At 63.3% G+C, this 55,628-nt stretch carries 57 protein-coding genes and 1 tRNA gene (1 of these 58 running past the window's edge); 31 read left to right on the top strand and 27 right to left on the bottom strand.

Features of this window, described 5'->3' with window-relative positions:
- Nucleotides 1–288: the 5' portion of a GNAT family N-acetyltransferase gene (locus AC0L2X_RS10955; protein WP_473599768.1), read on the bottom strand. 285 nt of this gene lie to the left of the window's left edge; the window shows 288 of its 573 coding nt (coding positions 1–288); the start codon lies at nt 286–288; the stop codon falls past the left edge of the window.
- Nucleotides 285–1,172, bottom strand: a complete 888-nt coding sequence (gene serB, locus AC0L2X_RS10950) for a phosphoserine phosphatase SerB (protein ID WP_473599767.1) — start codon at nt 1,170–1,172, stop codon at nt 285–287. Before serB ends, AC0L2X_RS10955 begins: the two co-directional genes overlap by 4 nt.
- Here serB and miaA point away from each other — a divergent pair.
- The 3 genes from miaA (at nt 1,162) to AC0L2X_RS10935 (ending at nt 3,548) form a co-directional block, all read left to right on the top strand.
- Entirely contained in the window at nt 1,162–2,130 is a 969-nt protein-coding gene (miaA, locus tag AC0L2X_RS10945; RefSeq protein WP_473599821.1) for a tRNA (adenosine(37)-N6)-dimethylallyltransferase MiaA, read from the top strand. The genes serB and miaA overlap by 11 nt on opposite strands.
- 104 nt (nt 2,131–2,234) lie before the next feature.
- Entirely contained in the window at nt 2,235–3,029 is a 795-nt protein-coding gene (locus AC0L2X_RS10940; RefSeq protein ID WP_254818928.1) for a GGDEF domain-containing protein, read from the top strand.
- A 132-nt stretch (nt 3,030–3,161) separates the two neighbouring features.
- Nucleotides 3,162–3,548 carry an ester cyclase gene (locus AC0L2X_RS10935; protein ID WP_352490301.1) on the top strand — a complete coding sequence of 129 codons (387 nt, stop codon included), beginning with the start codon at nt 3,162–3,164 and terminating at the stop codon, nt 3,546–3,548.
- A gap of 36 nt (nt 3,549–3,584) precedes the next feature.
- Here the strand turns inward: AC0L2X_RS10935 and AC0L2X_RS10930 are convergent, their stop codons facing one another.
- Nucleotides 3,585–5,411: an ATP-binding protein gene (locus tag AC0L2X_RS10930; RefSeq protein WP_473599766.1), complete on the bottom strand. Its 1,827-nt coding sequence runs from the start codon at nt 5,409–5,411 to the stop codon at nt 3,585–3,587.
- Nucleotides 5,412–5,563: 152 nt separating this feature from the next.
- Between AC0L2X_RS10930 and AC0L2X_RS10925 the strand changes: the two genes are divergently transcribed.
- From AC0L2X_RS10925 to AC0L2X_RS10865, 13 genes are all read left to right on the top strand, one after another.
- Nucleotides 5,564–6,130, top strand: a complete 567-nt coding sequence (locus tag AC0L2X_RS10925; RefSeq protein ID WP_473557378.1) for a helix-turn-helix domain-containing protein — start codon at nt 5,564–5,566, stop codon at nt 6,128–6,130.
- Between the two features lies 1 nt (nt 6,131).
- The gene (locus tag AC0L2X_RS10920; RefSeq protein ID WP_473557379.1) at nt 6,132–6,443 is read left to right on the top strand and encodes a hypothetical protein; all 312 of its coding nucleotides are present in this window, start codon (nt 6,132–6,134) and stop codon (nt 6,441–6,443) included.
- Between the two features lie 21 nt (nt 6,444–6,464).
- Entirely contained in the window at nt 6,465–6,992 is a 528-nt protein-coding gene (locus AC0L2X_RS10915) for a GNAT family N-acetyltransferase (RefSeq protein WP_473557382.1), read from the top strand.
- A gap of 219 nt (nt 6,993–7,211) precedes the next feature.
- Complete coding sequence (locus tag AC0L2X_RS10910) at nt 7,212–8,372, top strand: PcfJ domain-containing protein (protein WP_473557384.1); 1,161 nt, start codon at nt 7,212–7,214, stop codon at nt 8,370–8,372.
- A 351-nt stretch (nt 8,373–8,723) separates the two neighbouring features.
- Nucleotides 8,724–10,475 carry an acetolactate synthase 3 large subunit gene (locus tag AC0L2X_RS10905; protein ID WP_473557385.1) on the top strand — a complete coding sequence of 584 codons (1,752 nt, stop codon included), beginning with the start codon at nt 8,724–8,726 and terminating at the stop codon, nt 10,473–10,475.
- A 66-nt stretch (nt 10,476–10,541) separates the two neighbouring features.
- The gene (gene ilvN, locus AC0L2X_RS10900; protein WP_023676680.1) at nt 10,542–11,114 is read left to right on the top strand and encodes an acetolactate synthase small subunit; all 573 of its coding nucleotides are present in this window, start codon (nt 10,542–10,544) and stop codon (nt 11,112–11,114) included.
- Between the two features lie 120 nt (nt 11,115–11,234).
- Nucleotides 11,235–11,831 (top strand): LysE family translocator, encoded by a 597-nt coding sequence (locus AC0L2X_RS10895; RefSeq protein WP_473599765.1) that lies wholly within the window; start codon nt 11,235–11,237, stop codon nt 11,829–11,831.
- Nucleotides 11,832–11,998: 167 nt separating this feature from the next.
- Complete coding sequence (locus AC0L2X_RS10890) at nt 11,999–13,243, top strand: efflux RND transporter periplasmic adaptor subunit (RefSeq protein WP_473599764.1); 1,245 nt, start codon at nt 11,999–12,001, stop codon at nt 13,241–13,243.
- Nucleotides 13,240–16,398: an efflux RND transporter permease subunit gene (locus AC0L2X_RS10885; RefSeq protein WP_473557392.1), complete on the top strand. Its 3,159-nt coding sequence runs from the start codon at nt 13,240–13,242 to the stop codon at nt 16,396–16,398. Before AC0L2X_RS10890 ends, AC0L2X_RS10885 begins: the two co-directional genes overlap by 4 nt.
- Nucleotides 16,399–16,454: 56 nt before the next feature.
- The gene (nthA, locus tag AC0L2X_RS10880; protein WP_352490291.1) at nt 16,455–17,060 is read left to right on the top strand and encodes a nitrile hydratase subunit alpha; all 606 of its coding nucleotides are present in this window, start codon (nt 16,455–16,457) and stop codon (nt 17,058–17,060) included.
- Nucleotides 17,057–17,716: a nitrile hydratase subunit beta gene (nthB, locus tag AC0L2X_RS10875; protein ID WP_473557395.1), complete on the top strand. Its 660-nt coding sequence runs from the start codon at nt 17,057–17,059 to the stop codon at nt 17,714–17,716. The genes nthA and nthB overlap by 4 nt, the downstream gene beginning before the upstream one ends.
- A 19-nt stretch (nt 17,717–17,735) precedes the next feature.
- Entirely contained in the window at nt 17,736–18,068 is a 333-nt protein-coding gene (locus AC0L2X_RS10870; RefSeq protein WP_352490362.1) for a nitrile hydratase accessory protein, read from the top strand.
- 147 nt (nt 18,069–18,215) lie between these two features.
- The gene (locus AC0L2X_RS10865; RefSeq protein WP_023720791.1) at nt 18,216–19,343 is read left to right on the top strand and encodes an ATP-dependent DNA helicase; all 1,128 of its coding nucleotides are present in this window, start codon (nt 18,216–18,218) and stop codon (nt 19,341–19,343) included.
- A 10-nt stretch (nt 19,344–19,353) separates the two neighbouring features.
- Here the strand turns inward: AC0L2X_RS10865 and AC0L2X_RS10860 are convergent, their stop codons facing one another.
- Nucleotides 19,354–19,758, bottom strand: coding sequence for a SpoIIAA family protein (locus AC0L2X_RS10860; protein WP_473557397.1), 405 nt, complete (start codon nt 19,756–19,758; stop codon nt 19,354–19,356).
- A 115-nt stretch (nt 19,759–19,873) separates the two neighbouring features.
- Between AC0L2X_RS10860 and AC0L2X_RS10855 the strand changes: the two genes are divergently transcribed.
- The 3 genes from AC0L2X_RS10855 (at nt 19,874) to AC0L2X_RS10845 (ending at nt 24,703) form a co-directional block, all read left to right on the top strand.
- Nucleotides 19,874–20,614 carry a pyridoxine 5'-phosphate synthase gene (locus tag AC0L2X_RS10855; RefSeq protein ID WP_473557399.1) on the top strand — a complete coding sequence of 247 codons (741 nt, stop codon included), beginning with the start codon at nt 19,874–19,876 and terminating at the stop codon, nt 20,612–20,614.
- A gap of 98 nt (nt 20,615–20,712) precedes the next feature.
- Nucleotides 20,713–22,626 (top strand): potassium transporter Kup, encoded by a 1,914-nt coding sequence (locus AC0L2X_RS10850; protein WP_473557402.1) that lies wholly within the window; start codon nt 20,713–20,715, stop codon nt 22,624–22,626.
- A gap of 157 nt (nt 22,627–22,783) precedes the next feature.
- Entirely contained in the window at nt 22,784–24,703 is a 1,920-nt protein-coding gene (locus AC0L2X_RS10845) for a potassium transporter Kup (RefSeq protein ID WP_473557404.1), read from the top strand.
- 42 nt (nt 24,704–24,745) lie between these two features.
- On the opposite strand, the gene AC0L2X_RS10840 is transcribed toward AC0L2X_RS10845, so the two are convergent.
- On the bottom strand, nt 24,746–25,636 hold the full coding sequence (locus AC0L2X_RS10840; protein ID WP_473557407.1) for an SDR family oxidoreductase: 891 nt from the start codon (nt 25,634–25,636) through the stop codon (nt 24,746–24,748).
- A 136-nt stretch (nt 25,637–25,772) separates the two neighbouring features.
- Here AC0L2X_RS10840 and AC0L2X_RS10835 point away from each other — a divergent pair, with 136 nt between their 5' ends.
- A complete protein-coding gene (locus AC0L2X_RS10835) occupies nt 25,773–26,183 on the top strand; it encodes a winged helix-turn-helix transcriptional regulator (RefSeq protein ID WP_352466906.1) in 411 nt (136 codons plus the stop codon).
- A 110-nt stretch (nt 26,184–26,293) separates the two neighbouring features.
- Here the strand turns inward: AC0L2X_RS10835 and AC0L2X_RS10830 are convergent, their stop codons facing one another.
- On the bottom strand, nt 26,294–27,019 hold the full coding sequence (locus AC0L2X_RS10830; protein WP_473557409.1) for a glutathione S-transferase family protein: 726 nt from the start codon (nt 27,017–27,019) through the stop codon (nt 26,294–26,296).
- 1 nt (nt 27,020) lies between these two features.
- The gene (locus AC0L2X_RS10825) at nt 27,021–27,326 is read right to left on the bottom strand and encodes a Rieske (2Fe-2S) protein (protein ID WP_473557411.1); all 306 of its coding nucleotides are present in this window, start codon (nt 27,324–27,326) and stop codon (nt 27,021–27,023) included.
- Nucleotides 27,327–27,426: 100 nt separating this feature from the next.
- Here AC0L2X_RS10825 and AC0L2X_RS10820 point away from each other — a divergent pair, with 100 nt between their 5' ends.
- Nucleotides 27,427–27,879, top strand: coding sequence for a MarR family winged helix-turn-helix transcriptional regulator (locus AC0L2X_RS10820; RefSeq protein WP_473557414.1), 453 nt, complete (start codon nt 27,427–27,429; stop codon nt 27,877–27,879).
- 30 nt (nt 27,880–27,909) lie between these two features.
- On the opposite strand, the gene AC0L2X_RS10815 is transcribed toward AC0L2X_RS10820, so the two are convergent.
- Nucleotides 27,910–28,338, bottom strand: coding sequence for an anthrone oxygenase family protein (locus AC0L2X_RS10815; RefSeq protein WP_473557416.1), 429 nt, complete (start codon nt 28,336–28,338; stop codon nt 27,910–27,912).
- 155 nt (nt 28,339–28,493) lie between these two features.
- Here AC0L2X_RS10815 and AC0L2X_RS10810 point away from each other — a divergent pair, with 155 nt between their 5' ends.
- From AC0L2X_RS10810 to AC0L2X_RS10790, 5 genes are all read left to right on the top strand, one after another.
- Nucleotides 28,494–29,147 (top strand): TetR/AcrR family transcriptional regulator, encoded by a 654-nt coding sequence (locus tag AC0L2X_RS10810; protein WP_473557417.1) that lies wholly within the window; start codon nt 28,494–28,496, stop codon nt 29,145–29,147.
- A 135-nt stretch (nt 29,148–29,282) separates the two neighbouring features.
- Nucleotides 29,283–30,302: a ketol-acid reductoisomerase gene (ilvC, locus tag AC0L2X_RS10805; RefSeq protein WP_473557420.1), complete on the top strand. Its 1,020-nt coding sequence runs from the start codon at nt 29,283–29,285 to the stop codon at nt 30,300–30,302.
- A 257-nt stretch (nt 30,303–30,559) separates the two neighbouring features.
- Complete coding sequence (locus AC0L2X_RS10800) at nt 30,560–31,537, top strand: DUF3592 domain-containing protein (RefSeq protein WP_473557422.1); 978 nt, start codon at nt 30,560–30,562, stop codon at nt 31,535–31,537.
- A 487-nt stretch (nt 31,538–32,024) separates the two neighbouring features.
- Nucleotides 32,025–32,546 (top strand): hypothetical protein, encoded by a 522-nt coding sequence (locus AC0L2X_RS10795; RefSeq protein WP_473557424.1) that lies wholly within the window; start codon nt 32,025–32,027, stop codon nt 32,544–32,546.
- A complete protein-coding gene (locus tag AC0L2X_RS10790) occupies nt 32,539–33,162 on the top strand; it encodes a hypothetical protein (protein WP_473557427.1) in 624 nt (207 codons plus the stop codon). Before AC0L2X_RS10795 ends, AC0L2X_RS10790 begins: the two co-directional genes overlap by 8 nt.
- Before the next feature lie 13 nt (nt 33,163–33,175).
- On the opposite strand, the gene AC0L2X_RS10785 is transcribed toward AC0L2X_RS10790, so the two are convergent.
- Together AC0L2X_RS10785 and AC0L2X_RS10780 are read right to left on the bottom strand one after the other, a co-directional pair.
- Nucleotides 33,176–33,460, bottom strand: coding sequence for a PilZ domain-containing protein (locus AC0L2X_RS10785; RefSeq protein WP_352450131.1), 285 nt, complete (start codon nt 33,458–33,460; stop codon nt 33,176–33,178).
- A 175-nt stretch (nt 33,461–33,635) separates the two neighbouring features.
- Nucleotides 33,636–34,229, bottom strand: a complete 594-nt coding sequence (locus AC0L2X_RS10780) for a BA14K family protein (RefSeq protein WP_352490274.1) — start codon at nt 34,227–34,229, stop codon at nt 33,636–33,638.
- 188 nt (nt 34,230–34,417) lie between these two features.
- On the opposite strand from AC0L2X_RS10780, the gene AC0L2X_RS10775 reads away from it, so the two are divergent.
- Nucleotides 34,418–35,530, top strand: a complete 1,113-nt coding sequence (locus AC0L2X_RS10775) for an endonuclease/exonuclease/phosphatase family protein (protein WP_473557429.1) — start codon at nt 34,418–34,420, stop codon at nt 35,528–35,530.
- 7 nt (nt 35,531–35,537) lie between these two features.
- Nucleotides 35,538–36,284: a hypothetical protein gene (locus tag AC0L2X_RS10770; protein WP_473557431.1), complete on the top strand. Its 747-nt coding sequence runs from the start codon at nt 35,538–35,540 to the stop codon at nt 36,282–36,284.
- Here the strand turns inward: AC0L2X_RS10770 and AC0L2X_RS10765 are convergent.
- From AC0L2X_RS10765 to AC0L2X_RS10750, 4 genes are all read right to left on the bottom strand, one after another.
- Nucleotides 36,259–36,501, bottom strand: a complete 243-nt coding sequence (locus tag AC0L2X_RS10765; protein WP_352490270.1) for a hypothetical protein — start codon at nt 36,499–36,501, stop codon at nt 36,259–36,261. The two genes, AC0L2X_RS10770 and AC0L2X_RS10765, sit on opposite strands and share 26 nt — an antisense overlap.
- 114 nt (nt 36,502–36,615) lie before the next feature.
- Complete coding sequence (locus AC0L2X_RS10760; protein ID WP_473557434.1) at nt 36,616–37,833, bottom strand: ABC transporter permease; 1,218 nt, start codon at nt 37,831–37,833, stop codon at nt 36,616–36,618.
- A 2-nt stretch (nt 37,834–37,835) separates the two neighbouring features.
- Complete coding sequence (locus AC0L2X_RS10755; RefSeq protein ID WP_473557436.1) at nt 37,836–38,546, bottom strand: ABC transporter ATP-binding protein; 711 nt, start codon at nt 38,544–38,546, stop codon at nt 37,836–37,838.
- Nucleotides 38,547–38,548: 2 nt separating this feature from the next.
- On the bottom strand, nt 38,549–39,841 hold the full coding sequence (locus AC0L2X_RS10750; RefSeq protein WP_473557439.1) for an efflux RND transporter periplasmic adaptor subunit: 1,293 nt from the start codon (nt 39,839–39,841) through the stop codon (nt 38,549–38,551).
- 111 nt (nt 39,842–39,952) lie between these two features.
- On the opposite strand from AC0L2X_RS10750, the gene AC0L2X_RS10745 reads away from it, so the two are divergent.
- Nucleotides 39,953–40,858 (top strand): PhzF family phenazine biosynthesis protein, encoded by a 906-nt coding sequence (locus AC0L2X_RS10745; RefSeq protein WP_473557441.1) that lies wholly within the window; start codon nt 39,953–39,955, stop codon nt 40,856–40,858.
- Nucleotides 40,859–40,963: 105 nt separating this feature from the next.
- Nucleotides 40,964–41,039: transfer RNA gene (locus tag AC0L2X_RS10740), tRNA-Lys, on the top strand.
- Nucleotides 41,040–41,134: 95 nt separating this feature from the next.
- Here AC0L2X_RS10740 and AC0L2X_RS10735 read toward each other — a convergent pair.
- From AC0L2X_RS10735 to cbiE, 8 genes are read right to left on the bottom strand one after another with little or no spacing between them, the layout of a single operon-like run.
- Nucleotides 41,135–41,875: a hypothetical protein gene (locus tag AC0L2X_RS10735; protein WP_352564514.1), complete on the bottom strand. Its 741-nt coding sequence runs from the start codon at nt 41,873–41,875 to the stop codon at nt 41,135–41,137.
- Between the two features lie 26 nt (nt 41,876–41,901).
- Nucleotides 41,902–42,912, bottom strand: a complete 1,011-nt coding sequence (gene cobT, locus AC0L2X_RS10730) for a nicotinate-nucleotide--dimethylbenzimidazole phosphoribosyltransferase (protein ID WP_473557444.1) — start codon at nt 42,910–42,912, stop codon at nt 41,902–41,904.
- Nucleotides 42,913–42,936: 24 nt separating this feature from the next.
- Complete coding sequence (gene cobS, locus AC0L2X_RS10725) at nt 42,937–43,710, bottom strand: adenosylcobinamide-GDP ribazoletransferase (protein ID WP_473557446.1); 774 nt, start codon at nt 43,708–43,710, stop codon at nt 42,937–42,939.
- A 3-nt stretch (nt 43,711–43,713) separates the two neighbouring features.
- Nucleotides 43,714–45,063, bottom strand: a complete 1,350-nt coding sequence (locus tag AC0L2X_RS10720) for a cobyrinate a,c-diamide synthase (protein ID WP_473557449.1) — start codon at nt 45,061–45,063, stop codon at nt 43,714–43,716.
- A complete protein-coding gene (cobA, locus tag AC0L2X_RS10715) occupies nt 45,060–45,866 on the bottom strand; it encodes a uroporphyrinogen-III C-methyltransferase (protein WP_473557451.1) in 807 nt (268 codons plus the stop codon). The genes AC0L2X_RS10720 and cobA overlap by 4 nt, the downstream gene beginning before the upstream one ends.
- Nucleotides 45,863–46,627 carry a precorrin-4 C(11)-methyltransferase gene (gene cobM, locus AC0L2X_RS10710; RefSeq protein ID WP_473557452.1) on the bottom strand — a complete coding sequence of 255 codons (765 nt, stop codon included), beginning with the start codon at nt 46,625–46,627 and terminating at the stop codon, nt 45,863–45,865. Before cobM ends, cobA begins: the two co-directional genes overlap by 4 nt.
- Nucleotides 46,624–47,004, bottom strand: coding sequence for a cobalamin biosynthesis protein (locus AC0L2X_RS10705; protein WP_023676642.1), 381 nt, complete (start codon nt 47,002–47,004; stop codon nt 46,624–46,626). Before AC0L2X_RS10705 ends, cobM begins: the two co-directional genes overlap by 4 nt.
- Nucleotides 47,001–48,242: a precorrin-6y C5,15-methyltransferase (decarboxylating) subunit CbiE gene (cbiE, locus tag AC0L2X_RS10700; RefSeq protein WP_473557454.1), complete on the bottom strand. Its 1,242-nt coding sequence runs from the start codon at nt 48,240–48,242 to the stop codon at nt 47,001–47,003. Before cbiE ends, AC0L2X_RS10705 begins: the two co-directional genes overlap by 4 nt.
- A 1-nt stretch (nt 48,243) precedes the next feature.
- Between cbiE and AC0L2X_RS10695 the strand changes: the two genes are divergently transcribed.
- Entirely contained in the window at nt 48,244–49,017 is a 774-nt protein-coding gene (locus tag AC0L2X_RS10695; protein WP_473557456.1) for a cobalt-precorrin-6A reductase, read from the top strand.
- On the opposite strand, the gene AC0L2X_RS10690 is transcribed toward AC0L2X_RS10695, so the two are convergent.
- Genes AC0L2X_RS10690 through AC0L2X_RS10670 form a run of 5 tightly spaced genes read right to left on the bottom strand, consistent with a single transcriptional unit; the run spans nt 48,981 to nt 55,555 of the window.
- Nucleotides 48,981–49,745 (bottom strand): precorrin-3B C(17)-methyltransferase, encoded by a 765-nt coding sequence (locus tag AC0L2X_RS10690; protein ID WP_473557459.1) that lies wholly within the window; start codon nt 49,743–49,745, stop codon nt 48,981–48,983. The genes AC0L2X_RS10695 and AC0L2X_RS10690 overlap by 37 nt on opposite strands.
- Entirely contained in the window at nt 49,742–50,500 is a 759-nt protein-coding gene (locus AC0L2X_RS10685; protein WP_473557461.1) for a precorrin-2 C(20)-methyltransferase, read from the bottom strand. The genes AC0L2X_RS10690 and AC0L2X_RS10685 overlap by 4 nt, the downstream gene beginning before the upstream one ends.
- Entirely contained in the window at nt 50,497–51,144 is a 648-nt protein-coding gene (locus AC0L2X_RS10680; protein WP_473557462.1) for a precorrin-8X methylmutase, read from the bottom strand. Before AC0L2X_RS10680 ends, AC0L2X_RS10685 begins: the two co-directional genes overlap by 4 nt.
- Entirely contained in the window at nt 51,141–52,610 is a 1,470-nt protein-coding gene (cobG, locus tag AC0L2X_RS10675; RefSeq protein ID WP_473557465.1) for a precorrin-3B synthase, read from the bottom strand. The genes AC0L2X_RS10680 and cobG overlap by 4 nt, the downstream gene beginning before the upstream one ends.
- On the bottom strand, nt 52,607–55,555 hold the full coding sequence (locus AC0L2X_RS10670) for a cobaltochelatase subunit CobN (protein ID WP_473557467.1): 2,949 nt from the start codon (nt 55,553–55,555) through the stop codon (nt 52,607–52,609). Before AC0L2X_RS10670 ends, cobG begins: the two co-directional genes overlap by 4 nt.
- Nucleotides 55,556–55,628: the final 73 nt, after the last annotated feature.

Raw genomic sequence — 55,628 nt, 5'->3', positions numbered from 1 at the left:
GCCGATCTCGATTGTGCCGGGCGGCAGGAATGGCAAATGATCGGTGCGGGTTATGCCGACGAAGCCGATGCATTCACCTGTGGCTGCGATCTCAGCGGCCGCGAAGCCGAAGCCGTCGCGATCGATAGCCGCGCGCAACTCCTCCATCTTGGCGTCCGACTGGGCACGATCGCGCCGAAACGGAAAGAATTCCATGACGCGCTCGTCGGAATTGATGCGATGCAAGAGCTCGCGGTCACGATCTTCCCAGTTGCGCAGGATCAGGCGCTCGGTGCGGATCGGCGTCATTCGACAAATTCCTCCCGGCGATAACCCTGCAGATAAAGCAAGGCGGTGAGGTCGCCGTGGTCGATGCGGATCTTTGCCTCGGCTGCCACGGCCGGCTTGGCATGCAAGGCGACGCCGATGCCGGCAAGACGGATCATGTCGAGATCGTTGGCTCCATCGCCGACGGCAATGGCATCGGCAGGCGTCAGGCCGAGGCGGGCGGAAATCTCGATAAGGGCTTCGGCCTTGGCGGCGCGGCCGAGGATCGGTTCGGCGACCAAGCCGGTGAATCGGCGATCTTGCTCGATCAGGCGGTTGGCGCGATTTTCGTGAAAGCCGAGCAATGCTGCGATGCGGGTGGTGAAGATGTCGAAGCCACCGGAGATCAGCGCCGTCCAGGCGCCGCTGGCCGCCATTGTCTGGACGAGCGTACGGCCGCCGGAGGCAAGCGTCAGTCGCTTGTCGATGATGCGGTCGATGATTGCGGCATCGAGACCCTCGAGCAGGGCCACGCGCTCGCGCAAGGCCGGCTCGAATGCGATCTCGCCGTTCATCGATCGCGCGGTGATGGCGGCGACACGATCCTTGACGCCGATCTCGTCGGCAAGCTCGTCTATGCATTCCTGGTCGATCATCGTCGAATCCATGTCGGCGATCAGGATCTTCTTGCGCCTGTTCTCAGCCGGCTGGACGGCCACGTCGATCGGTTCGGAAGCAAGCGCGGCATGCAGGCGCGCCGTTATTTCGGAAGCGTCGGCGGTCTCCGGCAAGTCGAGCTCGCAGGCGATGTTTTCGGCCAGCCAGCGAACAGCGCTTGCGCCGACCGACCGTGAGGCCATATTCGCAAGCGTCGGCGTCAATGCGCGGCTGGCGGGATGGGATAGAAGCGTGGCGATCAGCGGCATCGAAAATTCCAGCGGACAGGCGGGCGAAGGCCGCGTGAAGAACGCGATCCTGATAGCCGGGCCGACCGCCAGCGGCAAGTCGGCGCTCGCACTCGACCTCGCCGAGCGCAATGGCGGCGTCATCGTCAACACTGATTCCATGCAAGGCTATTCGGTGCTCGACGTGCTGACGGCGCGGCCTGGTCCTGCCGAACTCGCCCGCGTCCCCCACTTTCTTTATGGACACGTCGATCCGTCCACCGCCTATTCCACCGGCGCCTGGTTGCGTGATGTCACGAAACTGATCGACGACGGCAGGCTCTCGGAGCGCCCAGTGATTTTCGTCGGCGGTACCGGGCTTTATTTCCGGGCGCTCACGGAAGGTATCTCGGAGATGCCCGACATTCCGAAATCGATCCGCGATCGCTGGCGCTACGAGCTCCAGGAACAGGGTGCAGTGAGATTGCACCGCATCCTGTTGCGCGAGGATTCTGCGGCCGGCATGATGCTGAAGCCGACGGATGGCCAGCGCATCGTGCGGGCGCTGGAGGTGCTCGACGCGTCGGGCCGTTCCATCCTGGACTGGCAGGCCGCGCGTGGCCGGCCGTTGATCGACAGGAGCAGCGCGCGCCTTTTCGTCATCGAGCCGGAGCGAGCGGCGCTGGTAGAGCGGATCGATGCCCGCTTCGACCGCATGCTGGACAAGGGAGCACTCGACGAGGTGAAACAGCTTTCAGCGCTCGGCCTCGATCCCGATCTGCCGGCGATGAAAGCAATCGGTGTTCGCGAGCTTCAGGCCGCGCTGGCCGGCGCCATCAGTTTTCCCGAGGCCATCGAGCGCGCGAAAATCGCGACGCGGCAATATGCCAAACGGCAGGCGACCTGGTTCAGGCACCAATTGGGCCCGGAATGGCAGAGATTGCGCCCTGGTGAGGGGATCGACTCGATGCTCTTACCCCCTCCTTCGAGCGCAACCTGAAAAGTCGACACCGAGGGGACATTTCGCGTTGAAGTTGTCCAGGTTAACTGTCCGTAAGTTCCCGCATGACATAAGATCGATAGGAACTTTCCAACGGGGAGCAGATGCGTTTCCACAAGGCGGAATCAGCCTTTTTCGTCTTTATTTTTGTGATCCTGGCCGCCGGCCTGGTGACGCTTTACGCCTATGGGCTCCTGCAAACCCTGGCCGCCGACATTAGCAATACGCCTTCGGAACTCGATGAAATCATCTATCTCAACAAGCTGCTGTTTGCGACCGGCGTGCTGCTGGCGACTGCGCTGTTCTTCGGCATTTTCTTCATCTACCCGCTGATCCGAAAGCAGGCGACGGAAGAAGGCAAGCTGCGCGCCATGACCGTTTCGCTCAGCGCGCGCTCGGAGACGCTGGAGCATGCGGCGCTCACCGACAGCCTCACCGGCATGCAGAACCGGCGCTACTTCGACGATGCGCTGAAGGAATATCTCGAAGAGTTCCGTCGCATCGAAAAACCAGTAGGGCTGATGATCCTCGACCTCGACCATTTCAAGCAGGTGAACGACAGCCACGGCCACGATGTCGGCGACGAGGTGTTGCGGGCCGTCGCCAACTGTCTCAAGGACATGACACGTTATCACGACGTGGTGGCGCGCCTGGGCGGCGAGGAGTTCGCGGTGGTCACGCCCAATATGGACGCCGAGCTGCTATCCAAATTCGCCGAGCGCATCCGCAAGGCGATCGCCAACATGTCGGTGCTGACAGGCAATGTCCGACTGAAAATCACCACTAGCGTCGGGCTTGCCGTCTGGGATCGCAAGGAGACCGCCGAGGAGTTCTATCGCCGCGCCGACCGCCAGCTCTATGAGGCGAAGAGGCAAGGTCGCAACCGCGTCTGCGCCTGAAATTCCGTCATTGAATTCGTGATGCTGGCCGTCTGGTATCGTTTTCTGCGTCTCCGATGCACGCAGACCGACGTCACCCAGTCAAGCTGAGATGCTGCCTTTGCGGGGCTTGCCGGAAATAGAGGTGTTGCCGTGACTAAATCCGACCTCTCCGATCTTTACAGGGACTACATTGCATGCCTGAACAAGCAGGATTGGCCAAATCTGGGGCGCTTTGTTCATGATGAAGTGACCCACAACGGTCGCAAGCTCGGATTGTCCGGCTATCTCGAAATGTTGGTGAGAGACTTCGACGAAATTCCGGACCTTTACTTCGAAATTCAGCTATTGGTTGCCGATCCGCCTTATATAGCGAGCCGCCTAAGCTTCGACTGCGCGCCAAGGGGAACGTTCGTTGGGCTCGATGTAAGCGGGAAGAGAATTTCGTTTGCTGAGAACGTATTCTATGAGTTTCAGAGAGGGAAAATTCGCCGGGTGTGGTCAGTTATAGACAAGACAGCCATCGAAGCTCAGCTGTGATATCTGCGGGCGCTGCCTAAAAGTTGCTCGGCTCAATCATTCTGGGGGACGCAGCCCGAAGGTCGCCGGCTTGAGGCCATAGCGCAAGTCGAAATCGTCGTTCCGCTGGGTGCGCGCGGCCGACGGTTTGCGATAGTCCGAATCGCCGGCCTGTCGGCCCGGATCGACGACTTCCGCGAAAGGCATTGCCTGCTGTGATTTCGGCACGTTGCGCAGCCGTTCGACGATCGCCACGAGGTCGACCTCGTCGCCGGTTTCGGACGGCAAAGCATTCTCGCGTTTGGCGGTGCCGGGGATCAAATCCTCGGAGAGTTTTTCGAACTTCATCCGCATCGTCGTCGCCACGCCTTCCCCGAAGGCGATGGCCTCGCGCTGGCCCATGGAAGACAGGAACGCCAGCGTCGAAGCCGAGGAATCGGCGATCGCCGAGCGGATGATCGCCTGGTCCTGCTCGTTGGCGAGCCGCATGGCAAAGAACGTCGAGCACTGCGACAGGATGGTCGGGTCGAGTTCGCCCGGGCGCTGGGTGACGACGCCGAGATAGCAGCCATATTTGCGGCCTTCCTTGGCGATGCGCGACAGCGCGTGCCGCGTCGGTGCGAAACCGAGGCGCGGATCGGCCGGCATGTAGCGATGCGCTTCCTCGCACAGGAGGAGCAGCCGCAAGCGGCCTTCGCTCCACAATGCCAGGTCGAAGGCCAGCCGCGCCAGCACCGAGCAAACCGAATTGACCACCTCGGACGGCATGCCGGCCATTTCGAAGCAGGTCACAGGGCGGCCGTGATGCGGCACGCGGAAAATGTTGCCGATCGTCTCGTGGATGGTGTCTTCGATAAGGCGCGAGTTGAACATGAAACGGTAGCGCGGATCGGATGCCGCCAATTCGATGCGTGTCTTCAGTGACCTGAGGGTCGGGCGATCGTTCTTGCTTTCCAGCAATCCCATGCGCTCATCGACCAGCTTGATGAGGTCGGCAATGCGATAGGGCACCGGCGCGTCGGCGGTCAGCGCATCGGTGCTGCGCCGTAGAAAGTTGCCGGAGTTAGGATTGCGGTAGAGGTTCTTGGCCGCGGGAATAAGATCGCGCAAGGCGTCGACCTCTTCCGGGACCGTCTCGCGGCCGCGAAACAGCACTTCGGCAAATTCTTCGAGCTTGAACATCCAGAAGGGCAGGTCGAGCGTCGTCGAATCGACCCTGACGCAATATTCGGGCAACGACGCGGCGAACTCGTTGTGTGGATCGAGGATGAGCACGCGCAGGTCGGGCCGGGCGGCGATCGACTTGCGCAAGAGCAGCGAGACGGCGGTCGATTTGCCGACCCCAGTGGTGCCGACAATGGCGAAATGCCGCGCCAGCGTATCGTCGATGGCGATATTGGCGTCGATGGCCTCGTCCTGCGACAACGTGCCGATGGTGATCGAATGACGACCGGCGAGATCGTAGACGGCCTGCAGATCGCGGCTGCGGATACGATGGGCAATGGCGCCGATATGCGGATAGGTCGTGATGCCACGGTCGAAGACCGGCTTCGCGCCGGGTTCGGCACCGTCGCGCACCTCGCCGATCAATTCGATGCTGACCTCGATCGGATTCTGGCCCTCGCTGCTCCAGGCACGATCCGACTTGCCGATTTCGTAGACCAGGCCGACGGTTCGTGATGTGCCGAGATTGATCGAGATCATCTTGCCGACGCTCCACAGACCGGTGACCGTGCCTTCGATATCGTCGGCATAGGCGCTGATGGTGGCGCGCGCCCCGTCGCATTGCACGACATTGCCCAGAATCCGCTTGTCGTTCTGCTCCGCCCTGCGGCGCTCCAGCAAAGTCGATTCTCCAATGGAGGCTTCGCGTTCAACGAGCATGGACAGGCCGGTCCCCTTTTCCCGAGTGATGAGCCTAGGCGAACGGGGTTAAGGTGGGATGAGGCCGGATGGTTTAGCGGACATTAAGGAGTTTACGAAAACTGGACGAAACGGTCGTTGCTTCGTCGAAAAATCTTCGATATATCGGACTAATGGATGATATAGCGAACGACATATCCTCGACCATCGGCAGAAGAATACATGCCGAAAGGGTGGTTCGCAGCTGGTCCCTGGCTGAATTGGCGGAGCGGTCCGATGTCTCGAAAGCCATGCTGAGCACGATAGAGCGCGGCATGACGAGCCCGACGGCGGCACTCCTCGTGCGCATTGCGGCCGCCTTCGGCATGACGCTCTCCACTTTGATAGCAAGGGCGGAATTGCAAGGCGGCGGCCTGCTTCGCGAACGTGATCAGCCGGTCTGGAGCGATCCGGCTACCGGTTATGTGCGGCGGCACCTTTCGCCGGTTTCGGACATGCCGCTCGAACTGATCCGAGTCCAACTGCCGGTGGGCGCCAAGGTAAGTTTCCCGGCGGCGTCCTATGCCTTCATCAGGCAACAGATCTGGCTGATCTCCGGGCGGCTGGAATTCACCGAGGGCGACATCGTTCACAGCCTCGAACCCGGCGACTGCCTGGCGCTCGGCGCGCCATCCGATTGCGTCTTTCACGCTCCGGGCCCGGACGCCGCCGACTATCTGGTTGCGTTGGCCAGGAGCTGAGGTGAAGGCGCGCCGTCCGAAACGCTCCGACAATGGCGGTCCGCCGCTCGACGACTATAACGGTCCGCCCTGGGGCAAGGGCGATCCCTATGTCTTTCTTGCCTGGCGGACCGCCCATGCCCAGGCATGGAAAGTGCCGAGCCGCGAGATCATGCTGATGCGGCTGGACAAGGCCGAGCGGCTGGGCCTGACCTATGAGGAATACACGCTCGAACTGCTGGAACGCGGGCGACATCTGCAAGAGGAAGACGCTGATCGCATCGCGGAAATCCGCCGGGCCAGGAAGCGGAAGCGATCCAGTCATTTCGACTGACGGGCGGCGCAGGGAAACCACATGAGTTCGATCGAAATCAGGCCACTCACCAGTACTCACGGAACGCAAAAAATGCTGGTCGATCTGCTGATCGGAACAGTCGCCGCCGGCGGCTCGGTCAGCTTCATGCATCTGCTGGCGCCGGAGATGGCCGCGGCCTTCTGGAACAAGTCGCTTCAAGCGGCCGCCAGAGGCGAAAGGGCGGTGCTTGGAGCCTGGAACGGCGAGGCGCTGGTCGGCACAGTCACCTTGCTGCTCGACTGCCCTCCCAACCAGCCGCACCGGGCCGAGATCGCCAAGCTGATGACCCGCCTCGATTACCGCGGCAAGGGCATAGCAACCCGCCTGATGGAGGCGGCGGAAGTCGTTGCCATGGAGAAAGGCCGTACCCTGTTGGTCCTCGACACGGCAAAAGAAGAGGGGGCTTCCGGCCTCTATGAAAAGCTCGGCTTCACGCTGGCCGGCGAAATACCGGATTATGCGCTGAAGCCGCATGGCGGGCTCACAGCTACCCTCATCTATTGGAAACGCATCGGCCGGACACGGTGATGGCGACGACGATGCACCTTTGCAACACCCGTCAAACTATGGAGGGCGTGGAAAGAATAGCTCTTGCGTCAAATTGGCGGCGAGCTTAGAGAAGCCGCCCATTCTGATCCGTCGTCCTGAAAGGAGACCTGTCAATGACCCGGCGATCCAGATCGACACATTCCGTGCCGACGCTGGAATTGCGTGCGGCTGACAGAGTTCCAATCGGGAAGAACGGCCATGGCAAAGTCCATGATCCAGCGCAGGCAGGATGCCGAGCGCGAACGCATTGAAGCATATGCCGTAACGCTGCGGCGGGTTTTTCCCGTCCCGCGTCCCGCTCCGGATTTCGAGCGGGCGCTCGACGAGGCACGTCGCCGGTTTGCCGGCATGGCGATCCGCGACGGCGCGCTGTGGCGTCCAAAGCTGAAGACGCGCGACCCCGCGCGGCTGCGGCTGGCCGCGGCGCGTCATCTCTATGCGCGCTACCCCGTTACAGCCGCGCTCGAGGGTATCTGGCTGGACAGCTCGGGGTTGAATGCCGAAGAGATTGCGCTTCGCAAGGCTTGGTATATCGCGGTGGCGCGTGGTGACTCTCTCTACAAGGCGGGCGCCTGTGCGTGGCTGTCTCGCAAGGAGGTGCATTGCTTCTTGAACTTGCCCGGCGATTTCACGTTCGACGAGGCGTTTTGGGTGGCGATCGCCCGGTCCTACACGGATGATTCCGGGTTGGCGGCCCGACTTGCCAAGTCGAAAATCGCGCGCACGCCACGTAACGATCTGGCCTTCTGGCGCGAGGTGACACGGTTCTTCTGCGGGCAGCCCGCGTCGAAGGAGGAGATCGACGATCTATGCGACTATATCGGCGCCGTGCACCAGCGCGATGCGGCGTACAGCCTGAAGGGTCGCACGCTCGCCTCGCTGCGTCGGCAGATGCTGGAATGGCATCGAGACATTGCCGCGATCGAACGCATCGAGGCAATGCGCCGCCGCGCTGCCGGGCGGGCCACGCGTACTGCCGGGACGCAGTCGCAGGGTCGCGCCTGGGACGGCTCGCGCCTCGACGACTGGGACTGGCAGCCGTCGACCAAGGAGGCAAAGGCGCATGGCGAGCGTTTCTTCGTCCGTCAGTTGAAGACAGCCGAGGATCTGGTCGCCGAGAGCCGGGCGATGCATCATTGCGTCTCGATATACGCGGCCAAATGCATCGCCGGCAATGCCTCGATCTGGGTGCTGCGGCGCTCGGCGCTCGGCAAGATCGAGCGGTTGCTGACGATCGAACTCGACCCGCAAAACCGTGCGGTGCAGGTGCGCGGTTTCGGCAATCGTCTCGCCTCGCTCGAGGAACGCAAGATCATCGAGCGCTGGGCCAAGGCGAGGGGGGTGGTGCTCTGCGCCTGAAACGGAAGACCCGCGCGGCGGAAAGGCCGCGCGGTTGCACAATGGGCGGATGTCCCGAGTCAGGCCAAGTGCACATTCGCCGTTGACAGCGGCGTCAAACCAATTCTATTGTCCGCCACCATGAAAAAGGCACTCATTCTCGTAGGAAAGCGCGTGGGCAAGGCGGTGTAACCGCCGGGCGATGACCTCCCATGCGCAAGACACAGGCTCCCTCGGGGGCCTTTTTTATTGCCCGAAATACGACTAAACGACCAGCAATCGCCCGACGGCGAACAGTATGGGACCAGACCGATGAGCAGTGGACAGAATGAGCGGCGCGAAATGCCAAGAACCGAAATGCCAAGAGCCGAAATGACTGGCGCCGAAATGGTGGTGCAGGCGCTGAAGGACAATGGCGTCAAGCATGTTTTCGGCTATCCGGGCGGCGCGGTTCTGCCAATCTACGATGAAATCTTCCAGCAGGACGAGGTCGAGCACATCCTCGTCCGTCACGAGCAGGGCGCGGGCCACGCGGCGGAAGGCTACGCGCGCTCGACCGGCAAGGCCGGCGTCATGCTGGTGACCTCCGGGCCGGGTGCGACAAATGCGGTGACGCCATTGCAGGACGCGCTGATGGACTCGATCCCGCTGGTCTGCCTGACCGGCCAGGTGCCGACTTCGCTGATCGGCTCGGACGCGTTCCAGGAGTGCGACACGGTCGGCATCACGCGACCCTGCACCAAGCACAACTGGCTGGTGAAAGACGTCAACGAGCTCGCGGCAACGATCCACGAGGCCTTCCATGTGGCAACGACGGGCCGCCCCGGTCCGGTCGTCGTCGACATCCCGAAGGACGTTCAGTTCGCCAGGGGTATCTATGTCCCGCCGCAGACGGCGCCGCGCACCAGCTACCAACCGAAGGTCCAGGGCGATCTGGAAAAGATCAAGGTGGCGGTCGAGCTGATGGCCGGCGCCAGGAAGCCGATCATCTATTCGGGCGGCGGCGTCATCAATTCCGGCCCGGAGGCGAGCCATCTGCTGCGCGAGCTGGTCGACCTCACCGGCTTTCCCATCACCTCGACGCTGATGGGCCTCGGCGCCTATCCGGCGTCAGGCAAGAACTGGATGGGCATGCTGGGCATGCACGGCACGTATGAAGCGAACATGGCGATGCACGATTGCGACGTCATGCTCTGCATCGGCGCGCGCTTCGACGACCGCATCACCGGGCGGCTGACGGCGTTTTCGCCGAATTCGAAGAAGATCCACATCGACATCGACCCGTCGTCGATCAACAAGAACGTCCACACCGACGTGCCGATCATCGGCGATGTCGGTCGCGTCTTGGAAGATCTGGTGCGGCTGTGGCGGGCAACCGCCAAGGCCGACAAGAAAGCGCTTCACCCGTGGTGGGAGCAGATTGCCAAATGGCGCGCCCGGGATTCGCTCGCCTACAAGATGAACCACGAGGTGATCATGCCGCAATATGCCGTCCAGCGGCTCTATGCGCTGACCAAAGACCTCGACACCTACATCACCACCGAGGTCGGCCAGCATCAGATGTGGGCGGCACAGCACTATCACTTCGAGAAGCCGAACCGCTGGATGACCTCTGGCGGACTGGGCACGATGGGCTACGGCCTGCCGGCCGCGCTCGGCGTGCAGATCGCGCACCCGGATGCGCTGGTCATCGATATCGCCGGCGACGCTTCGGTGCAGATGACGATGCAGGAGATGAGCGCGGCGGTGCAGCACGAGGCGCCGATCAAGATATTCATCCTCAACAACCAGTATATGGGCATGGTGCGGCAGTGGCAGCAGCTGCTGCACGGCAACCGGCTGTCGCACTCCTACACCGAGGCGATGCCGGATTTCGTCAAGCTCGCCGAAGCCTATGGCGGCCACGGCATTCGCTGCGACAAGCCGGACGAGCTCGATGACGCCATCAAGGAGATGATCGCGGTCAAGAAGCCCGTCCTGTTCGACTGCCGCGTGGCGACGCTCGCCAACTGCTTCCCGATGATCCCGTCGGGCAAGGCGCATAACGAGATGCTGTTGCCTGACGAGGCGACCGACGAGGCTGTGGCCAACGCGATCGACGCCAAGGGCAGGGAACTGGTGTAGCCTGGTTCAAGGAAGCTGTGCGAAAACAGCGGATTAGCGCAAAAGTTTGAAACCGAGATTCATGTCATGAACGCACAGTTGCAACCGACCGGCTCCGCCTATTTCATCGCCAAGGAGACGGAAAAACCAGAGAACCACACGCTTTCGGTCCTCGTCGACAACGAGCCGGGCGTGCTTGCCCGGGTCATCGGCCTGTTTTCCGGACGTGGCTACAACATCGAGAGCCTGACGGTCTCGGAAACCGAGCACGAAAAGCACCTGTCGCGCATCACCATCGTGACGCGCGGCACGCCGCACGTGCTGGAGCAGATCAAGCACCAGCTCGAGCGTATCGTGCCGGTGCACCGCGTCGTCGATCTCACCGTGCGGTCGCAGGAATTCGGACAGGAGCGGCCACTGGAGCGGGAACTCGCGCTGGTCAAGGTCGCCGGCACCGGCGAAGCCCGCGTCGAGGCGCTCCGGCTCGCCGATGCATTCCGCGCCAGCGTCATCGATGCCAACACCGAGCATTTCATCTTCGAGATCACCGGCAAGGGCTCCAAGCTCGATCAGTTCATCGCCATCATGAAACCGCTCGGGCTGGTCGAAATCTGCCGTACCGGGGTGGCGGCGATGAACCGCGGCCCGCAAGGGATGTGATCGTCCGGCTTTGGCTCTGCCCGTCGCTTTTGCCATCGATCGCATTGCCGGCCGCGCCCGGGATGGCTTTTGAGGATCCGCAGTAAGGGACAACGATGCTGGCGTGATTGGGGGAACACCATGACATTCGACGCATTCTTCGCCCTGCTGGTCTATGCCTTCGTGACCTCGATCACACCGGGCCCGAACAACTTCATGCTTCTGGCATCGGGCGTGAATTTCGGCTTGGTCAAGACCGTGCCACACATGCTCGGCATCGGCTTCGGCTTCCTTGTGCTGTTGCTTGCCGTAGGCTTCGGGCTTGGCGCCATGTTGACGGCCTTTCCGGTGCTGCATACCGGGTTGAAGATCGCCGGCGGCCTCTACCTGCTTTATCTCGCCTGGAAGATCGCGATGTCGCGCTCGCTCGGCGGCGAAGGCGAGGCGAAGGGCCAGCCGATGCGCTTCATCGAGGCTGCGGCTTTCCAGTGGGTCAATCCCAAGGCCTGGGTGATGGCGATTACAGCCATGGCCGTCTATACCAACCCGGAACGCCCGTTTGTGTCCGTGGTGCTGATCGCGGCCGCGTTCGCCGTCGTCATGCTGCCGAGCATTTCGACCTGGGCCGGTTTCGGCATGGCGCTGCGCGGTTTTCTGGCGGATGCGGCGCGGCTCAAATGGTTCAACATCGCCATGGGCGTGATGCTTGCGGCGACGCTGTGGCCGATGCTGCGTTAGCTGCGTTCTATTGTGCACTGCACATTAAATCTTCGTAATGACGGGTTTTGGCCCTTTTTCGCCTTCGGCATCCTCTATTATCTGGCAAAAGCGCGGCAAGAGGCTGCGAGTTGAGCTAGACTGCGGCAACCGGATAACGGCGTGTCGGATTGAGAGGCCTTTTGTCGATGCGCGGAAAGATCGTATTTGCGGTGATCGCTGCAGCCTGCGTTGCCGCGGCGTGGCTCTATCTTTCGCCCAGCGCGATGAGCGGTCTTCAGCAGATGCTGTCGGCGAAGCAGACGGCGGCGGACAAGCCCGCTGCAGCGGCAAATGCCGCTCGTTCGACTTCGGTGGTTGCCGCCACCGCTTCGACGGCCGATTTCCCGGTCCGGCGCTATGCCATTGGCTTCGTGTCCTCTCCTGCCGTGGTCAGCATCAACGCACGGGTCTCGAGCCAGATCGTTGCAATCGCGGTCAAGGACGGACAGATGGTGAAGGCCGGAGACCTTCTGTTCTCGCTGGACGATCGCTCGTTGAAGGCGCAACTGGCACGCGATCAGGCGACGCTCGCGAAAGACCAGGCACTGCTTGCCAGTGCGACGGCCGATCTTCAGCGCGCCAAAAATCTCGTCGCCAGGCAGGCCGGGACACAGCAAACCTACGATCAGGCCGTCGCGGCGCAAAAATCCGCCGCGGCCACCGTCGACGCCGATAAGGCAACGATCGATGCTGACCAAATCCAGCTTGGCTTCGCCACAATCAGGGCGCCGATCTCCGGCAGGCTTGGGGCCGTCAGCGTCGCGGTGGGCGACCTCGTCACCACCAGCAACGGCAGCAGCACGTCGACCCCGCTGGTGACAATCACGCAGATCGACCCGCTGCAGGTGAACTTCAATCTTCCGGAAAGCGATCTTGCCTTGCTGCACAAGGCGCTGGCGGCGCCGCAGCAAGGTGCGGTAACGCTGACCAAGGACGGTGACCCGAAGCCGATCGGCAAGGGAACGCTGGATTTCGTCGATTCCAGCGTGGACACGGCGTCCGGCACGATCGCAACGCGGGCCAGCGTGCCCAACGCCGATCTTTCGCTGTGGCCGGGCCAATATGTCAACGTCGTGCTCGAGGCCGGCATCATGCCGCAAATGACGTCGGTTCCGACGGTTGCCGTCCAGCCCAGCCAGAAGGGCCCGTTCGTCTATGTGATCAAGCCGGACAACACCGTTGAAATGCGGCCGGTGCAGGTCGCGCTGACAGAAGGTGCCAACACCGCGATTAGTCAGGGTTTGAAAAGCGGCGAGCGTGTCGTCGTCGAGGGCCAGACCAAGCTGAAAAACGGCGCGGCGGTGCGCGAAGGCAAGGCTTCCACCGGCACCGGCGATCAGGCGGCTCCGAAGGTCGCCGAGGCTGACCGGACGGGCGGAACACGGCCATGATTTCCGAATTCTGCATCCGCAGGCCCGTCGCCACGCTGCTCATGTCGTTCGCCCTGGTTCTGGGCGGGCTATTTGCTTACAAATTCCTGCCGGTCGCGGCGCTGCCAAGCGCGGAATTCCCGGTTGTCAACGTCTCGGCCTCGCTGCCCGGAGCCTCGCCGGAAACCATGGCGACCTCGGTGGCAACGCCGCTGATCAAACAGTTTGCCACTATCGCAGGCATCGATTCGATCTCGACGACCAACTCGCTCGGCTCGACCTCGATCGCCATTCAGTTCGTGCTTAACCGCGACATAGACGCCGCCGCCGCCGATGTGCAGGCGGCGATCGCACGCACGCAACGACAATTGCCGCCGGAGATGACCAGCCCGCCGAGCTATCGCAAGGTCAATCCAGCCGACGCGCCGATCCTGCTGATGTCGCTGGTCAGCGACACCATTCCGCTGACCGATCTCGATGCCTTTGCCGAGAATGTGATCTCGCCGTCGCTGTCGACGATCGACGGCGTTGCGCAGGTTTCGATCTATGGCCAGCAGAAATACGCCGTGCGCGTCCAGATCGATCCGACGGCGCTCGCCGCTCGCGGCATCTCGATCGACCAGTTGCAGACGGCCATCGCCTCGGCTAACAGCAACACACCGCTCGGCGTGCTCAAGAACAACAAACAGCAACTGACCATCACCGCGAACACGCAGCTCACCAATGCGGCGGGGTTCTCCAACATCATCATCGCCACCAAGAACGGCCATCCGGTGCGGCTCGGCGAGGTGACCCGCGTCATCGATTCGGTCGAAACCACGACGACGGCAAGCTGGTACGACGGCACCCGCGCCATCATCATGGCGGTGCAGCGCCAGCCGGATGCCAACACCGTCGATGTCGTCGACCGCGTCAAGGCGATGCTGCCTTCCTTCGAGGGTCAGATGCCTGCGGCGGCGAGCATCCAGTTGCTCAACGACCGTTCGACGTCGATCCGCGAGGCGGTCGACGACGTGCAGTTCACGCTGCTGCTCACCATCGCGCTGGTGGTGATGGTGATCTTCCTGTTCCTGCGCCGGGTAACGGCGACGGTCATCCCGGCCGTGGCGGTGCCGATTTCGCTCATCGCAACGCTGGGCGTGATGTACCTGTTCGGCTTTTCCATCGACAACGTCTCATTGATGGGGCTGACGCTGGCGGTCGGTCTTGTCGTCGACGACGCAATCGTCATGCTCGAAAACATTTTCCGCCATATGGAGGAGGACGGGCTCTCTGCCCTCGAGGCGTCGCTCAAGGGCGCCCGCGAAATCGGCTTCACCATCATCTCGATCTCGGTCTCACTGGTCGCCGTGTTTATTCCGGTGCTTTTGATGGGCGGCGTGATCGGGCGCATCTTCAACGAATTCGCAGTGGTGGTGACGGTCGCCATCCTGGCGTCGATGTTTGTCTCGCTGACGTTGACGCCGATGCTGTGCTCGCGGCTGTTGTCGTTATCGAAAGCCGAGCAGAAGGCGGCGCATGGCGAGGACCATAGGCAAAACGTCTTCATGCGGGGCTATGACTGGCTGCTGACATTCTGCCTGCGCCACAATTTCCTGGTTTTCCTTGTCTTCCTGGTAACCGCCGGGCTGTCGGTCTGGCTGATCCAGATTTCGCCGAAGGGCTTCTTCCCGCAGGAGGATATCGGCCAGGTCTCGGTGACGACCATCGCGCGCCAGGATATTTCGTTTGACGCCATGGTGAAGCTTCAGGGGCAAGTGGCGGATGTCTTCACCCATTCGCCTTACGTCGCGCATGTCGGCTGGTCGGCGGGTAGTGGAAACAATGCGCTCAACCAGGGCCAGCTGTTTGTGCAGCTGAAAGACAAGGACCAGCGACCGAACATCGACAAGGTGCTTTCGGATCTGCGGCGCCAGCTTGCCAATGTGCCCGGCATCGAAACCTACATGCAGCCCGTGCAGAACCTGCGGCTCGGCGCGCGTTCTTCGGCGAGTGCCTACCAGCTTGCCGTGCAGGGCCTCGATACCGGCCTGACGAACGTCTGGGCGCAAAGGCTTACGGACGCGATGGCCGCCGATCATGCCGCCTTCACCGACGTCACCAATGACCTGCAGAACAACGCGCTACAGGCGACGCTGGTGATCGACCGCGACAAGGCATCGACGCTTGGCGTCGATACCGACACGTTGCGTTCCAGCCTCTATGGCGGTTTCGGCACCCAGCAGGTTTCGACCATCTTCGGTTCGGCCGACAGCTATAAAGTGGTCATGGAGCTCGACCCGAAGATCGAGTGGTCGCCCGAACGGATGCTGGCGATCAAGGTGAGAACGGCGAGCGGCAGCCTGGTGCCGCTCGGCGCGTTCGCGCGTGTCGATCGGACCGCCGGTACCCTGACCGTTAATCAGCTTGGCCAGCTTCCGGCAGTGACCATCTCCTACAATCTGCCGCAAGGCGTGGCCCTCGGCGACAGCGTGAGCCATATCAATGCGCTGAAGGAAAAGATCGGCATGCCGCCGACGATCTCGACCACTTTCTCGGGCACGGCGAAGACCTTCCAGGATTCGCTTTCCAACCAGGGACTGCTGATCGGCGGCGCGATCCTGACCATCTATATCGTGCTCGGCATGCTCTATGAGAGCTTCATCCACCCGCTCACCATCCTGACCGGGCTTCCGTCGGCGGTGCTTGGCGCGCTGGTGGCACTGCGGTTGGCGGGGATGGATTTGTCGGTGATCGCTGTGATCGGCATCCTGATGCTGATCGGCATCGTCAAGAAGAACGGCATCATGATGATCGACGTGGCGCTAGAGCTCAGGCGCGAGGGGATGTCGCCCGTCGAATCCATCCACAAGGCCTGCCTGATGCGCTTCCGGCCGATCATGATGACCACGCTTGCCGCGCTGATGGGCACCATCCCGATCGCGCTCGGCACCGGTGCCAGTGCGGAACTGCGCCAGCCTCTTGGCGTGGCGGTGGTCGGCGGTCTCGTCGCTTCGCAGGCACTGACGCTGTTCGTCACGCCCGTCATTTACGTCTACATGGAGCATTTTTCCGGCTGGCTCGTCAGGTTGTGGGCGCGGCGCCGGGGCGAGCCGAGCCCGGTCGAAGTGGTCGACCAGCCGTCACTGTTCGACGAGGAGGAAGAACCGGTGCCGCAGAAGGCGGCAGCCGAATAGCGCTGGCCCAAGCCGTGGTGCTTGCGGCCGGGGGCCCGCGATCGTAATTTGACGTCATGCCGCATGACCATGACCACGACAACGAGCTTGATGCTTTTGCGGCGCGTGTGCGCGCACTGGAGACGATTCTAACCCGCAAAGGCCTGATCGATCCGGCGGCGATCGATGTCATCGTCGACACCTACGAGACCAAGATCGGGCCGCGCAACGGCGCAAAGGTGGTGGCGAAGGCTTGGGTTGATCCCGGGTTTGCCGCATGGCTGAAGCGTGATGCGACGGCGGCCATCGAATCGCTCGGCTACACCGGCCGGCAAGGCGAGCACATGCAGGCGGTGTTCAATACGGCCGACACGCACAACCTCGTCGTCTGCACGCTATGCTCCTGCTATCCGTGGTCGGTGCTTGGCCTGCCGCCAGTCTGGTACAAGGCGCCGCCCTACCGTTCGCGCGCAGTGATCGATCCGCGCGGCGTGCTCGAGGAATTCGGCCTGACCTTGCCGGCGACGACGACAATCCGGGTGTGGGATTCGACCGCCGAGCTGCGCTATCTGGTGGTGCCTATGCGCCCCCGGGGTACGGAGGGCTGGGATGAGGCACGGCTCGCCGATCTGGTGACGCGCGATGCCATGATCGGCACGGCGTTGGCGCGGGAGCCGGCATGAACGGGCCGCAGGATCTCGGCGGCCAGATGGGTTTCGGGCCGGTCGCGCCCGAACCGGACGAACCCTATTTCCATGCCGATTGGGAAAGGCGGGCGCTGGGCGTAACGTTGTGCGCCGGCGCCTTGGGCGCCTGGACCATCGACGAGAGTCGGCACGCGCGGGAATCGCTGCATCCAGCGGACTATTATGCCTCCAGCTACTACCAGATATGGATCAAGGCGCTGGAGGTGCTGCTCAAACGCCACGGTTTCGTCAGCGACCGCGACCTGGCTACGGGCGACGCAGTCGACCCCGCAGCGACACCCAAACGGGTGCTGAAGGCTAAGGATGTTCCGGCGGTGCTGGCCAAGGGCGGGCCCTGCGACCGGCCTGTCGCCGCCCCGCGGCGGTTCAAGGCGGGCGACCTCGTGCGAACCAAGAATTTTCATCCGACCGGCCATACCAGGCTGCCGCGCTATGCCCGCGGCAAGCGAGGCGTCGTCGAGGCCGTGCGCGACGGCTTTGTCTTTCCCGACACCAATGCGCACGGCCAGGGCGAAAACCCGCAATGGGTCTATACCGTGGCCTTCACCGGCGGCGAAATCTGGGGCGAGGGCGCCGACCCGACACTTGTTGTGTCGATCGATGCCTGGGAGAGCTACCTTGAGCCGGCGTGAGACGGGCTCAGTCGCCGCCATGCTGCCCGCCGGTTTCGAGGCGCCGGTTTTCGCCGAGCCGTGGCAAGCAGAGGCCTTTGCCATGACGGTGGCACTGCACGATAACGGGCTGTTTTCGTGGAGTGAATGGGCGGATGCTTTGTCGGCAGAGGTGAAGCGGCCGGGCGCCGCGCGCGACGGTCACGATTACTACGAGCACTGGCTGGTGGCGCTGGAAAAGCTGCTTGCTTCGAAAGGTCTGGCCGCGAAGACCGATGTGGACGCGATCGCCGCTGCCTGGGAGCGCGCCGCGCACGCAACGCCGCATGGCAAGCCGATCCTTCTGGAGAACGATCCACAGCAGGCTGTGTAAGCTGCGGTCGCGTGGTCTTGTTCTCTTTACGTTCCTGTTCGTCACTGATAGCCTGACCCTGTCGCAGCGGCGTAATTGCCGGCGATGAAAATTGATGGTGACGGCAGTCACCTTGTCTTTCCCTCGCGAATCCGGTCTGTCGCGCTGATGGAATTCTCTCCTCAACAGGACGAGGCGCTGAAGGCGGTGGCCGGCTGGCTGAAAGCCGGCAAGCCGCAGCTGTTCAGGCTGTTCGGCTATGCCGGCACCGGCAAGACGACGCTGGCGCGCTATTTCGCCGAGCATGTCGACGGCCAGGTGCAGTTCGCCGCGTTTACAGGCAAGGCGGCGCAGGTGCTGCGTTCCAAAGGCGCGGTCAATGCCCGTACCATCCATTCGCTGATCTACCGGCCGAAGGGCGAAGAATCGGTAGCGGACGAGGTGACCGGCAAGACATCGATGTCGCCGACATTTTCGCTTAACCGGCAAAGCCCGATCTCGCGGGCCAAGCTCGTCGTCATCGACGAATGCTCAATGGTCGACGAGCAACTCGGCCGTGACCTGATGAGCTTCGGCACGCCGATCCTGGTGCTCGGCGATCCCGGCCAGTTGCCGCCAATCTCCGGCGGCGGCTTCTTCACCGACCATGAGCCGGATATTCTGCTCACCGAAATCCATCGCCAGGCGCGAGACAACCCGATCATCCGGCTTGCGCTTGACGTGCGCGAGGGCCGCGAGTTCATGCGCGGCGACTATGGCGCGGCGCAAGTGATCGGCAAGGAAGACGTCACCCAGGAACTGGTGCTGAAGGCGGACCAGGTGCTGGTCGGCACCAATCGTACGCGCCGCCGTTACAACCAGCGGCTGCGCGAGCTGAAGGGGTTCAACGCCGATTATCCGCAAGCCGGCGACAAGCTGGTCTGCCTGCGCAACGATCCGGCCAAGGGACTGCTCAACGGCTCGCTGTGGAAGGTGATGACCTCGTCGCGCGAGACGGTCAAGCCCGGCATCAATCTGCTGGTTTCGCCGGAGGAAGACGACCCGGATCGCGGCGTCGCCAAGATCAAGCTGCTCAAGGCTGCATTCGAAGATCCCGACGCCGACATTCCCTGGCAGCAGAAGAAACGGTTCGACGATTTCGACTATGGCTACGCGCTGACCGTGCACAAGGCGCAGGGCTCGCAGTGGAACGAGATCGTGCTTTTCGACGAAAGCTGGGCATTCAAGGAAACCCGGCAGCGTTGGCTCTACACCGCCATCACGCGCGCGGCCGAACGGCTGACGATCGTCCGATAGGGTGGCGGTATCAGCGCTGGGCGATCGGTCTGGCGCCAAGCCATTCCCAGGCGGCGGCTTCGTCCTTGGCCCCGAAATGCCGGAGTTCGATAGGCAAAGAGGCGGGCAAAAAGGCTCTTGCCTCCGCTATCCAGTTCGGCTCGCCCACCGCCGCGCAGCGGCTGATATGCTCCACCGCATGAGCTATGCCCTGTTCGATCGTCTCGTCCGATACATCGGTCCAGTCGACACCCTCATGGTCGATCAGGCGCACCAGCACATCGATTTTCGGGTGCAGCGCGTAGGCCGCCTCCAGCAATCCGAACAGGTTTTCAGCGTCGGCCGCGGTGACATGGCCGACGACATCGATGGCGAAGAGATCTTCGCGATCGGTGTCGATGCGGCGGACCGCCGGCACGTCGTCGAGAAAATTCAACCGGAAACTCCTTGCGCTCGATTTTCTTCGTTCCCATTGGAACACCTGAAACCCTCTGTCTGTTCCCCGTAAAGACGGTATAGATGCGCGCCGAGATCAGCCTGGAACCGTGCAAATGCCTGCAAAGCTTTCCGTCAACCTCAACGCCATCGCCATGCTGCGCAACCGGCGGGACCTGCCGTGGCCAAGCGTGACGGGGCTCGGACGCATCGCCCTTGCCGCCGGAGCGCACGGGCTGACGGTGCACCCGCGACCCGACGAGCGGCACACCAGGCATTCCGATCTGCCTGAGATCAGGGCGCTGATCGACGACGAGTTCCCGAATGCGGAATTCAACATCGAGGGCTATCCGACCGAGGAGTTCCTGGCGCTTGTGGAAAAGCATCAGCCGGAACAGGTGACGCTGGTGCCCGACGACCCGGCGCAGGCGACTTCCGACCATGGCTGGAACTTCGCCGCCGAGGCTGCGTTCCTGACACCGGTCGTCAAGCGCCTGAAGAAGGGAGGCTTTCGCGTGTCACTATTCTCCGATCCGGATCCCGCTGGCGTGAACGCCGCTCGCGACACCGGCGCCGACCGGATCGAACTCTATACGGGTCCATATGGCAGCTATCATTCCGATTCGGCAAAAGCGGCGAAGGAATTGGAGAAATTGGGAACGACGGCGGACGCCGCACTGGCCGCAGGGCTCCAGGTCAATGCCGGGCACGACCTTGTGGTGGGCAATTTGCCGGCACTGGCCAGGCGCATCCCGGCATTGGCCGAAGTGTCGATCGGACATGGGTTGACAGCCGATGCGTTGGAGTATGGCATGGCCGCAACGGTCAGGCGGTTTCTGAAGGCTTGTGGCTGGTAGAGGAGAGAGGCGAGCCGATGGGCCGTGCGTTCCCGGCATGGCAGCGCGTTCTTTCCATCCCCGCAGCATAGCACCGCACGTCTATGGGAGTGTCGTCCATGGCCCTTGCCAACGCTGGTAGCGAGGCAGAATCCATCGAGCAATCCAGCCACTCCAAGGCCGAGCAGCACAGCACCAGAGTTTTGATGCTGGGCGCGTTGGGCGTGGTTTACGGCGATATCGGCACGAGCCCAATCTACGCGTTTCGGGAAGCGCTGCACGCATCGTCGGGACCGGTAGCGCGCAACGATGTCCTCGGCGTGCTGTCGCTTATCGTTTGGGCGCTAACGATCATCGTCACGATAAAATACGTCGCTTTCGTGCTCAGAGCAGACAACAAGGGTGAGGGCGGCACGCTGTCGCTGATGGCGCTTGCACGCAACGCTTATCCAAAGGGAGCCCGGTTCATTCTGGGGATCGGACTTTGCGGCGCGGCGCTTTTTTTCGGCGACGCCATCATAACGCCGGCCATCTCCGTGCTTTCGGCAGTCGAAGGGCTGGAAGTGGTGACCCCGACGCTCGAAACCTTTGTCGTTCCGATCACCTTGGTCATCCTGGCAATGCTGTTTGCCGTGCAACGCTTCGGCACCAGCAGGGTGGCGGCCGTGTTCGGGCCGGTGACGGCAACGTGGTTCCTGGCCATCGGCGCCGCCGGAGTCTATCATCTGCTGGACGACCCGTCGGTCCTGCTGGCGATCAATCCCTATTACGCAGTCGCTTATCTGGCCAATACGCCCACCGGCGCCTTCGTCACGGTCGGGGCGGTGTTCCTGGCGGTCACCGGGGCCGAGGCGCTTTATGTCGATCTCGGCCATTTCGGGCGCAAGCCGATCGTGCTGGCGTGGTTCTCCGTGGTGTTCCCTTGTTTGCTCCTCAATTATTTCGGACAAGGCGCGTTCGTTCTGGCCAACGGCGGCAAACCCACCAATCCATTCTTCCAGATGCTGCCCGATTGGGCCCTGATGCCTATGGTTGGCCTTGCGACGGCAGCGACGGTGATTGCCAGTCAGGCAGTGATCTCCGGCGCTTTCTCGCTGACCCGCCAGGCGGTGCAGCTCAATCTGCTGCCGCGCATCGAGGTGCAGCATACGTCCGAGATGCAATCCGGCCAGATCTACATGCCGCGGGTCAATCTGGTGGTCGCGCTGGGTGTGATGTTGCTGGTGGTCGGCTTTGGCAGTTCGAGTTCGCTGGCTTCCGCCTATGGCATTTCGGTGACTGGCGAAATGCTTATGACAACCATCCTGCTGTTCGTGGTGATGCGGTTCCGGTGGAAATGGCAGCTTGCGCTGGCGGCGGCGCTCACACTGCTGTTCGGCACGATCGACACCGGATTTTTCCTCGCAAACGTCGTGAAGGTCCTCGAAGGCGGGTGGGTGTCGATCACGGTCGCTTGCGGCATGGGGCTGATCATGTCGACATGGATCCGCGGCACCCGCTATTTGTTCGACAAGACGCGCCGGAACGAGATCCCGCTCGATTTCCTTGCCGGCAATCTGCTGAAGAAGAAGCCGCATCTGGTGTCGGGCACCGCGGTGTTCCTGACCAGCGATCCGCTGAGCGCGCCGACCGCCCTGATGCACAGCCTGAAGCACTACAAGGTGCTGCACGAGCAAAACGTCATCCTTTCGGTGGTGACGGCGCCGCAGCCTGTCGTGCCCGACAGCGAGCGCGTCAAGATGGAGACGGTCAACGAACTGTTCATGCGGGTGACGCTGACCTTCGGCTATATGGAGCAGCCCAACATTCCACGTGCGCTGGCGATCTGTCGCAAGCAGGGTTGGAAGTTCGACATCATGACGACATCCTTCTTCCTGTCGCGCCGTTCGCTCAAGGCCTCGCCCAATTCCGGCATGCCGGTCTGGCAGGATAAGCTGTTCATCGGGTTGGCGCGCTCGGCGGCCGACGCAACGGAATATTTCCAGATCCCGACCGGACGTGTGGTTGAGATCGGGACGCAGGTGGCTATTTAAAAACGTGTCCGTTGCGACATTCCAGGTGGTCTGCCGATGGGACTGAGTCTGCCAAGTCTGGAGGACTCGCAATATCGGGACGGAGCCATTACGTGACGGCACTTGATATTGCAGTGCAGCAAGCGTAGAGCACCGCCCGCTTACCGGAGTGTCGTCCATGGCCCTTACCAATGCTGGTAACGAGGCAGAACCTATCGAACAATCGAGCCATTCTGAGGTCGAGCAGCACAGCACCAAGGTGCTGATGCTGGGCGCGCTCGGCGTGGTTTACGGCGATATCGGCACCAGCCCGATCTATGCATTTCGCGAGGCGTTGCATGCATCGGCCGGTGGTAACGTCGCCAACCGTGGCGACATCCTCGGCGTGTTGTCGCTGATCATCTGGTCGCTGACGGTCACCGTCACCATCAAATACATCATGTTCGTGCTCCGCGCCGACAATCGCGGCGAGGGCGGGGTGCTGTCGCTGATGGCGCTGGCGCGCAACAGTTTCCCGACGCGCTCGGCGGTGATCCTCGGCATCGGCATCGTCGGTGCGGCGCTTTTTTTCGGCGACGCAGTCATTACGCCGGCGATCTCGGTGCTATCGGCGGTCGAAGGTATGAATGTCGTCACGCCGACATTCCAGCCCTATGTGGTGCCGCTGACACTGGCCATCTTGGCGATCCTATTTGCGGTACAGCGATTCGGCACCGGCGGCGTAGGTTTGGTGTTCGGGCCAGTCACGGCGCTGTGGTTCCTGGCCATCGGCCTTTCCGGCATTAACCACATCATCGCCGATCCGGAAATCCTGCTGGCGATCAGCCCGCATTATATCGTGTCGTTCCTGGTCAACTCGCCCGATGTCGCCTTCGTCACGGTTGGTGCGGTCTTCCTCGCCGTCACCGGCGCCGAGGCGCTCTATGCCGACCTCGGCCATTTTGGCCGCAAGCCGATCGTGCTCGCCTGGCTGGCAATCGTGTTCCCTTGTCTGTTGCTCAACTATGTCGGGCAAGGCGCCTTCGTGCTGGCAAATGGCGGCGTTGTCGGTCATCCATTCTTCGAGATGAACCAGGGCTGGACGCTTATTCCAATGGTCGTGCTGGCGACGGCGGCGACCGTGATCGCCAGCCAGGCGGTGATCTCCGGCGCTTTTTCGCTGACCAGACAGGCGGTGCAGCTCAATATGCTGCCGCGTTTCGTTATCCAGCACACGTCGGAAAAACAGTCGGGCCAGATCTATCTGCCGCGCATCAACCTGATGCTGGCGCTGGTGGTGATGTTGCTGGTGGTCGGCTTCGGCGAATCCAGCCGCCTGGCCTCGGCCTACGGTATTTCGGTGACCGGCAACATGCTGGTGACGAATATACTGCTTTTTGTTGTGATGACGCGCATCTGGAAATGGCCGCTCGGCGTCGCGATCGCGTTGATGGCGGTGTTCGCCTTCGTCGATACCGGCTTCTTTGCCGCCAACATAGTCAAGGTATTTGAAGGTGGCTGGTCCTCGCTGGCCATCGCCGCAGTTATCGTGATGACCATGTGGACCTGGATCCGCGGCAGCCGCTATTTGTTCGACAAGACGCGCCGGAACGAGATTCCGCTCGATTTCCTCGCCGGCAATCTGCTGAAGAAGAAGCCGCATCTGGTGTCGGGCACCGCGGTGTTCCTGACCAGCGATCCGCTGAGCGCGCCGACCGCCCTGATGCACAGCCTGAAGCACTACAAGGTGCTGCACGAGCAAAACGTCATCCTTTCGGTGGTGACGGCGCCGCAGCCTGTCGTGCCCGACAGCGAGCGCGTCAAGATGGAGACGGTCAACGAACTGTTCATGCGGGTGACGCTGACCTTCGGCTATATGGAGCAGCCCAACATCCCACGCGCGCTGGCGATCTGCCGCAAACAGGGCTGGAAGTTCGACATCATGACGACCTCCTTCTTCCTGTCGCGGCGCTCGCTCAAGGCCTCGCCCAATTCGGGCATGCCGGTCTGGCAGGACAAGCTGTTCATCGGGTTGGCACGCACGGCGGCCGACGCAACGGAATATTTCCAGATCCCGACCGGACGTGTCGTCGAGATCGGGACGCAGGTGGCTATCTGAACAATGACCGTGCCCCTTGAAGGGCACGGCCATTTGTCAGGCTCAGCTCACCAGAGCCGCCTTGTTTGCTTCAAGAAATTGCTTTAGCGGCTGCGGCTTCCTGCCGGACAGCGTCTCGACCGCGTCGGTCACCATGCTGATGCGGCCGGAGCGGGTGTTGGTGTCGAAGGAAACGATAACAGGGGCGAAAGCCTCGGGAACGCCGGCTGCCTTCAATCCCTCGGTCAGCGCTTCATCCGAAAGCTGGACGACTTCGATCGGCTTGCCGGTGACCTCGGTGACGAGGGCTGCAATCTCGGCCATCGTGTGGGCCTTGGGCCCGGTCAGCGTGTATGTCGTGCTTTCGGCTGCGCTCGAAGCGAGGCCGGCGGCGATCGCGGCAGCCATATCGTCGCGCGCGCCATGGGCAATGCGGCCGTCTCCAGCGGATGTGTACCAGTGCCCCGAGGCGATCGCGTGCGGGAGCGCCATGAACAGGTTCTCCTGGTACCAGCCGTTACGGAAGATGGTGTAGGGAATACCGCTCGCCTTGATCGCCTGCTCGGTGCCGTGGTGATCGGGCGCAAACAGCACCGGCGATCCCGGCTCCGGGTTGGGCATCGATGTGTAGAGCAGATGCGAAACGCCCGCGCTCTTTGCGGCGGCGACCGCGGCCTCATGTTGCTTCAGGCGCTTGCCCGGAAGGGCGAGCTCGTTCGTCGAAATGATCAGAACCCTGTCGGCGCCGGTAAATGCACTGGCCAACGATGCGGTGTCGTCGAAGTCGACCGTCCTGATGGTGACGCCTCGGGCTGCCAGATCGGCCAGATTTTCCGGATTGCGGGTAGCGGCGATGACGCGCTGAGGCGAGACCTTGAGCGTGTCAAGCAGATGATTGATGACGCCGCGGCCAAGCTGGCCGGAGGCGCCGGTGACAAGAAGGGTGTCGGTCATGAAAGGTCCTGACGTTGCGCCGAAGCGGCGGGTTCATATGTTAGTCTCAAAAAGAGACCAGCACTAAAATAGGAATTGACCCATCCTCGTAAAGAAGGCAGTTTTGCGGGAGGTAGGCACACCCAGGGAACCAGCCATGGACGGCAAGATCGTCAATCTGAGATCGAAGCTCGAGATATATAAAGCAGGCAGCGGTGGCGGAAACCTTGCGGATTGCCCGGTTCGCGACGTGATCCAGGGCATAAGCAATAAATGGAGTTCGCTGCTGATGGAGGCCTTGGCCGAGAAGCCGTACCGCTTTGGCGAGTTGCGGCGCCTCGTGCCCGATATTTCACAGCGCATGCTCACCCAGACGCTGCACGATCTGCAGCGCGACGGCTATGTGCATCGCCAGGTCTTTCCGACCAAACCGCCGAGCGTCGAATACAGCCTCACCGATCTCGGGCGCTCGATGTTTGGACCCTTGCATCAGCTGATCCAATGGGCCGAGCTCAATCACGGCGCTGTACGCGAGGCGCGGAAGGTTTTCGATGCTGCCGAGGGCTGAAGCCGAAAAGCCGAAGACAACGACCTGACCAGAAACAGTGCCGGGTGGCGAGGCTGACACAGATTCCCCCGCAGCTTGTTGCCGCGACGGTGATCGCGTGGCCGATCCGTTCAAGCCGATCGGGCTTGCGGAAGCGCTATGGTCGAATCGCCTTGGCGGATGATTTCCGAAAGGTGCGAACCCTTAGCCTGCAAGAATGCATGGAGGCGTTGCGCATAATCGGGAGCGACCGCGTTCTTCACGGATGAGCGTTCGTGCAGTGCCTTGCGCCAAGCCTCGACATGCGGCTTTCCGTCCAGGATGCCGAAATCGCCGATCCGGTCAAAGACGTCGAAATAGCGGAAAATCGGCCCGTAGACCGCGTCGACCAGCGAAAAGCGCTCGCCGGCGAACCATGGCCCGGCCGCGCCGTTCGCCAGTTCCACTTCCAGGCGATCGAACATTGCCGACAGAGCCCCGCTTTCGGCGAGGAAGGCGCTTTCGGTCGGCGCTGAATAGAAGCGGCCGATGGCGCTGAGGATTGCCGAGCCGAACTCGATCCAGGCGCGATGCCGGGCACGAACATAGGGATCGGCAGGATGAAGCGGATTGGGCTGGGTTTCCTCGAGGAGTTCGAGGATAACCGCCGATTCGAAGATCACCGTCTCCTGACCGTCATGCTCAACGCGGAGCAGCGGCACCTTGCCGAGCGGCGATATCGCTTTGAACCAGGCAGGCTTGTTGGCGAGATCGACGGCGATGCGCTCGAACGGCACGCCCTTTTCGCGAAGCGAAATCGCCGCGCGCTGCACATAGGGGCAAAGATGATGGCTGACGAGAGTGAGCTTGTCGGTCATCTCACTCTCCCCAGACATAGTTCAAGACGCCGTCCTCGACGCGGGTGGAGAGGAACATCAGGCGGGAGCCCTTCGGCGCCGGGCCTTCGAGGCGATCACCGTTTGCCATGTCGAACGAGGCGCCGTGCCACTGGCAGACGAGCTTGCCGTCCTTGCAGTCGAGCGGGCCACCGAAATGCAGGCAGACGTTGGCGGCGGCGCGGATACGCTCGCCGCTGCGGTAGACATGGACCTCGCGGCCGAAAAACGGAGCGATGAGGCTGCCTGTTTCCGGAATGTCGGCGATCTTGCAGATTTCATGCTTCATCGGTATTGCCTCTCGTGATTGATGCGATTGCATCTATCTAGATGCATTTGCATTGATCGTCAAGCTTGATGCAATTGCATCTATCGCTTACGATGCAATCATGACCGGGATTCCTTCACCTCCAGCCATCAAGGCCTGGGCCCGCCTGATGCGAGTTTCGCGCCAGTTGTTGGAACGAGCCGAGGACGCGCTGAAGGACAGTGGCCTGCCGCCGCTTGCCTGGTACGACGTCCTGCATGAGCTTGCCGAGGCGGGCGAGGGCGGATTGCGGCCGTTCCAACTCACAGAGCGCACGCTGTTTGCGCAGTACAACATCTCCCGGCTGCTGGCGCGGCTCGAAGCCGACGGGCAGGTCGAGAAGCTTCCAGTTGCCGATGACGGCCGCGGGCAAACAGTCCGCGTCACAGACAAGGGACGCGAGACGCGCCGCCGCATGTGGGCTGTCTACGGCCGGTCAATCGCGGAGTTGGTCGGCTCACGGCTTTCCAATGATGAGCTCGATGGGCTGTCAGCTCTGCTTGGGCACCTGCGAGATCCGCCCGCTCCGGAATGACATGCCGAAGATGGCGTGGAACCTGCGAGGTCAGGCACTGGCCCAGAGAAATGCCAACGTCGCCAGAACGCCAAGCCCGACGCGGACCAGATGCAGATTGCCCCATTTGACGATCAATGTCCGAGCTTCAGGATTGACGGAGTTCGCGTCCATCGCCTCCAGCAACCTATTTGCCGGCATCATCACCAGCAGCGTCCATGGCCAAGGCAGGATGATCAGCACGGCGCCGACCAGATAAGCGAGATTGCCGGTCAGCCACCACGCGACGAGCCCCAGAATACAGGCGATGACGGCGATCGAGGCCTGCATGGCGGCGCCGCGCTTGTAGGAAGGCTGCCATTCCTGCAGCAATGCCTTGTCATCGAGGCGAAGCCGCGCCGGCTGCTCGGCGACGCTGACGTAGATAGCCGCGCCCGCGAACACTGCGGCAACGGTCAAGGCAAGCAATCCGGTGAGCATGATCCATGTCTCCCGTGATGCCCCGCATGGAGCGCGCTACAGAAATAGGGGCTTGCGCCGGGTCGGGCAATACGCCATAAGCCGAACCGTAACGTACGGTACGCCGTCGATCTCGTATCTGAACTGCGGGTGAGTTTGCCTCTTGAGGAAAGACTGTGTTGCACGCTGTGACCGACATCGACACCAGCGAGGCGCTGACGGAGCGGCAGAAGGACGTGCTCGACGCCGCCCTTCGCCTGCTGGTCGAAGAGGGCGATCAGTTGACCATGACCGCCGTGGCGCGGCGGGCGAGCTGCTCGAAGGAGACGCTCTACAAATGGTTCGGCGATCGCGACGGGCTGTTGACGGCAACGGTACAATGGCAGGCGTCCAAGGTGCGGGTAGTGCCGGTCGACCGCAAAGGGCTCGACCTCGCTTCGCTGACGGCGAGCCTCGAACGCTTCGCTTCGGACTGGCTCAAGGTGATTTCCAGCGATACGTCGATTGCGCTGAACCGGGTGGCGGTCGGCCATGCTAGTTCGGGGAAGGACGATCTTGGCGCCATCGTGCTGGAGAATGGCCGCTTCGCGCTGGCCAGGCGCCTTAAGCCGGTGCTGGAGGCAGGCAAGGAAGCTGGTTTCCTCGAGTTTTCCGACGCTGAGACGGCGTTCCGCACCTTTTTCGGGCTGGTCGCCCGTGACGTGCAGATCCGCCTGCTGCTTGGCGACCGGCTGGAATTGACTGATGCGGCGATCGGCGGCGATGCCGTCCGGGCGACGCAGCAGTTTCTCGCTCTTTACGGGGCAAAAACCGGGCCGCAAGGCCCATAGAGCCGGATGATTTCAGGTCGAATCGACCTGAAATCTGAATCCGGCTCTACACCTAGAGATGGAGCATGATGTCGTCCGAAAACCGCTTCACACCTTTCGGCATCATGCTCTGGTTCAAAACGGGAAGGAAGAAAAATGCGTGTCTATTACGATCGCGATGCCGATCTCAACCTGATCAAGGGCAAGAAGGTCGCCATCATCGGCTATGGCAGCCAGGGCAGGGCGCATGCCCTTAACCTCAAGGATTCCGGCGTCAAGGACATCGCCATCGGCCTCAAGGCCGGCTCGGCGACCGCCAAGAAGGTCGAGGCCGACGGGCTCAAGGTGATGAGCGTAGCCGATGCCGCCAAGTGGGCCGACCTGATGATGATGGCCACGCCCGACGAGCTGCAGGCCGACATCTACAAATCCGAGATCGCGCCAAACATCCGCGATGGCGCGGCAATCGCCTTCGCCCACGGCCTCAACGTGCATTTTGGCCTGATTGAGCCTAAAGCTTCGGTCGACGTCGTGATGATCGCGCCGAAGGGTCCCGGCCATACGGTGCGCGGCGAATACCAGAAGGGCGGCGGCGTGCCGTGCTTGGTCGCGGTCAACCAGGACGCTTCGGGCAATGCGCTCGACCTGGCGCTCTCCTACGCCTGCGGCGTCGGCGGCGGCCGCTCGGGCATTATCGAGACCAATTTCCGCGAGGAGTGCGAGACCGACCTGTTCGGCGAGCAGGTTGTGCTGTGCGGCGGTCTGGTCGAATTGATCCGCGCCGGCTTCGAGACGCTGGTGGAAGCCGGCTACGCGCCGGAAATGGCCTATTTCGAGTGCCTGCACGAGGTCAAGCTGATCGTTGACCTGATCTACGAAGGCGGCATCGCCAACATGAACTATTCGATCTCGAACACCGCTGAATGGGGCGAATACGTCTCGGGCCCGCGCATCATCACCGCCGAGACCAAGGCAGAGATGAAGCGCGTGCTGAAGGATATCCAGACCGGCAAGTTCACCTCGGAATGGATGCAGGAATACCGCGCCGGCATGGCGCGCTTCAAGGGTATCCGCCGCAACAACGACAGCCATCAGATCGAGGAAGTCGGCGCCAAGCTGCGCGCGATGATGCCGTGGATTTCCAAGAACAAGCTGGTCGACAAGGCCAAGAACTGAAGGAAATCCACGTTCGTTTCGTTACGCGTCCTCGGGCTTCGCCCTGCGGGCGCGCGGGAATTTCCAAGAACAAGCTGGTCGACAAGGCCAAGAACTGATCGCAATTTCATTGCCGATCAAGAAAGGCCGGTGGAGCGATCCGCCGGCCTTTTTGCATCAAGATTGTGTGGTTTCCAGGCTTCTGGACAGGCGCACTCTCCTGATCACCGTGATATGCCTGTGCGGGGCATGGCACAAAAGTGCCAAGGGGGTGAGACTTGGAACTCAAATTTCTGTTGGTCGGGTTTGCCTGCGCGGTTGCCGGCATGCTCTCCCTCGTTACCTTCTTGAAGTGGTGGGAGGTGAGGGCGGCCAGCCGCTGGTCTCCGACGCCGGGAAAGATCATCTCGTCGCGGGTCGAGGCTCGCGAGGTGACCAGTTCGGGATCCGGTTCGGACAGCAGAGGGGCGACCGAGATGCGCAACTTCCCGGCGATCACCTTCGAATACAAGGTGAACGGCAAGAAGTTTCGCAGTTCGCACTACAGCGTGCAGGAGAACCTTGGAAACTTTGCGGTGGCGGAAACCCTTGCGAAATTTCCAAACGGGGCCGGCGTAACCGTCTTCTACAATCCGGCCGATCCAGCCAAGGCCGTGATCGAACGCACCATGCCCGACGGCTCCTTCAAATTCATGGTCCAGCTTTCGGCCGGACTGGTGGTCGGCGCGCTGGTATTGGTCTTCGCCGTCGGCGGCGTCCTCGAAGCGATTCGGCCGTTTTTGCCCAAGCCGCAGAACCTCGGCGCGGCTGCCCTGCTGCTTTTCATGGGATTGTTTGTCCTACGCATGGGCTTTGCTCAGAAGTCACTTGCGGAACAGGCGGCCAAATGGCCCATCACGGCAGGACGCATCGATGCCTCGGGCCTGCAGAAATTCGAGACCCGCGACAGGTCCGGAGGCGGCTATCGGCCCTGGCGAACAGTCTTCAAATCCCGCATCGTCTACAGCTATAGCGTTGCCGGCCAGCGCTACGCCGCCGATCGCATCGCTTTCGGGGCAAACGTGACGGCTTCGCTGCCGAGCCTCGTCAGCGGTCAATCGCAGCGCTACCTCGAGGGCGACAAGGTCGAGGTCCACTACGATCCCGCCAATCCGGCTGCAGCGGTTCTCGAATGCAGGGTGAGCGGGCTTTGGCTCCTGTGGGTCTGCGCCGCTGGCTTCCTCGGTGGAGCCGCGCTGCTGGTAGGCGTCATCTGAAACTGCTGTCCTATGCTGCATATCCAGCGGAAGAAGGCACCTGTCGTCAGCATCTGACAAGAATTCCGCTGTCGAAGCCAGGCCAGGTCAATCTTACCGTCGCCCCATTGCCAACGATATGGACGATACGGGAGAACGGCTCTTCGGCCGACGGGTCGGATCCGTAGCATTGGCTGGCCCGCGCCACCCAGCCCGTTGGCGTCTTGAGGAACGTTGCGTGTTCGCAGCCGAGAGCAGGGACCGACAGCGCGTCGCGGTACAATGTGTAGACAGTCTGGCGTTGAACATCCGCAACGGCGGTACAGTTCGATCTGTCCCCGGACCATGTGCCCACATACTGTTCCGCGGCGGAGGCGTGGCCGCACGAAAATGCTAGGACCGAAGTAAGCATCAAGAGATTTCGCATCATCGATTCTTTCTTTTCGACGTGGCCGGGGGCCATGCTAAAGCATCAAACTTCACAATGATGCTGCTCCAAGGGACTTAAATGATCATCCGCAAAGCAGCAGCTATTTTTCTGAGCATGCTGAGCCTGCTGCAAGCAGCGAACGCAACAGAATGTTCGCTCAGCCATGCGACCTATCGCGAGCCGCGTTCGGGAGCGACGATACAGTTCCGGCCAATCAACAACGAGCCGGCCGCGCTGACGACCGAGGTCTTTTCGCTGATCGTGCCCAACACCGACCTTCGTCTGCCGTCGGACATCACCTGGATCAATGGCAAGTACTCGTTTCCTGTGGGCACGATCCGGCACACCTGCACCGACGACGATCGTGAGGCGGGTCTCGAGGACGGCACCGGGCTGTGCAGAGTGTGGGACGGGCAGGTCTATGCGTTCAACGCAGGCGGTGCCGAGCAGTTGAGTTCCCGCGAAGCCTCGCCGGCACCGGCGGGGTTGCTGTTGCCTGACTTCGGCGCGATTTTTACCGAATGGCCCGATTTCGCCAATGCCAATCCCGATGGTTCAGCCTGGGACGCCTTTAGCTTGACGGGTTGTAGCGATGAATAGCAAGAGACTGCCGGCCTGCATCTTCGCCCTGCCGGTCCTTATGGCCATGGCAACCGGCGCTCATGCCGACCAAAGCAAGCCGTCGCGTCCGCCTGTCGACAAATGCAGCTGGGAACGGCTGGCGGACAAGGATGTCGGGCTGGCTGCCTGGGTGCAGCGCTGCGATTTCGGTTTTCGCCAGATTTATTTCGAGCTTGGCGGCAATGCTCTTGCCATCAAATACAGCGACGGCGGGCCGGTCGATCCCGTCGTCGAAGTCTTCGATATGCTGCCGGGCGAAGCCGCCGACGCTGCGTTGCAGCGCATTTTTACCGAGAAGGCCGGGAAAGCCATCAGCACACGTTGCGTGCTCATGCCTTACACCGACGCGGCGACGCCCGTAGGCATCATGCGATACATCTTTAGTCCCGACGCCGCCTATCGTGAGGAGTTGAACGCCGTCGCTAACCCTGACGAGGTCGGCGAACCGCCTTGCGGCGAATGGGGCGAAGCCCCGGACGGCATTCAGTATTTCGAGGTGCAATCACTCGACCTGCGAAAGCTTCTGTTCGTTCGTGTCGGCCAGGAAGAGCCGCTGTTTGACGAGCAGACACTGCAAGTCCTGCCACCCGGATAGCGCAGGGGAGATCTCAGCCGTAATGCCAACTGGGCTTTGGCTGGGTGCCGGTGAACATCACGCCGATTCGGTCCTCGCGGCGCCAGCGGACCACCGCCTTGTAGGCAACGCCGTCGGTCGGGACATAGAGCAGGAACTCATCGGGCACGCGCGCGTCGATCGAGACCTTCAATTCGGCGCCGCCGGCATGCATGTTGCGCAGCGTGCATGTGACCTCGGAATTGCTCATGCCGGTCAGGATCGTCGCGCCCTTGAAGACGCGCTGCCGGCGTTTGTCCCTCTGTTCGTCCTCGGCCATCGCACGCAATCCAGCCATTTTTCGCGTCTCGAGCGTTCTGATCGGGAGGATTATTAGACCTGCCTGATAAAAATAGCGTTATCAGCAGTCGGGACTGGGCGATGTTCGCAGTTCCAGGCTGGAAGAAAATGGCGCCGCGAAGCACGGCGCCGAATGATGCTTGTTGTCGGCCTGCTTACCTATAGGGCGAGTAGCATTGCTGGCGCGGCCCGTAATAGGGCTGGAAGGTATTGTCCCAGGCGCGGTACGACCGGTAGCGATTGTAACACCATTGGACATGCGCGCTGGACAGCCGCCCTGCGCGATAATAGCGGCGCGGTGGCGGCGCGTCGTAGTAGTTGTAGCTGTTGTACAGGCTGCCAAGGCCGAGCCCCAGGCCCAAGCCAAGAATCGCGGCGCCCGCACCATCATCATAGTAGCCGCCGCGGTAATGGCGGTAATGGCGGCGATGGTGGCGCCAGCGCCAGCTGTCGTCCCAGCCGCCATTGTCCCAGTGTCTCGAAAAATGACGGCCGCGGAAATTGTTGGACCGCCATCTCCAATCATTGTCGCCGTGCCATTGCCGAAAGCCGCGATTGCGCCAACGCCAGATCTGCCTGTCATTGCCGCCTGCCCAATCTTCACGAATTTGCACGATGTCGGCGGCATTGCCCGCCACCGGCAGCAGGAGTTTGGGCATCGGCCCTGCAAGCGAGGGGGCCGAGAGGCCGGCTATCAGACCGAGGGCCATCAGCCCGGATCCGACGGAAGATAAAAAGAGCGGTTTCATCGCACTCTCCGAAGGTTCAGGCCCCACGCCCAGAATACCCCGGGGGAAGGGCCCATTGATGGAACTTTCCATCTGAACGGAAGATGAACAAAAAGGTTCCGTCAACCATGGCGAGCGCGCGATCAATCAGAGCCGCTTGGTTTCTGCGCACTTGTTTTCGGGCGCGCTTGCGGGCAAAGGTCAAAGCCATGTCGCTGCGCCTTGCCACCTTTAACGTCGAAAACCTGATGAACAGGTTTGATTATTCCGGATACCGCAATCAGCTCAACGAGGACCGCACGCTGGCGCTTTTCGACATCCAGAGCGAGGCCGAATACAAGATGCTCGAGCAGGCGCGGGCGATCGCGCAGTCCGACGACACGCGGCAGTTGACGGCACTGGCGATCGCGGCCACCCGCGCTGACATTATCTGCATGCAGGAGGTCGACAATATCGAGGCGCTGAGGGCCTTCGAATACGGCTATCTGTTCAAGATGGTGGGGCAAGGCTACCGGCAGAAATACACCACCGCCGGCAATGATTCGCGCGGCATCGACGTCGCCGTGATGATGCGCAACGAGACCGCGCAGGGCCAGCCGATCGAATTCGTGCGCATGACCAGCTACGCCTATGTCACGTTCGAGCAATTCGGGCTGCACACGGCGGAATTGGCAGCACTTGGACATCAGGCCAATGAGCGCATCTTCCGGCGCGACTGCCTGGAAATCGATCTGACGGTGGCCGGCGCGCCGTTGACGCTCTATCTCGTGCATTTCAAGTCGATGGGCTCGCCCCGCAACGGCCTCGACGGCCGTGAAGCAACAATGCCGCTGCGCATCGCCGAGGCGCAAGCGGTGCGCCGGATCATCGAGGAGCGCTTCGGCAAGGACCATGCCGCCGACAAGCGCTGGGCAATCTGCGGCGACATGAACGACTACCGGCAGCGCGTGAAGATTACCGGCGATGCCGTCGACGGCTATCGCTTCGAGGTCATCGACGAGACCCGGTCCTGCATCGACGTGCTCACTGCCGGCGGTTTTTGCGAAAACGCGGTCGAGCGGCGGCCGGAAATGGACCGCTGGACTTTCTATCACACACGCGGACCGGAAGAGCGGCATCTCTGCCAGCTCGACTACATCCTTCTGTCGAGGGCGCTAGCCAGGCAGAACGCCACCGCCGTTCCCGATATCATCCGCAATGGCCAGCCCTGGCGGACCATATTTCCGGCGGGCCAGGAGGTCGAGCGCTTCCCACGCGCCGGGTGGGACCGGCCGAAGGCATCCGACCATTGCCCGGTAACAATTGCCCTCGACATGGCGTGAGAACGGCGTGAGTTTCGATCTGCCGCGCAACGTCATCCTGCCCGTCGATGCCATCGACGTCAGGCTCGATCCCGGGCCGCATCCGTTCGAACGCGATAATGCCGAGGCGATCGCCACGAACTGGCGGCGTGAGACCGCAGCCAGGCCGGCGCTTTTCGACGGCACCGTGGTGCTGCTTTCCGCACTCAGCTATCGCGACAATCGCCTCGTCGGCCGCTGCCATGCGGTGCGTTATTCGACCTTCATGCTTTGGCGCGGCAATCGACAGGTGGCCGGGGCCGAGCATGCCTATGCCCATGCCATGCTGGTCGCCGGCGACAATGCGCTGGTGGCGATCCGCATGGCGCCGCATACGGTCAATGCCGGGCGCGTCTACTTCGCCGCCGGTTCGTTCGAGCCAACCGATTTCCGCGACGGCCTTGTCGATGTCGACTTCAACATGATCCGCGAGGTGCGCGAAGAGACCGGCCTCGACCTGTCAGGCGCGACACGCGGCAGGCGCCATTTCGCCCTGTCGACGACAAGCGGCACGGTGATCTTTCGCCGCTACCGCGAGAGGGCCTCCGCCGACGACCTGGCACAGCGGATCAGCGCTTTCGTCGCGGCCGAATCAGAGCCTGAAATCGAAGGCCCCGTCATCATCCGCAATGCAGCCGACCTGCCGGACGGCTTGATGCCGCATATGAGACCGCTGATCGAATGGCACTTTGCGGGCAAGGATTCCGACTCTAACGTCGCCACCTGCCTTCAATAGCCTTGCGGTCGCTACGGCCAGCGACAAAATACAACAGCACGCCGAGACCCAGGAGCGCCCCCATCGCCGTTCCCATCGTCTGCCCAATTACCTGCTGGAAGTCAGCGGTGACGCGATCGGGATTGTCCATTCCATAACGGATCAAATTCCACCAAAGCCCTGCCAAGGCGGATTCGACGATCACAATCGCCAGAGCCAGTCGCCCTTTCTTGCTCATCCATTATTCCCCCTTAGTCCCCAACAGCATTGTTATCATTGAAGATTGTGCTGCGACAAGGGCAGGTTGCACATAAAATTGGCAGCGTCGCGAGGCGACATTTGCTGCAACGCTCTATTCATGCCTCAGCGCGTCGATCGGATTGAGCCGCGCGCCGCGCAGCGCCGGGAAGAAGCCGAACACCATGCCGATCAGCGCGGAGAAGCCGACTGCAAGCAGGATGACCGCCGGGCTTGGCGCAAACGGGATCGTCAGCGTCACCGAGGCGAGGCCGGCAAGGGCCAGGCCGATCAGGATGCCGATGATGCCGCCAAGCAGCGACAGCACGGTTGCCTCGACCAGGAACTGGATGAGGATATGCTTTTCATGGGCGCCGATAGCGAGCCTGATGCCGATCTCGCGCGTGCGTTCGGTTACCGACACCAGCATGATGTTCATAATGCCGATGCCGCCGACGAGCAGGCTGACGCCGGCGACGGCACCGAGCATGCCAGTCATGGTGGTGGTCGCGCTGGCCATGGCATCGGCGATTTGGGTCATGTCGCGGATCGAGAAATCATCGTCACGGTCGGGCGTGATGCGGCGCGTGTCGCGCAAGATGTCCTCGACGCGCGTCTGCAGCACCGTGGTTGGCGTACGGTCGTCGGCGGCGACATAGATCGAATCGATGTCGCGGTTGCCGGCAATGCGACGCTGATAGGCGGCGAGCGGCATCAGCAAGACATTGTCCTGGTCCTGGCCGAAACCGGTATAGCCCTTCGGTTCGAGCAAGCCGATGATCTTGCAGGAGGTGCGGTTGACGCGGATGATCTCGCCTTCGGGGTCGCCGGCGCCGAAGAACTGCTGGCGCACCGTCTCGCCGATGAGGTAGACGCCGGTGCCCGAGCGGGTTTCCGAATCGCTGAACGGGCGGCCCGAAACCAGTTTCCAGTCGCGGGCATCGAGATAGGCGCTGTCGGTGCCGGTGACGCCCGAGGTCAGGCTTTCGGTGCCGAAAATGACGCGTACCTGCTTTTGCGAGGCCGGCGAGATGGCGCGCGCGCCGTCCAGATGCGCGGCAAGCGCTGCGAGGTCCTTGTCGCCCAGCGGTCGGACCACCTGATCGAGCCCTCCCGGGCCACCCGGCCCGGCAGGGCGGCCGGAACGGATGACGAGCAGGTTGCTGCCGAGCTTGGAAATATCGGACTTGACCTTCTCGGTGGTGCCCGAGCCGATGGTCAGCATGGCGATGACGGCGGCGACACCGATGACGATGCCGAGCAACGTCAGGAACGAGCGCAGCACGTTGCGGCGGATGGAGCGGAGCGAGAGGCGGACGGTTTCCCAGATCATGGCTAGGCCATCTCGAGGCTGGCTGTGTCCGAGGCGACATGGCCATCGAGGAAACGGATCGTGCGCTGCGCATAGCCGGCAACATCGGCTTCGTGCGTGACCATGGCGATGGTCAGGCCGAGCTCGCTGTTCAACTGCGTCAGGAGTTCCATGATCTCGTGCGTGCGGGCGGTGTCGAGATTGCCGGTCGGTTCGTCGGCGACGAGAAGCGTCGGCTTGGTGACGATGGCGCGGGCGATCGCCACGCGCTGCTGCTGGCCGCCGGACAGCTCGGCCGGCGTATGATGCTCGCGGCCGACAAGGCCGACCTCGGCAAGTGCCTGCATGGCAAGGCCGCGGCGCTCGCGGGCACCGACGCCGCGATAGATCAGCGGCAGTTCGACATTCTCGGCCGCCGTGGTGCGCGGCAAGAGATTATAGCCCTGGAAGACGAAGCCGACATAGAGGTTGCGCAGCTGAGCGCGGCGGTTGCGGTCGAGACGGCCGGCGTCGATGCCTTCGAAGCTGTAGGTCCCGGCCGTCGGCGTGTCGAGGCAGCCAATGACGTTCATGGCCGTCGATTTGCCCGAGCCGGACGGGCCCATGATGGCGACGAATTCGCCGCGCCTGATGGCGAGGTCGACGCCGGCCAGCGCGTGCACCTGGGCCTCGCCCTGGCCATAGCTTTTCCAGACCTTGTCGAAGCCTATGAGGGTGGTCGCGCCCGATGCCACGATCAGCTTCGCTGCTGCGAGGCGGTAATGACTTGTACGCCTTCCTCCAGGCCGGAGACGATCTCGGTCAGTTCGCCATCTGTCGAGCCGACCCTGACGTTGACCGGGTGCGGCCGGCCATTCTCCAGCAAGTAGAGCGTGCGCGAGCCGTCGGTGGGCTTCGTCGCCGCCTGGCGCTGGCGGTTGCCTCCGGGGCGTCCCATGCGACCGGTGAACAGGTCGGTGAGGCTCCAGCCGCGCTCCGCCGTCTGCGCCGGCCGGTAGCGGAAGGCGATCGATGGCACGGTTAGCACGTTTTTGGCCTGCTTGGTGATGACCGAGACGGTGGCAGTCATGCCGGGCCGTAACAGAAGCTCGCTATTGTCGACATCCAGCCTTGCATTGTAGGTGACGACGCCGTCGGTGGTGACCGAGGCATAGGAGATGTCGCGGATTTCGGCGTCGAATGGCCGTTCCGGGAAGGCATCGACGGTGAAGCGCGCATGCTGGCCGGGTTTGACGGCGCCGATGTCGGCCTCGTCGACCGCAGCTTTCAGCTCCATGTTCTTCAGATCGGCGGCGATGACGAACAGCACCGGCGCCTGCAGCGACGAGGCGACCGTCTGGCCGGGATCGACCGAGCGCGTCAGTATGATGCCGTCGATCGGAGCGTAGATGGCGCTCTTGGCAAGATCCGTCTGCTGCGCCTTGAGATCGGCATTGGCCATGGCGAGGTTGGCTTTGGCGATATCGAGCGCCGCCTTCGAGCGGTCGCGCGTGGCGGTTGCCGCTTCAAGCGACTGGTCCGTCGCCATGCCGCGCTTGGTCAGTTGCGCCGCGCGCGCCAGCGCCTTTTCGCTTTCGGCCAGGGTCACGGTGGCGTCCTCGACACTCGCCGCCGCTGCTTTGGCGGAGGCCTGGGCGCGCTCGATCTGCACCTCCAGCTTGGCGGTGTCGAGCGCGGCCAGCACATCGCCCTTCTTCACCAGTTGGTTCTCGTTGACCGAGACCGAGCGGACGACGCCGGAGAGTTCGCTGGAAATATCGACCTGGGTGAGGGGCTGCAGCGTGCCGGTAGCCGAAACCGCGACGGTAAGGTCGGCCATGGCGGCCAGTGTCGTGGTATACTCGATCTTGGCGGGCGAGCCCGCATACCACTGGTAGCCGACGACACTCGCGGCGACGGCAAGCAGTGCGAACACTGCGTAAAGCCAACCGCGACGGCGTTTTGTCTTCAGGCCCTGGTGGTCGGGCCCGAGCGCCGTCTCGATGGCGGAAGCGGATTCCGTCTTTGGCAGATTGACAATCTGGTCCACGCCGGACCCCTATGTTCAGTGATATCCCATCAGTGCACAAATCAGGCCTTATGGTTCAAAATTCAAATTAAATTTCGCTCATGTTGGGAATGAGGCAGAGGACTTACTGAGATGCAGCCGCGGAATTACTTGTTTTACGACGTATTCACCACCAACCGGCTGGCCGGCAATCCGCTGGCCGTGGTGCTCGACTGTGACGGGCTGGACGTTGCGGCGATGCAGGCGGTGGCGCGCGAGTTCAACCTGTCCGAAACCGTCTTCGTGCTGCCGCCGGACAACCCGAAGCACCGGGCCCGCATCCGTATCTTCACGCCCGACTACGAAATGCCGTTCGCCGGCCACCCAACCGTCGGCTCGGCGATAGCGCTCGCCGAAATGGCGGGAGAGGCCGCCGGCATCTTCGTGCTCGAGGAGAATATCGGCCCGGTGCGCTGCGCTGTCAGCAAGCACGATGGTTCGACCTTTGCCGAGTTCGACCTGGCGAAACTGCCGGCGCAGCTGGAATTGTCGGCCGATCCCGAGGCGATCGGCGCGGCCCTTGGCCTTGGGCCGCACGAGATCGGCTTCGAGAACCACCGCGTTTCATTCTGGTCGGCTGGAGTGCCTTACGTGACCATCCCCGTCGCCAATCTGGAGGCGGCTGCCCGGATCAGGCTGGACAACCAGGCGTGGTCGGAACTGGCACCGCGTAAAAGCGAATGGGCCTTCGCCAGCCCCTATGTCTATTGCCGCGAGACGGTGCACCACGACAGTGCCTTCCATGTCCGCATGATGGTGCCCGGCAATCCGTCCTACGAAGACCCGGCGACCGGCTCGGCGGCCGCCGCGTTCGCTGGCGCGATCATGCATTTCGACGGCCCGACCGACGGCGTTTCACAACTGTGGATCGAGCAGGGGCTGGAGATGGGCCGGCCTTCGCGCATTCGCCTCGAACTGAATGTCGAAGGTGGCAAACTGACGGCCGCCCGCATCGGCGGCCATGCGGTCAAGGTGGCGGAAGGCAGGCTTTTCATCTGACCATGTGCGGCACTTGGGCAATTTGTCGGGAAATGAATCGGCAGGGCTGGACATGGCGGATGTCGGCGGCTATATGCCCGCCAACGCCGGTTTTGCCGGCCGAGTGGGTGCGTAGCTCAGTTGGTAGAGCAGCTGACTCTTAATCAGCGGGTCCACAGTTCAATCCTGTGCGCACCCACCAAAAATCTTCAGGATTTGGTGGAAAGACCCTAGAACGTGTGACGGCGTTTTTGCACGTTGCACCTATCAGCCGGTTGCAGTCGGCGAGCCTGATTTCTATTGGATGGTGGGCCGTAGATAGGTGAGGGTTGCCCGCGTTATGGCCAGCACGCTTTCGACTTCTGTGAAGCTTGTTTTGCTTTTGCTGGCAATCCATTCGAGTTCAGGAACCCTTGGCAACCGAAGCGCGTCACATATTCCCGAACCCGACAGAATTGGGTGGTGGAAGGACGTCGGCTCGTCGTTTGCATAGTAGGGGAAGCGAAAATATAACCAGATTGGCCCGCCATACCCCAGCTTGATGGTCATTCCCACTGTAACCCTGTGGCCAAAAACGTCTTCGATGGCTCCATGAAAACTGAGGTCCCGAGCAACATAGTCGTATGATGAGTCCTGCAGCCCCATGGAATTCCACAGCGTCCAGCTGTGTGCTTTCAACTCCTTGTAGTTGGGAAATTTTGTCATCTCGGGAGTTAGGCGTGTAGGCGGGTCGCGGTAGCCTGTCTCCGTTCTCCATTCCTCCGCCGCGCTGCGAAGATCTTCAAAAGTCTGAACGATTTTCGGATTTGTCTTCTCGCCAGTGCAGATTGAAATCCGCCATCGAGAAATCATCTCGCACAGCTCTTCGACCGTATGGCCTGATCGCTCTGCCCAATCCTCCGTGGCCACTATCCACGGCGAATTGTATTTCAGCCCGGCAAAAGCTCCGCTCTTGCTGTCGAAATCTCCGATAATCCGAGCAAGAATATCGCGAAGCCCCTGTTTGGGGTCTCCGAAAATTTGTGAAGGTTGGTTCATCGACGCAGCCCGAACTTTGCGAGCGCTTACTTCTCCGAAACCCCCGCCTCCGCAAAGCTTGCCATGCGGGCATGGCATTCCAATGCCGAGCGGACGATGTTGACGGCGAGGCAGGCGCCGGAGCCTTCGCCGAGCCGCATGCCGAGGTCGAGCAGGGGCGGCAGCCCGAGCGCCTCCAACAGGCGGCGGTGGCCGGATTCGGCTGAGACGTGAGCGGCCATGGTGTGAGCTAGGCCGGCTGGGTGCAGCCCGGCCAAGGGTGCCGCGGCGGCGGTGCAGACGAAGCCGTCAAGCAGCACCGGCACGCCGAGATGGCGCGCCGCCAGTGTTGCGCCCAAGATCGCCGCAAGCTCGCGCCCGCCGAGGGCTGCCGCCACCTTCAGCGGATCGGCAAGCGCCGGGGCGTGGCGCTTCAGGCCGGCCTCGATGGCGACGATCTTGCGCACGAGGCCGGCGTCGTCGACGCCGGTGCCGCGCCCAGTCCATCGCTCCGCGCTACCGCCGAACAGCGCGGTCGAGATGGCTGCCGCCGGCGTGGTGTTGCCGATACCCATTTCGCCGAAACAGACTAGGTCGAGATCCCTGCTGATCGCGTCGTAGCCTGCCGAGACGGCGGCGAGAAAGGCCTCGTCGTCCATCGCCGGCCCTTGCGTGAAGTCGCCGGTTGGACGGTCGAGGTCGAGCGGGATGACGTCGAGTTCGGCGCCGGCGATGCGGGCAAGCTGGTTGATGGCGGCGCCGCCGCCAGCGAAATTCGCCACCATCTGCACGGTGACCTCCGAAGGGAAGGCCGACACACCTTGCGCGGTGACGCCGTGGTTGCCGGCAAAGACGAAGACCTTGACTCGGTCGAGCTTTGGCATGTCGCGGCCCTGCCAGCGCGCCAGCCAGGCGGCTATTGTCTCCAGCCGGCCGAGGCTGCCTTGCGGCTTGGTCAGCGTGTCCTGGCGGCGGGCGACGGCATGGGCGGCGGCGTCGCTGCCATTGGGCAGGTCGAGGCAGGCGGCGCGCAGTTCATTGAGTGATTTGAAAGGCATGGGGGCGAAATCTCCGAAACAGAGTCAGGAAAGGGAAACGGAAGCGACGAGCAGGATTGCGATCTCGCCGAGCTGCTGGAGGGCACCGACGGTGTCGCCGGTTTGACCGCCGATCTGGTTGATACACAGCGCGCGGAAGGCGGCAAACATGAGCGCAAGCAGGATGAGGGCGAAAACGGCGGCGCCGAACCCAAGCGCCAGCAGCGCGACCGCACCGAGCGCGGTACCGATACCGGCAGTTTCGGCCGTGACTGTGCCTGCATCAACCGAGAGGCCGTCGCTGCGAGCGGGCGGCAGCAGGTGCATGAAGGCGCCGAGCAGGCCGCGCGAAGCCGCTTGCGCGGCAATGAGGGCCCAAAGGACATGAGCCGGGCCGGCGAAACCAGAGAGCACGCTCCAGCGGATCAGCAGCGAGATGCCGAGCGCGCAGGCGCCGTAGGCACCGATGCGGCTGTCGCGCATGATCTCCAGTTTCCTGTCGCGCGTCTTGCCGCCGCCAAAGCCGTCGGCGACATCCGAAAGCCCGTCTTCATGCAGGCAGCCAGTGGCAAGCAAGATCGCGGCAAGGGTCAACGCTGCAGCAGGACCCTCGGCAAGGCCGAGCCTCGTCCCGACGGCGTAGACCAGCGCACCGGCCAGAGCGACGGCGAGACCGGCAACGGGTGCAGCCCAGATCGCAGCGGCAAGGCTGCGGCCACCGAAGTCGGCTCTCGGCAGCGGTAGCCGGGTGAAGAAGACGAGGCAAAGCGCGATGTCTTCGAGAATTTGCTGTTGCGAGGGGATCTGGAGTTTGAGCATGATCTATTCCGAAAACCGGCTACCACTTTTCGGGATCATGCTCTCGCCCCTCGCAATGGCATGGAAGAAGGTGCCGCTGACATTTTCGCGCCGGTAGCCAGAGGCGCCGAGCGGGTTTCCTTGTCCGTCGGCGAGATCGGCCAGCGGCTCGTCATTGCCGGTCGCAACCATCTGCGCGTAGTGGAATTCATGGCCGCGGATCAGCGTGCCTTGGCTGCCGAGCGGACACGCGGAACGCAGGCGCGCCTCGCGGTAGCCGAGATTCATCTTGCGCTTGGCGAAGCTGGTCGAATGACCGAGCAGGCCGAGCATCCGATGCGTCTCGCCCGACGCGTCCTCGAGCGCCTCGCCGAGCACCATGAAGCCGCCGCACTCGCCATGCACCGGCCGCGTGGCGGCCAACCGCGCCATGCCGGCCCTGAAATTCGCCGCGGCCGCGAGGCGGCCGGCGTGCAGCTCGGGATAGCCGCCGGGCAGCCAGCAGACATCGCAATTGTCGCCAGGCGCCTCATCGGCGAGCGGCGAGAACGGAACGATCTCGGCGCCGGCCTTGCGCCAATGCGTGGCGACATGCGGATAGAGGAAGGTGAAGGCGGCGTCCTCGGCGAGCGCGATGCGCTGGCCAGGCGGCGGCAGCGCGTCGCCGAAATTGCCCGGCGCGGGCGTGAATGGCGCCGCCAGCGCCATGATGGCGTCAAGGTCGAGCGAGCGCTCGACCATGTCGGCCAGCCGGTCGAGATGCGCCATCAGATTCTCATATTCGCCGGCCTGGACGAGGCCGAGATGGCGCTCGGGCAGGTTGAGTGAGGGATCGCGCAGGATGGCGCCGACGACAGCCAGGCCGAGTGCCTCGATGGCATCGCCGCATAGCCGGCGGTGGCGCTCGCTGCCCAGCCGGTTGAGCACGACGCCGGCCATGCGTACATCCGGGTCATAGGTGGCAAATCCCTTGGCGACGGCCGCTGCCGTGGTCGACTGGCCGGAGACATCGAGCACCAGCAGCACCGGCAGGCCGTAGAGCCGGGCAAGGTCGGCAGCCGAGCCGGACCGTCCTGGAGCAGCCGGAATCCCGTCGAACAGGCCCATGGCGCTTTCGAGGAAGATAAAATCGGCATCTTCGGTCGCTTCGCCGGCCAGTGCGTTGAGCAGGGCGGGCGGCATTGCCCAGCTGTCGAGATTGACGCCGGACAGGCCCGTGGCGGCGGTGTGGAAGCCGGGATCGATATAATCCGGGCCGGATTTGGCGCCGCGCACTTTCAGGCCGCGCCGGGCGAGCGCGCGCAAGATGCCGATGGTGACGCTGGTCTTGCCCGAGCCCGAGCGCGGCGCGCCGATGATGATGGCGCGGGTCATGGCTCGCCCGCCAGTGCCGCGCGCATGCCGACGATGCCGCCGACGACGATCAGCGCCGGCGAGGTCAAGCCGGCTGCCGCCGCTTCCTCGGCAATTGTGACGAGCGTGGCGACGACGATACGCTCCTGCGGCGTCGTCGCGGCAACGATAACCGCGGCGGGCGTCGAAGATGGCAGGCCGCCCTCGAGCAGCGAGGCGGCGATCAGCGGCAGGTTGGCCATGCCCATATAGATGACCACCGGTTGGCCGGTACGGGCGATGGCCGCCCAGTCGAGATCGTCATCGGTGCCAGCGGCATGGCCGGTCGCCAGGATCAGCGCCTTATTGATGCCGCGCATGGTGCCGGGAATGCCGGTCGCGGCCAGCGCGCTGAGGCCGGACGTCAGGCCAGGCAGGATGCGGAACGGGATAGTTTCCCCGGCCAGCGCCAGCGCCTCTTCGCCGCCACGCCCGAAAATATAGGGGTCGCCGCCCTTCAGTCGGACGACGCGCCGGCCCTCGCGCGCCAGCCGGACCAGCAGAGCGGTGATGTCGTCCTGCTTCATCGACGGCTTCCCACCGCGTTTGCCGGCATAGAACAGTTCCGCGCCCTCGGCGACGGCGACGACTTCCGGCGAGACCAGCGCATCATAAACCAGCGCGTCGCACTGTCCGAGGGCGGCCAGCACTTCCAGCGTCAGGCAGCCGGGATCGCCAGGGCCGGCGCCAGCCAGCCAGACATGCCCGGGCTCAAGCTGGCGCGGCTTGAAGTTGAGCCGGGTGAGCGCCTGCTCGACCGTAGTGTTTCTGGTGCTGCCGCTCACAATCCGTTCCGTCCGCGAAAGCGCCGCTGGTAGTGCGCGTCGTACAGTGAACTTTCGCCAAAGCCCTCCGCTGCCAGCGAGCGGCCGACGAAGATGATTGCCGTGCGTTCCATCGGATCGGCGGCCAGTTGCGCTTCAATTGTCGCCAGCGTGCCGGTCAGCACGCGTTCGTCCGGCCAGGAAGCACGGAAGACGACCGCGACCGGGCAGTCGGCGCCGTAATGCGGCGTCAGCTCGGCGACGACGCGGCCGATGGCGTGGATGGCAAGGTGGATGGCGAGCGTGGCGCCGGTGCGGCCGAAGCCGGCCAGGGTTTCGCCGGGAGGCATTTTCGAGGCGCGGCCGGAGATGCGTGTCAGCACCAGGCTTTGCGCGACTTCTGGAATGGTCAGCTCGCGGCGCAGCGCTGCCGCCGCGGCGGCAAAAGACGGCACGCCCGGCGTCAGCGTGTAAGGGATGCCGTGCTTTTCCAACCGGCGGATCTGTTCGGCAACGGCGCTCCAGACCGAAAGATCGCCGGAATGCAGGCGGGCGACGTCATGGCCGGCCGCGTGGGCTGCCAGATATTCGGCCTCGATCTCGTCGAGCGACATCGGCGCGGTGTCGATCAACCGCGTTCCAGGCGCGCAGTGCTGCAACAGCTCCGGCGCAACAATCGATCCGGCATAGAGGCAGACGGTACAACTGCCGAGCAGGCGGCTGCCGCGCAAGGTGATCAGGTCGGCTGCACCCGGGCCGGCGCCGATGAAGTGAACGGTCATGCCGCATCTCCGCTGATGGCGATGGCGCAGGTGACAGCACCGAGCACCGTGCGCGGCCCGAGCAGTTTTGCGCCTTTGCCGGCGGCGGCAAGCGCCGAGGCTTCGGAAACCGACGGCGTGCCGGCATGCTCCTGCGATAGGTCGGAACGGCTGGTCGTAGATGCGGCTTTGAGTTCGTCCTGCTCGACAACGATTACCGGAAGGCGGAGTTCGCGTCCGGCGGCGAAGATTGCCGCTTCATCCTGCTTGAGAGACGCGGTTGCGAGGGCTGAAAGCGCGGGCAGGGCAAGCCCGTGCGCCTCCAGTGCGGTTTCTACCGCAGCAAGCACGTCGCGTGCGCTGACGCCTTTGCGGCTGCCGATGCCCGCAACCATCATGGCTTCACCCAGCTCCATTGGGTAACCGGCATAGCTGGCCGCCAGGCCTGCATCGAACCGACCCGCGAAGCACGGGATATAGCGATGCGGGTGAGTTCGCCGCCGAGCTTGGTGTGCTGGGCGAGAAGCCGCGCCTCCATCTCCAGCGTTACTGCGTTGGCAACGAGGCGGCCGCCGGCAGGCAAGGCATCGAGGGCTCCTTCCAGCACGCCGGCATCGCTGCCGCCGCCGCCGATGAAGATCGCGGCCGGCGTTTCCAGCCCGGCAAGAGCTCGCGGTGCCGAACCTTCGACGACGGCGAGACCGGGAACGCCGCAGGCCACGGCGTTGCGTCGGATGCGGGCGGCGCGGGCCGGATCGGCCTCAACGGCGATGGCGCGCATGGAAGGATGGGCCAGCATCCATTCGATGCCAATGGAGCCCGAGCCGGCGCCGATGTCCCACAACAGTTCGCCGCGCCTTGGCGCGAGAGCGGACAGGGTGACGGCGCGCACTTCGCGCTTGGTGATCTGGCCGTCATGCTCGAACAAATGATCGGCAAGTCCCGCTGTCAGCGGCAGGATGCGTGCTTGCGGAGTCGAATCAACTTCGATCGCGAGCACGTTGAGCGGATTGATCTTTGCGAGGTCGAAGGTGCCGGCGCTCGCCGAGCGCAGCCTTTCGTTCGGGCCGCCGAGCGCCTCCAGGACCGTCAGCCGCGAGGCGCCGAAGCCGAGCTCTGTCAGCAGACCGGCAATCGCTCCCGGTGCGTCGCTGTCCGAGGTCAGCGCGAGAATGCGGGTGCAAGGATGTAGCAACGGCCGGATCAGGTCGAGCGAGCGGCCATGCAGCGAAATGGTCTCGACGTCCTGCAGTCCCCACCCCAGGCGTGAGGCGGCCAGTGAGAAGGCCGAGGGCGCGGGGATCACTCGCATATCCTCCGCCGCGACCTTGCGGGCGAGGGTGACGCCGACACCGTGGTAGAAGGGATCGCCAGAGGCCAGCACGCAGACGCGTCTGCCGGAGAGCGCCAGCACGTCGCGCAGCTCGGCATCGAAAGGCGTCGGCCAGGCGCGCGCTTCACCTTTGGCGAGTGACGCGACGAGGGCAAGGTGACGCTTGCCGCCGAAGACGAATTCGGCCTCCGCGATCAACCGCTTGGCCTCGTCGCCGAGACCCGCTACACCGTCCTCGCCGATGCCGATGATCGTGAGCCACTTTGAGGTAAGCTTGGCACCGAGCGGACCTTCAGCAGGCATGATGACCCACCGCATTCTGATCCTCGGCGGAACCACCGAAGCCCGGCAACTGGCCGGAAAGCTGGCCGCGCGCGCGGATATTTCGGTCATGCTGTCGCTGGCCGGCCGCACCGAAAGCCCGGTCGCGCAAGGGGTGCCGGTGCGGGTCGGCGGCTTCGGCGGTGCCGGCGGGCTGGCGGCGTACCTCCGCCAGAACAAGATCGACCTGCTGATCGACGCCACGCATCCCTATGCGGCGCGAATCTCCGCCAATGCGGCGGAAGCAGCGCGCATGACCGCCGTGCCTATCGTTGCGCTCAGGCGTCCGGGCTGGGACCCAGCCGAAGGTGACCTCTGGATGTTGGTCGATAGTGTTGCCAGCGCGGTGACGGCTCTGGGATCGGTGCCGCGCCGCGCGTTCCTGGCGCTCGGACGGCAGGAGGTCGCTGCCTTCGAGGCAGCTCCCCAGCATCATTATCTCATCCGCAGTGTCGACCCGGTCGAGCCCAGGCTCGCTCTGCCCGACGCGACCTATCTCTTGGCGCGCGGGCCGTTTCATGAGGTCGATGAGCGCGCGCTGCTTCAAGAGCACCGCATCGATGTCGTCGTTTCCAAAAACAGCGGCGGCGAGGCGACCTACGGCAAGATCGCGGCGGCGCGAGCGCTGGGAATCGAGGTTGTGATGATCCGCAGGCCGGCGCTGCCGGACGTCGCGTCGACCGAAACGATCGAATCTCTTGCCGCTATGGTCGATCATTTTCATGTTCTTGGGCCCGCTGCCGAACGCGGCGTGTAGACCAGCGCCGCCTTGTCACCCCGCTTGATGATCCTGGTTTCCGGCGAGCCGATAATGATGCAGGTCGCCATGTCGGCTTTCGCGGCATCGGCGTCGGCCAGTAGAAAAACCTCGATGCGCTCGTCGGGACGGCCGGCGGCGCGGCCAAAGATCACCGGCGTGGTGCCGGGCAGGATCGCCGACAGGCATTCGAAGGCGCGGCCAAGCTGCCAGGGGCGTGCCTTGCTGATCGGATTGTAGAGCGCGATGACGAAGCCGGCGCCGGCTGCCGCCAAAAGGCGCAGCTCGATCAGGTCCCACGGCTTCAGATTGTCGGACAGCGAGATGGCGCAGAAATCATGGCCGAGCGGCGCACCGATGCGGGCTGCAACGGCGAGCATGGCGGTGATACCGGGCACGATGGCGATGTCGACCGCGCGCCATTCGACCGGCCCCGCCTCGATCGCCTCGCAGACGGCCGCCGCCATGGCGAAGACGCCGGGATCGCCGCCCGATACGACGGCGACATCGTGGCCTTCCGCGGCCTTCAGCAGTGCGTCCCTGGAGCGGGCGAGTTCCTCGCGATTGTCGGAGGCGATGCGGGTCTGGTCCGCGCGCAGGTCGAGCCGGTCAAGATAAGGCTTGTAGCCGTAGAAGAATTTCGCCTCGGCGACGGCGCGGCTGGCTTCCGGCGTCACCTGGTCGGCGTTGCCTGGCCCCAGGCCGATGACGGTCAGGCGGCCGCTCATGCTTCGGCTCTCAATGCATTTGGCCGCCCCGACCAGCCGGCCACCAGCACGATGGCGAAATAGGGCGCCTGGTCGTCCTTTTTGTCCGCAAGCCGCATCGAGACACCGCCTGGCATGGTGCCGCGCTCGACATAGATTGCCCGCGCCAGCTTGTCGGTTGCCTCCAGCGCGCGCCTGATCTTGGGCAGGTTGCGGCCGACTTTCATGATCACCGCGGCATCGGTGTCGGCAAGGCGGCGCGTCAGCTCGAATTCGCTCATGGTGCCCGGCAGCACCGTCAGCACATCGTCGCCCTGGACGATAGGCAGGCCGGTCGCCGACCAGCAGCCGGACATGGCGGTGACGCCGGGAATGACTTCGGTCGGAAAGCGGTGCGCCAGCCGGACATGAAGATGCATGTAGGAGCCGTAGAAAAGCGGATCGCCTTCCGAAAGCACCGCGACCATCCTGCCGGTGCTGAGGTGCTCGGCGACCGTTTCGGCCGACTGCTCGTAGAAATCCGTTATCTGCGACCGGTAATCGCTGTGGTCCTTGTCGATCTCGGTCGTCACCGGGTAGAGCAGCGGCAGTTCGATCAGATCAGGGCGAAAATGCGCGCCGACAATGGCGCGCGCATTGCTGTTGTTGCCGCGCTTGGCGAAATGCGCAACGACATCGGCCTCGGCCAGCGCGCGCACCGCCTTCAGGGTCAAAAGTTCCGGGTCGCCGGGACCGGTGCCGACGCCGACCAGCCGACCTTTTGCGATCGCATTCATAGGCCTGGCCTCGCCAACGCATTGAGGGCGGCGGCGGTCATGGCGCTGCCGCCCAGCCGGCCGCGCACGATGGCGTAATGCACGCCATAGGAATTTTCGGCCAGCGCATCCTTCGATTCAGCAGCACCGACAAACCCGACCGGCATGCCGATGATCGCCGCCGGCTTCGGCGCGCCGGCGCGCAGCTTTTCCAGCAGATAGAAAAGGGCTGTCGGCGCATTGCCGATGGCGACGACCGAACCGGCCACGCGCTCGCCCCACAGGTCGATCGCTGCGGCCGAGCGGGTGTTGCCGATCTTTTTCGCGATGTCGGCGGTCCGCGGATCGCGCAGCGTACAGATCACCTCGTTGCCGGCCGGCAGCCGGGCGCGCGTGACGCCGTGCGAGACCATCTGCGCGTCGCAGAAGATCGGCGCGCCGGCGCCCAGCGCCGTGCGCGCAGCGGCGACGAAATCGCTCGAGAAAACGAAGTGCTGCGCAGCCTCGACCTGACCGCAGGCATGGATCATGCGGATAGCGACATCGGCCTCGGCTTCGGAAAAGCGCGACAGGTCGGCCTCGGCGCGGATAATGGCGAAGGAGCGCTCGTAGATCGCCGTGCCGTCACGGACGTAGTCGTAGGCGTTCTGGGCGGGCATGCTCATTCCTGTCGGTAGATTTCGGTGATGCCGGCCGCGCCGAGCCTTACCAGGCAAGCAGCAGCAGTTTCGCCGGGATGTCGTGCGCTGCGGATCGCCGCTGCAATGCGGCCGATGCCGTGCCCGGCTTCGTAGCCCGGCCTGTATCCGGCGGGCAATGCCTTTGCCGTCCCGTCCACGACAAGTCCGGCTCCGTTTTCGCCACCGACCAGGGTCAACACCGCCGGACCAGGATGGGCGCAACCCTTGGCGCAGCCGGAGATGTGCAGCGTCAGCGAGGAATCGAGGATGTCGCGGTTTTCAGCGGCGATGGTCTCGGCGATTTCGCGCGTGGCTATGCGCCCGGAGGCACAGGCGGGTGCGCCGGGGCAGGCGGCGATTTTCGTGCGCGGATCAGCTGCGTCGGTGACAAAGCCGACGGTTGCGGCGGTTTTCTGGAGTGAAAGACATGCGGCTGGGGAGAGGCCAAGCAAAAGCAGCGCGCGACCTGGCGCCAGGCGGATTTCGGTGGCGCCGAGGGTGAGGGCGTATTGGGTGAGATCGATAAGTTCTTGCGCTGGTATGCTGCCGAACGGCAGGCCGATGCCGAGGGCGATTGCGGCTGCGGCCAAGTCGAAAACTCCGATAGGCTGGCGTTCCTTCGCGCCCCCCTCTGTCCTGCCGGACATCTCCCCCTCTAGGGGGGAGATTGCGCTCTCGTTGCTGGTTTCGCCAATCCCCAAAGTTGCAGAGGGAGAGCCGGCCGTGGAATTGCCAATCTCCCCCCTAGAGGGGGAGATGTCCGGCAGGACAGAGGGGGGCGCGACGGAACGCCAACTTGCCAGAGATCTCAGCTGTCTCTCCGTCAAATCCCGCGCATGCGCATCGCGGCCCTTTTCAGCAACCATCCTGAGAATAGCGACGGCAATATCACAAGCCGCATCCTCCTCGGCCATAACGAGCGGCATCGCAGTCTGACCGTCGCCGGCGACAGCCACCTGCCACTGCGTTCGCGCCCCGGTCCGCATCGCGACCAGCCTGACATCGGCCGTAACTGCATCCATTGTCAGCTGCCCGCCGCCGTCGACGATCACGGAGACCTTCGGGCCAAGGCGTTGTGTAACACCCGCGTCCTCAATTGCCGCCCGAATCCGCTCGGCAAGCGGGCGCGGGTCGGCGATTTCCTCCGGGTCGAGCCCGGCCAGCGGGCCGGTCTCGACCGGCACGCCGGTGCGCACCGCGATGCCCAGCGCATCGACCTCCATCGCCAGCAGCCGCGCGCTTGCCGGCGTCAGGCCTCGGATCTGCAGGCTGCCGCGGGCGGTCACTTCCATGATGCCGTTGCCATGGCGCAAGGCGGATTCGCAGAGTCCGATCAAGGATTTCGGCAACAGTCCTCCAGCGACCGGATTGAGCCGCACCAGCAGCCCGTCGCCGGTCTGCATCGGCGCGGACAAGGCAGGGCAGGCGCCGCGTCGGGAGAAAGCGTTCATGCCGCCACCCCCAGCGCTTGGGCTTCGGCAATTAGCGCGGCGAGATCGTCATCGATCGAATTGCGCAGCGGATGCCACAGACCGCGCCGCCGAGCCGAGAGAAACCGCTCGGCAATCACCTTCGCCGCCGTCGGGTTCTCGCGCAGGATAAAGGCGCGAACAACGGGGTCGCCGAGATAGGCGTCGTGCACGGCCTCGATCAGCGTGCCTGATATGGCATGGGTGGTCTCGGCGAAGCCGACAAGCCGATCAACCGTCTCGGCGAATTCCGAAGCGCCGCGCGGCCCGTGCCGCATCTGGCCGGCGATGAAGCGCGGGTTAACCGCGCGCGCCCGCACGACCCGGGATACGGCCTCACCAACCGAGCGCGGCTTCGGCTTTTGCGGGTCCGTAGTGTCGAGCACGATCACGTCAGCGTTTTTGCCGAGCGCGGCAAGTGCTGCCGAAAAGCCGCCGATGAAGGCGACGTCGGCCGAGCCTTCGAGGATGTCGCGGCCGGGGTCGTCGCCGGTATGAACCAGAAGGTCGGCCTCAGCGATGCGGCCCTCAAAAGCGCCGGGCGCCGAAACGCCTTCGCCCTCGGAGCCGCCATAGGCGTGCGAGCTGGCGGCGAGATAGGTGCGGCCGATCTCTTCGCGCGCGGCCCAGTCACCGCTCGACAACAAGTCCTCGACGCCGGCGCCGTAGGTCCCGGGTGAGGTGCCGAAAATGCGCGGACTGATCTTGCCGTCTGCACGGGTTCTCGCCGCGAGCGGGTTTTCGGAAGCGTCCTCGTCCCGGGCGGCGACGGTGTTGCCCGCGGCATCGATCAGCGCGATCTGGGTCGGGAACATGTCGCGGAACAGGCCTGATATGCGCCAGGTGACATCGACGCGCGGACGGCCGAGCGTTGCCGGCGGCAGCACTTCTATGCCGGTGATGCGGCCGGTGGCGGAATCCCATTGCGGCCGGCAGCCCATCAGCGCCAGGCCTTGCGCGATCTCCTCGCCGCCGGTGCGCAGCGAGGCCGAGCCCCAGAGGTCGATGACCAGCGAGCGCGGCCAGTCGCCATGCGATTGCATGTAGCTGCGCAAGACCTCGTCGGCGGCCGCCCTGCCGAGATCGAAGGATGTCGGCGTCGGCATGGTGCGCGGGTCGGCGGTAAACAGATTGCGGCCGGTCGGCAGCACATCGCGCCGGCCACGCGCCGGTGCACCGGCCGGACCGGCAGCGACATGGCGGCCGTCGAGGGCGGCAAGCAGTGCTGCTTTCTCGGCTGTCGCGCTTTGCTCGCGCAGCGGATCAGCCTCGCCTTCCGGCGACCGGCCGTAAATGTGCAGGCCGTCCTTGATGGCGAAATCCTTGAGATCGCAGAGCCAGGCGTCGATGCGGCGCAGCGCTTCGTCGGGAGCGTCGGTTTGGGCAACCCCGGCTTCCGAGGCGAGGCCAGTTTTTTGCGCGGTTTCGACGATCAGTCTCGCCAGGCGGTCGCGGCGGCGGCGGTCGAGCCCGTCGGCCTGGGCATATTCGTCGACCAGTCGTTCAAGCCTATGCTGGTTTTCGTCCAGCCCGGCGCCGGTCAGCGGCGGCGGAAGATGGCCAAGCGTGACGGCGGCAATGCGCCGCTTGGCCTGCGCTGCCTCGCCGGGGTTGGAGACGATGAACGGATAAATGACGGGCAGGGCGCCGGTGACGATTTCGGGAAAGCAGTTTTCGCTGAGCGCCACGGTCTTGCCGGGCAGCCATTCCAGCGTGCCGTGGGCGCCGACATGGACGAGGGCATGGATGCCGAGCGACTTGCGCAGCCAGAGGCCGAAGGCGATCAGCGCATGACGCGGCGGCAGTGTCGAGTCGTGGTAGTCGGCGCGGCGGTTCGTGGAGCGCCCGCGATCGGGCGCGAGTGCCACGGTGACGTTGCCGAAGCTGGCGGCGCGGAAGGCGAATTGCCTGTTGTTTACCGGATTTGAAGGTTGGCGTTCTGTCGCGCCCCCCTTTGTCCTGCCGGACATCTCCCCCACTTGGGGGGAGATTGCGCCCTCATATCTGCTTTCGCCAATCTCCAACGCTGTAGGAAGAGAGCCGGCAATGGAGCCGCCAATCTCCCCCCTCGTGGGGGAGATGTCCGGCAGGACAGAGGGGGGCGCCTCGCATAAACCTGTTTCGTCTTCCGCCTTTCCCCAAGCCGCCGTCACGGCAGCTATCGCTTCAACAGGCAATTCCGTTGAAAGGTCGAGATAGTCCTCAAACCCCAACCCTTCACCTCCACGCCCCAGCATCTCCAGCAACTCGCGCGGCGTTTGCGGAATCCTTTCAACGGCGTAGCCCTGTTCGCTCAGGTCATGCAGCATTGCCAGCACGCTGGACGGCACGTCGAGGCCGACGGCGTAGCCGGTGCGACCGGGGGCGCTCGGATAGTCGGGGATCAGGATGGCGAGCTTGCGCTCCGCACGCGGCGTTCGCTGCAGGCGCACGAAGGCCTCGATACGGTTCGCCACTTGCGCGATGCGGTCCGGCTCCGGGCGGTTGGCGAAAGCACGAAAGGCCAATGCGGGATCGGTTTCGCTTTCGCCCTTGAATGAAATGGCGCCGGCGAGAATGCGGCCGTCGAGCTCGGGCAGGACGACATGCATGGCAAGGTCGGCAGGCGCCAGGCCGCGCTGGTTACCTTGCCAGATATCGCGGCGGGTGGTCGCGACGATGACCTGGAACACCGGTACGCCGGCGCGGTCGAACAGGGTTTCAACGCCGGGCTCGGCCCCGGAGGCGAAAGCTGTGGCGGTGACGATGGCGGCAGGCTTCAGGGTTGCGAGCGCGGTTTCGACAAAGGCGAGGGACGTTGGGTCCTTCAGGCTGGAAACGAAGATGGGGACGGGGGTGATGCCGCGTTGGCGCAGGGCTTCGAAAAGCGCGTCGATCGGCGCGACATCGGCGGCGAGCAGCATTGAGCGGTAGAAGAGAATTGGCACGACGTCCCCCTCCCCCTCGAGGGGAGGGTGGCCCGCCCGGCCCGGTGGGGGGGGCGCGGCCGGGGGCGACGGT

It is taken from the genome of Mesorhizobium sp. WSM4828, assembly GCF_055811175.1.
This window is presented reverse-complemented; position numbering and strand designations above follow the sequence as displayed.

Bases quoted from the DNA above. Each gene is read 5' to 3' on its own strand.
- AC0L2X_RS10850 (WP_473557402.1), top strand. From the start codon at position 20,713: ATGGCCCTTGCCAACGCTGGTAGCGAGGCAGAATCCATCGAGCAATCC.
- AC0L2X_RS10940 (WP_254818928.1), top strand. From the start codon at position 2,235: ATGCGTTTCCACAAGGCGGAATCAGCCTTTTTCGTCTTTATTTTTGTG.
- AC0L2X_RS10905 (WP_473557385.1), top strand. From the start codon at position 8,724: ATGACTGGCGCCGAAATGGTGGTGCAGGCGCTGAAGGACAATGGCGTC.
- AC0L2X_RS10840 (WP_473557407.1), bottom strand. From the start codon at position 25,636: ATGACCGACACCCTTCTTGTCACCGGCGCCTCCGGCCAGCTTGGCCGC.
- AC0L2X_RS10855 (WP_473557399.1), top strand. From the start codon at position 19,874: ATGCCTGCAAAGCTTTCCGTCAACCTCAACGCCATCGCCATGCTGCGC.
- AC0L2X_RS10895 (WP_473599765.1), top strand. From the start codon at position 11,235: ATGACATTCGACGCATTCTTCGCCCTGCTGGTCTATGCCTTCGTGACC.
- serB (WP_473599767.1), bottom strand. From the start codon at position 1,172: ATGCCGCTGATCGCCACGCTTCTATCCCATCCCGCCAGCCGCGCATTG.
- AC0L2X_RS10870 (WP_352490362.1), top strand. From the start codon at position 17,736: ATGCTGCCCGCCGGTTTCGAGGCGCCGGTTTTCGCCGAGCCGTGGCAA.
- AC0L2X_RS10865 (WP_023720791.1), top strand. From the start codon at position 18,216: ATGGAATTCTCTCCTCAACAGGACGAGGCGCTGAAGGCGGTGGCCGGC.
- nthA (WP_352490291.1), top strand. From the start codon at position 16,455: ATGCCGCATGACCATGACCACGACAACGAGCTTGATGCTTTTGCGGCG.
- AC0L2X_RS10825 (WP_473557411.1), bottom strand. From the start codon at position 27,326: ATGAAGCATGAAATCTGCAAGATCGCCGACATTCCGGAAACAGGCAGC.
- AC0L2X_RS10690 (WP_473557459.1), bottom strand. From the start codon at position 49,745: ATGAGCGGCCGCCTGACCGTCATCGGCCTGGGGCCAGGCAACGCCGAC.
- AC0L2X_RS10765 (WP_352490270.1), bottom strand. From the start codon at position 36,501: ATGAGCAAGAAAGGGCGACTGGCTCTGGCGATTGTGATCGTCGAATCC.
- ilvN (WP_023676680.1), top strand. From the start codon at position 10,542: ATGAACGCACAGTTGCAACCGACCGGCTCCGCCTATTTCATCGCCAAG.
- AC0L2X_RS10680 (WP_473557462.1), bottom strand. From the start codon at position 51,144: ATGAGCATGCCCGCCCAGAACGCCTACGACTACGTCCGTGACGGCACG.
- AC0L2X_RS10760 (WP_473557434.1), bottom strand. From the start codon at position 37,833: ATGATCTGGGAAACCGTCCGCCTCTCGCTCCGCTCCATCCGCCGCAAC.
- AC0L2X_RS10910 (WP_473557384.1), top strand. From the start codon at position 7,212: ATGGCAAAGTCCATGATCCAGCGCAGGCAGGATGCCGAGCGCGAACGC.
- AC0L2X_RS10695 (WP_473557456.1), top strand. From the start codon at position 48,244: ATGACCCACCGCATTCTGATCCTCGGCGGAACCACCGAAGCCCGGCAA.
- AC0L2X_RS10820 (WP_473557414.1), top strand. From the start codon at position 27,427: ATGACCGGGATTCCTTCACCTCCAGCCATCAAGGCCTGGGCCCGCCTG.
- AC0L2X_RS10915 (WP_473557382.1), top strand. From the start codon at position 6,465: ATGAGTTCGATCGAAATCAGGCCACTCACCAGTACTCACGGAACGCAA.
- nthB (WP_473557395.1), top strand. From the start codon at position 17,057: ATGAACGGGCCGCAGGATCTCGGCGGCCAGATGGGTTTCGGGCCGGTC.
- AC0L2X_RS10815 (WP_473557416.1), bottom strand. From the start codon at position 28,338: ATGCTCACCGGATTGCTTGCCTTGACCGTTGCCGCAGTGTTCGCGGGC.
- AC0L2X_RS10745 (WP_473557441.1), top strand. From the start codon at position 39,953: ATGCAGCCGCGGAATTACTTGTTTTACGACGTATTCACCACCAACCGG.
- AC0L2X_RS10705 (WP_023676642.1), bottom strand. From the start codon at position 47,004: ATGATGGTTGCGGGCATCGGCAGCCGCAAAGGCGTCAGCGCACGCGAC.
- AC0L2X_RS10830 (WP_473557409.1), bottom strand. From the start codon at position 27,019: ATGACCGACAAGCTCACTCTCGTCAGCCATCATCTTTGCCCCTATGTG.
- AC0L2X_RS10780 (WP_352490274.1), bottom strand. From the start codon at position 34,229: ATGAAACCGCTCTTTTTATCTTCCGTCGGATCCGGGCTGATGGCCCTC.
- AC0L2X_RS10835 (WP_352466906.1), top strand. From the start codon at position 25,773: ATGGACGGCAAGATCGTCAATCTGAGATCGAAGCTCGAGATATATAAA.
- AC0L2X_RS10845 (WP_473557404.1), top strand. From the start codon at position 22,784: ATGGCCCTTACCAATGCTGGTAACGAGGCAGAACCTATCGAACAATCG.
- ilvC (WP_473557420.1), top strand. From the start codon at position 29,283: ATGCGTGTCTATTACGATCGCGATGCCGATCTCAACCTGATCAAGGGC.
- AC0L2X_RS10930 (WP_473599766.1), bottom strand. From the start codon at position 5,411: ATGCTCGTTGAACGCGAAGCCTCCATTGGAGAATCGACTTTGCTGGAG.
- cobM (WP_473557452.1), bottom strand. From the start codon at position 46,627: ATGACCGTTCACTTCATCGGCGCCGGCCCGGGTGCAGCCGACCTGATC.
- cbiE (WP_473557454.1), bottom strand. From the start codon at position 48,242: ATGCCTGCTGAAGGTCCGCTCGGTGCCAAGCTTACCTCAAAGTGGCTC.
- AC0L2X_RS10720 (WP_473557449.1), bottom strand. From the start codon at position 45,063: ATGACCCGCGCCATCATCATCGGCGCGCCGCGCTCGGGCTCGGGCAAG.
- AC0L2X_RS10795 (WP_473557424.1), top strand. From the start codon at position 32,025: ATGATCATCCGCAAAGCAGCAGCTATTTTTCTGAGCATGCTGAGCCTG.
- AC0L2X_RS10890 (WP_473599764.1), top strand. From the start codon at position 11,999: ATGCGCGGAAAGATCGTATTTGCGGTGATCGCTGCAGCCTGCGTTGCC.
- AC0L2X_RS10885 (WP_473557392.1), top strand. From the start codon at position 13,240: ATGATTTCCGAATTCTGCATCCGCAGGCCCGTCGCCACGCTGCTCATG.
- AC0L2X_RS10790 (WP_473557427.1), top strand. From the start codon at position 32,539: ATGAATAGCAAGAGACTGCCGGCCTGCATCTTCGCCCTGCCGGTCCTT.
- AC0L2X_RS10735 (WP_352564514.1), bottom strand. From the start codon at position 41,875: ATGAACCAACCTTCACAAATTTTCGGAGACCCCAAACAGGGGCTTCGC.
- cobS (WP_473557446.1), bottom strand. From the start codon at position 43,710: ATGCTCAAACTCCAGATCCCCTCGCAACAGCAAATTCTCGAAGACATC.
- AC0L2X_RS10925 (WP_473557378.1), top strand. From the start codon at position 5,564: ATGGATGATATAGCGAACGACATATCCTCGACCATCGGCAGAAGAATA.
- cobT (WP_473557444.1), bottom strand. From the start codon at position 42,912: ATGCCTTTCAAATCACTCAATGAACTGCGCGCCGCCTGCCTCGACCTG.
- AC0L2X_RS10785 (WP_352450131.1), bottom strand. From the start codon at position 33,460: ATGGCCGAGGACGAACAGAGGGACAAACGCCGGCAGCGCGTCTTCAAG.
- cobG (WP_473557465.1), bottom strand. From the start codon at position 52,610: ATGAACGCTTTCTCCCGACGCGGCGCCTGCCCTGCCTTGTCCGCGCCG.
- AC0L2X_RS10685 (WP_473557461.1), bottom strand. From the start codon at position 50,500: ATGAATGCGATCGCAAAAGGTCGGCTGGTCGGCGTCGGCACCGGTCCC.
- AC0L2X_RS10775 (WP_473557429.1), top strand. From the start codon at position 34,418: ATGTCGCTGCGCCTTGCCACCTTTAACGTCGAAAACCTGATGAACAGG.